The following is a 57,671-nucleotide window of genomic DNA, read 5'->3' as shown; positions in this document are numbered from 1 at the left end:
GCGACGAGGACGGTGACGCAGCCCATCAGGAACTGGAGGCGTCCGGGGCCCGCGCCCGGGTCGGCGGCGATGATGCCGGAGCCGGCGATGAGCAGCAGCGGCAGGGCGCCGAGGCCGAGGGCGACGGCGGTGGCCCGGTCTCCGTAGACGCGGGCGCGGACGCCGGCGAACGCGGTGAGGAGCAGTCCCGCGGCGCCCGCGATGATCCCGGGCAGGCTGTGCATGTCGTGGCGGACCGGGTCCGCGAACCAGAGCACGAAGCCCATGAGCACGAGCAGCAGGACGCCGCCGAGGAGTCCGGCGCCGCGGAGCAGCTCGTCGCCCCACAGGTGCCGGTCACGGGTGACGGCGGAGGCGACGGCGTCGGAGACGTCGTCGTAGACGGCGGGCGGCAGGGACTGCGCGAAGGGGCGCAGGGAGAGCACCTCGCCGTCGAGGACCTGCTGGGCGGCGAGGGTGCGGGCGCCGTCGAGGACGGAGCCGTCCCTGCGGACCAGGTGGTAGCCGGTCGGCGTTCCCGCCGTTTGCGTCTGCCCGGTGAGCCGCAGGATCTCCGGGTAGACGTCGGCGACGGCGATGTCCTCCGGGAGCGCGACGTCGATGCGGCTGTCCGGCGCCACGACGGTGACGCGGCAGAAGCCGGTCGCTGCGGTCGTACTCACGTGTCTGGACCCCCTGATTCGCGGTTGCGCACGATGCGCGCGCCACCCTACCGGGGACGGGTGGTGAGGGCTGCAAGTAGGATCGCCGTCCCATGGGGGAAGTCCGCGCGCCCGGCTGCCGACTGGGGTGCCGGCGCGGAAGCTCCCGCCACGAGCCCGCCTCCTACGAGGGATTGATGCGCCGGTGAGCCAGATCGTCGTCAAACGCCCGCCGAGGGCGCTTCCGCCGGAAGTGCCCGGTGAGGAACTCGTCCTGGAGTCTCCGCCGGAACTTCCGCGGGGGCAGCAGGAGTCGGCGTTGATGCAGCTCCTGCCGATGCTCGGCATGGGTTCCTCGGTGGTGTTCTTCTTCATGACGCCGTCGCCGATCATGCGGATCATGGGCGTGCTGATGCTGGCGTCGACGGTCGCGATGGCCGTCGCCCAGTTCGTCAGATTCCGTCGCGGTACGCAGGGGCAAATGGCCGATGTCCGCCGCGACTACCTCAAATACCTCGCGCAGACGCGGCGTACGGTCCGGCGCACGGCGCGCAAGCAGCGGGACGCGCAGCTGTATCTGCACCCCTCCCCCGAGCAGTTGTGGTCGGTCGTCGCCGAGGGCTCGCGGGTGTGGGAGCGCCGGGTGGGCGACCACGACTTCGGGCAGGCGCGGATCGGGCTCGGGGCGCAGCAGCTCGCGACGGCGCTCGTGGCGCCGGACACCGCTCCGGTGGACGAGCTGGAGCCCTTGTGCGCGGGCGCGATGCAGCAGTTCCTCGCGGTGCACGGCACGCTGGACGGGCTGCCGATGGCGGTCTCGATGCGGGCGTTCTACCACGTGACGGTGTCGGGTGACCCGGAGTCGGCGCAGGCGGCCGCGCGTGCGCTGGTGGCGCAGTTGGTGACGCTGCACTCCCCCGACGACCTGATGCTCGCGGTGGTCGCGGCGCGGGCGTCGCAGGAGCGGTGGGACTGGACGAAGTGGCTGCCGCACACGCAGGTGCCCGGGCAGGTCGACGGGGCCGGTACGAAGCGGCTGTTCGGTGACGACCTCGGCGAGCTGGAGAACCTGGTCCGCTCGAAGCTCGACGGACGTCCGCGGTTCTCGCGGGACAACCAGCCGGTGCTCGACCAGCCGCACGTGGTCGTGGTCCTGGACGGCGGGATGGTGCCGCCGGACTCGCTGCTCGCGGCGGCCGAGGGCCTCCAGGGCGTGACGATCGTGGAGGTCGTCTCGGGCGAGCTCGACGAGCCGCGCGGTGGTCTCTCCGTGGTGGTACGGCCGGGGCGGCTGAGCCTGGAGTTCGGCGGCGGCTTCGCGTACGAGGGGCTGCCCGACGGCATCTCGCTGCCGGCGGCCGAGGCGCTGGCCCGGCAGCTCGCGCCGCTGCGGATGGGCGGCGGGGACGACGACGAGCCGCTGCTCGCCAACCTGGACTTCACGGATCTGCTGAACCTCGGGGACGCGGAGTCGGTGGACGTGGCGCGGACGTGGCGGCCGCGGACGGTCGCCGAGCGGCTGCGCGTGCCGATCGGTGTCGGCGAGGACGGCCAGCCGGTCATGCTGGACCTGAAGGAGGCCGCGCAGGAGGGCATGGGCCCGCACGGTCTGTGCGTGGGTGCGACGGGTTCCGGCAAGTCGGAGCTGCTGCGGACGCTGGTGCTGGGTCTCGCGGTGACGCACTCCTCCGAGACGCTGAACTTCGTCCTCGCGGACTTCAAGGGCGGCGCGACCTTCGCGGGCATGTCGCAGATGCCGCACGTGGCGGCGGTCATCACCAACCTGTCGGACGACCTGACGCTGGTCGACCGTATGGGCGACGCGATCCGCGGCGAGTTGCAGCGGCGCCAGGAGCTGCTGCGTTCCGCGGGCAACTACGCCAACATCCACGACTACGAGAAGGCGCGGGCCGCGGGTGCTCCGCTGGAGCCGCTGGCCTCGCTGGTCCTGGTGATCGACGAGTTCTCCGAGCTCCTCACCGCCAAGCCGGACTTCATCGACATGTTCATCCAGATCGGCCGCATCGGCCGGTCGCTGGGCGTGCACCTGCTCCTCGCCTCGCAGCGCCTGGAGGAGGGCAAGCTGCGGGGTCTCGACACGTACCTCTCGTACCGGATCGGTCTGCGGACCTTCTCCGCGGCGGAGTCGCGGACCGCGATCGGCGTGCCGGACGCGTACCACCTGCCTTCCGTGCCCGGTTCGGGCTATCTGAAGTTCGGTACGGACGAGATGACCCGCTTCAAGGCGGCGTACGTCTCGGGGACGCACCGCTCGGGCGGGCCGCGTCTGGAGATCGGGCACATGCCGGTGGAGCGGCGGCCCGCGCTCTTCACGGCGTCGCCGGTGCCCGTGGTGTACGCGGCGCCGGACCCGGCGTACCTCACGGCGCAGCGCGCCGAGGAGGACGACGCGCTCGCGGACACGGTCCTCGACGTGATCGTGCGGCGTCTGGAGGGTCAGGGCGTGCCGGCGCACCAGGTGTGGCTGCCGCCGCTCGACCAGGCGCCCTCGCTGGACCAGCTGCTTCCGGGGCTCGCGCAGACCGCGGACCGGGGGCTCACGGCGACGGAGTACACGCGCCAGGGCGGGCTCACGGTGCCGCTCGGGCTCATCGACAAGCCGTTCGAGCAGCGCCGCGAGGTGCTGTACCGGGACTTCTCGGGCGCGGCCGGTCACATGATGGTGGTCGGCGGTCCGCAGTCCGGCAAGTCGACGCTGATGCGGACGCTCGTCTCGTCGTTCGCGCTCACCCACACGCCGGCCGAAGTGCAGTTCTACTGCCTGGACTTCGGTGGTGGCGGTCTGGTCTCGCTCGCCGATCTGCCGCACGTCGGCGGGGTGGCGTCGCGGCTCGACCCGGAGCGGGTGCGGCGGACGGTCGCGGAGGTGCTGGGCGTCCTCAACCGGCGCGAGGAGTTCTTCCGTTCGCATTCGATCGACTCGATCGCGACCTACCGGCGCAAGCGGGCCGCGGGTGAACTGCCGGGCGAGGCCTGGGGCGACGTCTTCCTGGTCGTGGACGGCTGGGGCGGTTTCCGCAACGACTACGACGGCCTGGAGCCGATCGTCTCCGACATCGCGGCGCGCGGTCTGGGCTACGGCATCCACGTGGTGATCACCGCCTCCCGGTACATGGAGGTGCGGGCGGCGCTCAAGGACCAGATGCTGGGCCGGCTCGAGCTGCGGCTCGGTGACGTCATGGACTCCGAGTTCGACCGCAAGGTCGCGGCGAACGTGCCGACCGGGGTGCCGGGGCGCGGCCAGGTGGCGGAGAAGCTGCACTTCATGGGTGCGCTGCCGCGGATCGACGGGTCGAGCTCGGGTGCCGATCTCTCGGAGGGCACGGCGGCGTTCGTCCAGGCCGTGCGGGCGAGCTGGACCGGGGCTCCGGCCCCGGCGGTGCGGCTCCTGCCGCGCAGGCTGCCGGCGGAGCAGCTGCCGAAGGGCTTCGAGTACCCGCAGCACGGCATCGCGATCGGCATCGACGAGACGAACCTGGAGCCGGTGTTCGTCGACTTCGAGTCGGATCCGTTCCTCCTGGTCTTCGGTGAGAGCGAGTCCGGCAAGACGGCGCTGCTGCGGCTGATCGCGAAGCAGCTGTGCGAGCGGTACACGCCGGAGCAGGCGCGGATCGTGGTGGGTGACTACCGGCGGACGATGCTGGAGGCGGTCGCGCCCTCGCACCTGCTGGAGTACGCGCCGATGGCCTCGGCCATGCAGATGCACATGGACGCCATCAACACGGTGATGACGAAGCGGGCGCCCAAGCCGGACATCACGCCGCAGCAGCTGCGGGACCGGAGCTGGTGGACGGGTCCGCAACTGTTCGTGCTGATCGACGACTTCGAGCTGGTGGCCACCAACTCGGGCAATCCGCTGGCGGTCCTCGTCGAGAACCTGCCGTTCGCGCGGGACGTCGGCGTCCGGTTCATCGTGGCGCGCAACCAGGCGGGGGCCTCGCGGGCGATGTACGAGCCGTTCATGCAGCGCATGAGGGAGATGGGCGCGCAGGGCGTGGTCCTCTCCGGCGATCCGCAGGAGGGCGACATCCTGGGCAGCGTCCGGGCGCGTCCGATGCCTCCGGGCCGGGGCACGTTCGTCTCGCGCAAGCGGGGGACGCCGCTGGTGCAGCTGGGCTGGCTGCCGGAACAGCACTGAGCGGAGCGGTACGGCGGAGGCGGGATTTTCCGCCGTACCGGTGCGGCGGTCCCACTACTGTGGAAGGGACCGCCGTACCACCGCGAAGGGAAAGCGCCGATGACCGACGCACACGCCAGCACCGCCGACAGCGCCCTGGCCGCCGAGAAGCAGCGGCAGAAGGACGAGCTGTACGCGCTCGACATCTCCGGCGTCGAGTGGCAGGGCGCTCCGGGCACCAGCCCGGACGAGGAGCGCGTGGAGATCGCGCACCTGCCCGAGGGCGGGGTGGCGATGCGTTCGTCGCTCGACAAGGAAACCGTGCTGCGCTACACGAAGGCCGAGTGGGACGCGTTCGTCCTCGGCGCCAGGGACGGCGAGTTCGACCTGCGGTAGCCGGTGGTACGCGTGAGGGGGTGGCCCGTGGGAACGGGCCACCCCCTCACGCGTGTTGCGCGGGATGTCACATACGGAAGCGGGCGGCGTTGCCCTTGTCCGTGTCCTGGTATCCGGCGACCGACTCGTCGAGGAGCTGGGCGATGCGCGCCAGGTCCTGGTTCATGCCGGCCATGTCGCGAGTCAGGCGGTCCTGGGTCTCGCGGTACGCGACCTTGGCCTCACCCTCCCAGTTGGAGGCGACGCGGTTGACCTCGGCCATGAGGTCGTCCAGCTTCTGGGTGAGGGTGGTGGAGGTCAGGCGGGTGTCGGCCGCCGCCTGCGTCACGGTGTCGTAATTGACCGCAGTGGTCATGGTGATGACTCCTGGAGTGAGAGTGGCGCGGAGGACTGGTCGAGCCGGTGGCTCAGACGCCGAGGATGGCGCTCTGGTTGCCGCCGCCGGCGCCGGCGCCGCCGGAGGTGTCCATCGTGCGGAAGGACCGCAGACGGTCCTCCTCCTCGCGCGAGAAGCCGTCGGCGCTCATGCGCATCATCTCTTCGAGCTTGCTGAGCTCGTTGCGCATGCTCCGCAGACGCACGTTCAGGTCGTTCTGGACCCGGTCGTACTCCTTGCTCGCAGCGCCCTGCCAGCCCGCCTGGACGCGGTCGACCACGCCGTTGAGGTTGGTGATGCGGGACTGGAGCTCATCGGAGAAGTCCTGGATCCGGCCGGCGAGCCGAACTTGTTCGGCACTGGTTACGTTCAGGTCTTTCGACATCTTGCCCCTTCTTCCTTCGGTGGCGTCGACGGCCGTGCCGTCGGGCCTCCCGGTTGTGATGCGGACGGGAATCTTCTGATGCCGCCCCCGTGCGGGGTTCGCACTGTCGTGCCCCCCGCGGTCACTTTAGCCATTGGCGGCGGCAGTTCCAACTGCAAAGGAGGCACCGGATACTTGACCGGTACGAGGTTCAACGAACCCCCCTCCTCCGGCGGCTGTCGCGGATCACGGTGGCGGTTCCGGCGACCACGGCCACCAGCACACCACCGATCCCCAACGCGTAGGTGGCGAGCCGTTCGGAGCGCTCCTGGGGAGTCTCCGACAGCGCCAGTCGGGCCGGCTCGGGAGCCGGCGGTTTGGGCGGGCCCGGGTCGGGCGTGGGCACGGAGGGGGGCGTCCCCGGCGGCGCGTCGGCGAGCGCCTTGACCGGGTCGACCACCCCCCAACCGACGTAGGGGTCGCGGCCGTTGATGGACCGGACGGCGGTCTGCTCGATCCGGGTGACGATCTGGGCCGCGGACCAGTCGGGGTACTTGGCCTTCAGGAGGGCGGCGACGCCGGCGACGTACGGGGCCGAGAAGCTCGTCCCGTTGTCGACGCACTGACCGCCACCGGGGACCGTGGAGACGATGTCGACTCCGGGGGCGGCGACACCCACCATGGGGCCGGCCTGGGAGAAGGCGGCCCGTTCGTTGTTCCGGTCGGACGAGGCGACGGCGAGGACCCCGGGGAACGCGGCCGGGTAGGTCTTCTTGAACTTGCCGTCCATGCCGTCGTTGCCGGCGGAGGCGACGACCACGATCTTCTTCTCGATCGCCTTGGCGATCGATACGGCCATGGGCGAGTCGGCTTCGAGGGTCTGGGTGGTGTCCTGCGAGATGTTGATGACATCCGCGCCCTTGGCGACGGCCCAGTCGATCGCCTTGGCCATCGTGTCGGCCTTGCCGCTGTTCTTCTCGTCGTTCTGGCGGATCGGGATGATCGTCGCCTCGGGGGCGAGGCCGACGAAGCCGGTGCCGTTGCGGGGGCGGGCCGCGATGATGCCGGCGACCTTGGTGCCGTGGCCGACCTCGTCGACGGTGCCGTCGGTCTTGCCGCGCTTCTCGTCGCCGAAGCCGGGGTTGTTCTTGTCGGGCTTGAGGAAGTCCTTGCCCGCCTTGGCGTCGACGGCGGGCGGCCGGAGCTGGATGTTGACGTCGTCGACCCCGGTGTCGATGACGGCGACCCTGACGCCCTTGCCCTTGCTGTGCTGCCAGAGCTCGTCGAGGAGGACCCGCTGGAGCGGCCAGGGGGTGCCCTCGATCTGCTTCTTCATGGGGAACGTGCACTCGCCACTGCCGTCGAGCGCCCAGGCCCCGGGCCCGGGCGTCGCCGGACGGGTCGCCGCCGCGGCGGGCGCCGCGAGCAGGCCCGTCAGGGTGGCGGCGGTGAGCAGGGCGGCCGCCGTGCGGTACGTCGTCGTCACCGGTGCCACCCCCTAGGAACCCTGCGGCTGACGCGCGCTGTTGGTGTCGAGTCGCGGGCCCTTCGACAGGAACTCCGACCATTCGATCGGGACGAGGACCGGCATGACCTTCTCGTAGCCCAGACGCTTCTGGGCCTCGGAGGGTTCCGGGCGTCCGTCGGCCGGCTTCTCCTTGTCCCCGGTGCCGATCTCGGAGCGGGCGGCGTCGCTGTCGCCGTTGGCCTGGACGGCGTAGCGCAGGCCGGTGTCGGTGACGAGGAAGAGCGAGCCGTCGGGCGTCTTCTGCTGACCCTGGCCCATGACCTGGGTGTAGAGCAGGCCGCTGCCCGGGGTGACGTACGTGCTGGTGCCGCCGGCCGTGATCTCGGCGGGGTACTTGGTGCCGGCCCAGGTGGTGAGGGTGGTCTCGCCCTTCTCGTCGACGTCGTTGAGGACGCTGCAGACGGTGTCGCGGGCGCCGTCGCCGTCGCCGGTGGCGGCGTTGACGACCTCGTCGGTCTGCCGCTGCGGCCAGCGCACGTCCCCGTTGAAGACCTTGGGGTCCGGGACGAAGGAGGAGGCGTCGACGTGGGTGCGCTTGCCGTCCATGTCGAGGACGCCGGTCTCCGGGGAGTTGATGAGGAGCCAGGCGGTGAACGCGGAGACGGGCTGGACCCGGCCGGGCAGCACGACGTAGTTCTGCGGCCCGGAGCCGGTCTGGGCGAGGAGCACCATGCCGATGCGGTCCTCGGTCTCCTTCAGCGTGCTGCCGGGGATGGCGGCGGGGGCACCGACCTCGCCGCCGAGGCCCTTGAGGCTCGGGAAGTCGATCGGGTCGCCGGTCTTCAGGGTCGCGAGCCAGTCGTCGGTGACGGCCTGCGGCTTCTTGCCGAGGCCGACGAGGGCGGTGAGCAGTCCGGGGCGCTCGGCGTTCACCGGGTACTTGGTGCCGGTGTGGTCGACGAGGAACTGGGCCGCGCCCTTCTGGCCCTTGACGTACAGGATGTCCCCGTCGCCGAGCTTGCTCTTGTCCTCGGTGCGAGGGAGGTCGCGTTTGGCGAAGAGGAAGGTCGCCTTCTGGACGCTGGCGCCCTTGCCGCCGCCGGGCTGCTCGCAGACGGCCCAGCGCTTCTCCGTGCCCGCGTCGTCGGCGGCGGGCAGCCGGTCCGGGGCGTAGGGGATGCCGAGGATCGGGCCGCGCTGCTTGTCCTCGTCGAGCTTCTTGTCGGCGACCTGCACGACCTGGAACTGGTCGGGGTTGAGCAGGAGACGGGCGGAGGCGAGGTTGAGGACGGGGTGGAGCAGCGTCTTCTTGTCCTTGCCGTTGCCGGTCTCCAGGACGACGTACCGGGTCGTCGACTGCTTGCCGACGATCACCCGGGTCCCGGGGACGTCCCAGCCCTTGGGGGCCTGCGGGCTGAACATGCCCCAGGCGCCGAAGCCCGCCATCACGAGCGCTCCGACGATGAGGCCGGGGACGATCGCGCGCAGCGGCCTCGGCGCCCCCTCCTCCGTACCGGAGGGCGAGGGTTGGAGGAATGCCGCCACCGTGCGCTTCTTCGCAAAGGTGTACGCGTTCAGCTCGTCCCGGCGCGATGCCATGAGTCCCCATTCTCGTCAGGCGCAGTCTTCGCGCGGGGTCCGGGGGAGGTGACACCCGGGCCCCGGCTGTCGGACCGGCCCCCTACTATGCCTGCTGTCCCGTGGTGTTCGTGGGGCGGGTAGGGTGATCCGGCCGCCAAAGCCCTGGCGGGCCAGGGCGATCGGGACGAATTGAGGGGGATTCTCCATCATGGCTTCCGCCACGCGGACGCGGCCCGGCGCGGCCACCGCATCCACACCCCCTTCCACGGGATCCGTTTCCTCGGTCTCACCGAGGCTCCAGGCACGTCCCGGACACTTCGGTTCGTTCCGATTGCAACAGCTCGTACTGATAGAGGTGGCGGCGGCGTTGCTCGCCGTCGCCTGGGTCGTCGACCGGCTGATGCTGGTGCCCGCGGGCGTGGTCGCCGTCGTGCTCGTCCTGCTCGCGCTCGTACGCCGGCACCGGCGGTCCCTGCCCGAGTGGCTCGGCACCTTCCTCGCGCTGCGCGCCCGGTCCCGCCGGGCGGCGTCCTTCGCCGTGCCCGAGGGCACGGAGCCGGGGCTCGCGCCGCTCGTGGAGTGCGACCCGGCGCTGCGGACGTACGCGTACAGCGACCGCGACCGGCGGCCGGTCGGGATGATCGGCGACGGCACCTTCCTGACCGCCGTACTGCGGGTCGAGTCGGACGGCACGGCGCTGCGGCCCGACCGCGGGGCGCGGCCGCTGCCCGTCGGGCTCGTGCGGGACGTCCTGAGCGTGGACGGCATCCGGCTGGAGTCGGCGCAGATCGTGCAGCACACGCAGCCGGCGCCGGCGCCGCACCTGCCCGCGCAGTCGATGGCCGCGCGCAACTACGGGCCGCTCCAGGCGCAGACGGGTTCGCCCGCGGTGCGGATCACCTGGATCGCGCTCAAGCTCGACCCCGAGCTCTGCCCGGAGGCGGTCGCCGCGCGCGGCGGCGGCATGACGGGCGCGCAGAAGTGCGTGGTGCGCGCGGCGGACCAGCTGGCGAGCCGACTCGCGGGCGCCGGTTTCCGGGCGAGCGTGCTGACCGAGCAGGAGCTGACCGCGGCGATCGCGACCTCGACCTGTGCGAGCCCGATGGCGATCACGCAGGCGGGCCGGGGGCAGGCGCAGTCCCGGCGGACGCAGGAGACCGCGCGGACGTGGCGGGTCGACGACCGGCGCCACACGACGTACTGGGTGGGGCGCTGGCCCCAGTTGGGCGGTCCCGGCGGCAGCGCGGGCGCCTCGATGCCACAGCTGGTGGCCCTGCTGACCTCGCTGCCCGCGCTCGCGACGACGTTCAGCCTGACGCTGAGCGGCGGGGACCGGCAGGAGGTGACGGTGACCGGACACGTGCGGATCACCGGACGCAGCGACGAGGAACTCGTGGCGGCACGGCACGAGCTGGAGCGCGCGGCGCGCGGGGTGCGGACGGGCCTGGTGCGGCTCGACCGCGAACAGGTGCCGGGCATGCTGGCGACGCTGCCGCTGGGGGGTGCGCGCTGATGTCCCACGCCTCCTTCGGTACGTCGCCGGGTGCCGGTGCGCCTTCCGGTCCTTCGTCCTCCCGCCGCGACTCGCGCTCGGCGCGCTCCTCGGGCCGTACGGCACGGGAGGCGCGGCCCCGGTTCGGCTTCGGGCTCGTCGGGCCGCGCCGCGACCGGCACTCCGTACCCCTGGACCAGCTTGACGCGCTCGCCCTGCCCGTCGGCGACGACGGTGTCGTGATCGGCGTGGACGCCGAGAACCGGCCCGCCGTGCTCGGCATCAACCGGCCCGTCCCGTACGACGTCACGCTCATCGGCGGCCTGTGGACCGCCCAGGTGCTCGCGCTGCGCGCGGCCGCCACGGGCGCGCGGGTGGCCGTCGAGACCGGCCGCGCGCAGGCGTGGACCCCGCTCGCGCAGGCGGCGGGCGGCGGGCAGCCGTGCGTCTCGCTGCACGACGTGGGGCGCGTGCCGCCGCAGGGCGCCTCGGCGGGCAGCCCGGTGGTCGTGGTGCGCGACTGCGGCATGCGGCCGCCGCGCGGCCGTGTCGTGTCGGCGCCCTGGCAGTCGGTCGTGACGCTGCTCCCGTACCTGAGCCCGGTCGCGCCCCGCCTCCTGGAGAAGTCCTCGCTGGTCGGCGTCCAGCGGGTCTCCCCGGACGAGGCCACGCACATCGGCCGCATCATGGGCCTCCCGCGCCACGAGTACGAGGCGCTGTCGACGCTCGCCGACGGGGTAACCCTGTGGTGCACCCAGAGCGACCGGCAGTTCGTGATGACACAGGCGACGGACGCCGAGACCGGATTGTTGGGCGGCGCGCGCAGAATGGACTGAGCGGCACGAAGTCGTTCAAGTACGTCCCTTTTTGCATCGTTTTGAACGGTCGGGGTTCTCACTCTGCGGCGCGGCCGGGTCACTTGGGGGGCTCGACCCGGCCGGAACGGTGGTCGCGGAGCGGCTGCCGGGCCTGCCCGCGCGATGCCGCGCCGATTAGGCTGGAAGAGCCCCGCCCACAACGGCACAAGGGTGCTCGACCACACCAGGAGGCAAAGTGAACGGCGATCGCGACGAGATCCACGGGGGTTGGAATCCGCCCGCCGACGATCAGTCCGACGCGGATCCCGCCGAGATGACGGGTGAGTTCACCATCGACTACACCCCGCCCGCCTGGTACACGCAGAACGCGTCGGGCGGTGCGACGGCGGGCGGTGCCACTCCGCCGCCGCCGAGCGGGGCGCCGGTCGCGGTGCCGGGACTCCCCGCGGGGAGCGGCTACGAGCCCGGCTGGGGCGCGCAGCCGCCGGTCGCGCCGGTCCCTGTGGCTCCCGTGGCCCCTGTCTCTCCGGTGACCCCTGTTGCTCCGGTCGCTCCTGTGGCGCACGTGAATCCTGGGGTGCCCGCGGCTCCTGTGAATCCCGGGGTTCCCGTGGCGCCGGTGGCGCACGGCCCCGGGCCGGAGATCCCGGGCGCCGGGGTGCCGCCCACGCCGATGCCTCCGCAGATGCCCGCACCCGCGCCCCTGCCGATTCCCGTTCCGGCGCCTGCGCCCGCGCCCGCCCCTTCGCCCTCGCCCTCGCCCGAGACGCCCGTGTCGGCGACCGCCGGCTCCGGCGAGCCGTTCGGGGGCGGCGACGTGGAGAGCGGCTCGACCATGCGCTTCTCCCCCGGTTCGCTCAAGCGCGAGATGGCCGAGCGCTCCGCCGCGGCGAAGGCCGCGCGCCAGGAGGCCGCCGGTGGGGAAGCCCCCGGTACGGACGGTGCCGAGGCGCCGGGAACCGTAGAGGGTGACGCCTCCGCCGGTACGACGGCCCCCGACGCCGACGCCACGACGGACGCGCCGAGCTCGGACGACGACGTGGTGACGGCCGCGCCCGACGCCGACGCTGAGGCGGCGAACGCCGAGGCCGCCGACACCGACGTTGCCGCTGAGGCTGAGATTGAAGCCGATGCCGACACCGACGCGGACAGCGGTGCGGAGCCCGACCTCGCCGTCGCGGCCGAGGACTCCCAGGCCGGCGACGCCACGGCTCCGGATGCCCTCCCCGGCACCGCGCAGCCCGACTTCGCCCCCGCCGCTCCGGGACCGTTCCCCGGCGCCCAGCCCCAGGCCGACCAGGCTCCCGGCGCCTTCCCGCCCGCCGCCCCGCAGGGTGGCGCCGGACTGCCGCCGCTGCCGCCGTCGTTCCAGCCGGCCGCGCCCGCGCCCGCTCAGCAGTGGCCCGCGCAGCCGGATCCGGGTGCCCAGCCGGCGCCGCAGGCCGCGCCGCTGCCGCCCGCCGCGCCCGCGCCCTGGCCCTCTGCGGCGACGCCCGGCGCCCCCGCTCCCGTACCGCCGCAGGCTCCGGGCGCGTACGGATACCCGCAGCCGGGCGGTGTGCCCCCTCAGGCCCCGCAGGGCGGTTACGGATTCCCGCACCCCGGCGCCGTACCCCCGCAGGCCCCGCAGGCGCCCCAGACCCCGCAGGGTGGTTACGGCTTCCCGCACCCGGGCACTCCCCCGCAGCCGCGGCCTCCGCAGGGCGGTTACGGCTACCCCCAGCAGCAGCCCGGCGGTGTGCCGCCGCAGGCGCAAAACTCCGACGGGTACGGCTACCCGCACCCCGGCGCCGTACCGCCGCAGGAGACGCAGCCGCCCGTCGACCCGCGGACCGGGGCCGCCTGGCCCTCGCCCGTGATGCACGACCAGCGCGAGCGGTCCGTGCCGGGCGCCCCGCTCGGCTACAACGCGGCCGTGGAGCTGTCCTCCGACCGGCTCCTGCGGAACAACAAGCAGAAGCCGAAGTCGAGCCGTAACCCCAGCGGCGCGGCCGCACGCTTCAAGCTCGGCGGCAAGAAGGAGGAGGCGGAGCGGCAGCGGAAGCTGGAGCTGATCCGGACGCCCGTCCTCTCCTGCTACCGGATCGCGGTCATCTCGCTCAAGGGCGGCGTCGGCAAGACCACGACGACGACCGCGCTCGGCGCGACCCTGGCGACCGAGCGGCAGGACAAGATCCTGGCGATCGACGCCAACCCGGACGCCGGCACGCTCGGCCGCCGTGTGCGGCGCGAGACCGGGGCGACCATCCGCGACCTGGTGCAGGCGATCCCGTACCTGAACTCGTACATGGACATCCGCCGCTTCACCTCGCAGGCGCCCTCCGGTCTGGAGATCCTCGCCAACGACGTGGACCCGGCCGTCTCGACGACGTTCAACGACGAGGACTACCGGCGCGCGATCGACGTCCTCGGCAAGCAGTACCCGATCATCCTCACGGACTCGGGTACGGGTCTGCTGTACAGCGCCATGCGGGGCGTGCTCGACCTGGCCGACCAGCTGATCATCATCTCCACGCCCTCCGTGGACGGCGCGTCCAGCGCGTCGACGACGCTGGACTGGCTCTCCGCGCACGGTTACGCGGATCTGGTGCAGCGCTCCATCACGGTCATCTCCGGGGTGCGCGAGACCGGAAAGATGATCAAGGTCGAGGACATCGTGCAGCACTTCCAGACCCGCTGCCGCGGTGTCGTGGTCGTGCCCTTCGACGAGCACCTCTCGGCCGGTGCCGAGGTGGACCTCGACATGATGCGGCCGAAGACCCGGGAGGCGTACTTCCACCTCTCGGCGATGGTGGCCGAGGACTTCGTCCGGGCGCAGCAGGCGCAGGGCCTGTGGACCGGCGACGGCCAGGGCGCGATGCCGCCGCACATGGCCCCGCCGATGCCGGGTCAGCAGATGCCCGAGCAGTACGCGCCCGGCCAGCCGATGCCCGGTCAGCCGATGCCGGGGCAGTACGCGCCCGGGCAGCCGATGCCCGGTCAGCCCTACCCGGCCCAGGCCCCCCAGCCCTACGCGCAGCAGCCCGGTCAGCCCGTGCCGGGTCAGCCGATGCCCGGCCAGTACGCGCCCGGGCAGCCCGCGCCGGGTCAGCCGTACGCGCCCCAGGCGCCGCAGCCCGGTCAGCCGTACCCGGCGCAGCCGCAGCAGGCGTACCCCCCGCAGGCGTACCCCCAGCCGGGTCAGCCGATGCCGGGTCAGTACGCGCCGGGGCAGCCGGCACCCGGTCAGCCCTACCCGGGCCAGGCACCGCAGCAGCCCTATCCGCCGCAGCCCGGTCAGCCGGGCGCGCCGGGCGTGCCGCAGGCCTGGCAGCAGCAGCCGCAGGATCCGGCGCAGCCCCAGCCCGGGCAGCCGCTGCCGCCGCAGACCGACCCGCAGGGGCCCGCGCAGGCTCCGCCAGCCCCTCAGCAGTAAGGCGTCACAGGTCTCGACCAATGAGGCCCCGTATCGGTCGTCCGATACGGGGCCTCTTGGCATTCCCGCAGTCCACAAGGGGTTTGAGGCATCGTTGACGCGGTCGGTCCCCGCTGATAGACCTTCGCTTCACCAGTTGGCGCCCCCAAGATCCACGACACGAGGTCACGTCCTATGGTCATGGTCACGAAGGTCCCTTCCCGTCCGGCCTCTCCCCGAAGACTCCTCCGGCTGTTCCTCGCCACGGGCGTCGCCGCGACCACGCTCGCGGCCGTCCCCCAGGCCGCGCAGGCGGCGCCGTCCGACGGCGGTGACTCCAAGAGCGGCGGCACCACCCTCACGGTGGCCGTCTCGCAGAGCATCGACTCGCTGAGCCCGTTCCTCGCCCAGAAGCTCACCTCGACCAGCATCCACCGGCTGGCGTACGAGTACCTCACCAACTACGACGCGAAGGACGCCCGGACGATCCCGGGTCTGGCGACCGCGTGGGCGCCCTCGGCGGACAAGCTGACGTGGACGTACACGATCCGCAAGGACTCGAAGTGGTCCGACGGGCAGCCAGCGACCGCCGAGGACGCGGCCTGGACCTTCAACAAGATGATGACGGACCCGAACGCCGCCACCGCGAACGGCAGCTTCACGTCCAACTTCAAGAAGGTCACCGCCACCGACCCGCAGACGCTCGTCATCGAGCTGAAGAAGCCGCAGGCGACGATGACGGCGCTCGACGTGCCGATCGTGCCGAAGCACGTCTGGGAGAAGGTCGGGGACTTCTCGAAGTTCAACAACGACCAGCAGTTCCCGATCGTGGGCAACGGCCCCTTCGTCATCACCGACTTCAAGGTCGACCAGTACATCAAGCTCAAGCCGAACAAGACGTTCTGGCGGGGCGCACCCAAGTTCGACGAGCTGGTGTTCAAGTACTACAAGGACGGTGACGCCGCCGTCGCCGCCCTCCAGAAGGGCGAGGTGTCCTTCGTACCGAACCTGACGCCCGCCCAGGCGGCGGCGCTGAAGACGCAGAAGAACGTCAAGGTGAACGACGCTCCCGGCCGGCGCTTCTTCGCCATCGCCACCAACCCGGGCGCCCGCTCGCAGGACGGCAAGACCTTCGGCAACGGCCACAAGGCACTGCTCGACCCCGCGGTGCGCAAGGCGCTCTTCCTCGCGGTCGACCGGACGACCATCGTCGACAAGGTCTTCCAGGGCCACGCCGTCGAGGGCGAGGGGTACATCCCGCCGCGCTTCGGCTCGTACTTCTGGAAGCCGGAGACCGCACAGAAGCGGGCGTACGACCCGGCCGGGGCCGAGAAGGTCCTCGATGCCGCCGGGTACAGGAAGAACGCCGACGGCAAGCGGGTCGGCAAGGACGGCAAGGCCCTCGACTTCCGCATCCTGTGTCACGCCACCGATCCGAACGACAAGGCGATCGGCAAGTACCTCCAGGAGTGGTGGGGCAAGCTCGGCATCGGGCTGAAGGTCGAGTGCCTGGACAGCGTCTCCGACCCGTGGGTCAAGGGCGACTACGACCTCGCCTTCGACGGCTGGTCGGTCAACCCCGACCCGGACTACGTCCTGTCGATCCACACCTGCGGCACGCTCCCGGCGACGCCGAAGGACAGCGGCGCCACCGACAACTTCATCTGCGACAAGGAGTTCGACACGCTCTACGCGCAGCAGGCGGTGGAGTACGACGCCGCCAAGCGGGCGGATCTGGTGAAGCGGATGCAGTCCCGGCTGTACGACACGGGGTACATGAACGTCATGGCCTACCCGAACGCCCTGGAGGCGTACCGCACGGACCAGATCAAGTCCATCACGACCATGCCGGAGGCAGCCGGCAACCTGTGGGGGCAGGACGGCTACTGGAGCTGGTGGTCCGCCGTGCCCGCCGCCTCCGCCTCGGCGTCCGGTGACGCGGACGACAGCTCGTCCGCCGGGATGTTCATCGGGATCGGCGCCGCCGCGATCATCCTGGTCGGCGTGGGCGTCTGGGCCGCCCGGCGCCGCCGCACCACCGCCGACGACCGCGAGTAGTCGGTGACGACGGCAAGCACCCCCGCCGACGTGGCGCGGGCCGAGAAGGCCCGCGCCACGGACGGCGCATCCCGCACCGGTTCCTCCCTCGGCTATCTCCGCCACGCGGCGGGGAAGCTGGGCGGCGCGCTCGTCTCACTCTTCGCGGTCCTGGTCACCAGCTTCTTCCTCTTCCGGATCATCCCCGGTGACCCGGTGAAGGCGATGACCCACGGCGTGCCCACCTCGGCCGAGCAACTCGCCACGCTCCGGCGCCAGTTCGGGCTCGACCTGCCGCTCTGGCAGCAGTTCACCGACTACTGCGCCAAGGCGCTGAGCGGCGATCTCGGCACCTCGTTCCAGTTCCGCGCCCCCGTCGGGGAGCTGATCGCGGAGAAACTGCCCGCGACGCTGCTGCTCACCGGAGTGGCCGTGGTGATCTACTCGGCGCTCGGGCTCTGGCTGGGCACCCGCTCGGCCTGGCGGCACGGCGGTCTCGGCGACAAGCTGAACACCGGACTCGCGCTGACCCTGTGGTCGGTGCCGTCGTTCTGGCTCGGACTGCTCCTCATCATCGTGTTCTCGGTCGGCATGGGCCCCATCCCCGGGCTCTTCCCGACCGGCGGCATGGAGTCGGGGACCGGCGAGACCGGCTTCGCGTACGTCCTCGACGTCGCCCACCACCTGGTCCTGCCCGTCGTCACGCTCGTGGCCGTCGGCTACGCGCAGACCCTGCTCGTGATGCGTTCCTCGCTCCTCGACGAGATGGGCGGCGACTACCTGACGACGGCACGGGCGAAGGGGCTGCGGGACGACGTCGTGCGGCGCCGGCACGCCGTGCCGAACGCACTGCTGCCGACCGTCACCATGATCTTCATCAATCTGGGTCATGTGGCGGCCGGCTCGATCCTGGTGGAGACGGTGTTCTCCTGGCCGGGCCTCGGCGGCCTCTTCTACCAGGCGCTGAGCGTGCCCGACCTGCCGCTCGTCCAGGGCCTGTTCGTGGTCTTCGCCGGCGCGATGATCCTGATGAACCTGATCGCCGACCTGCTCTATCCGCTGCTCGATCCCCGGGTGGGCCGATGACCTCGACCGAGTCGACACTGCCGTCCGCGGCCTCGCTGCGGTGGGAACGCCGCCGGGCCTCCGTGGCCCGCTTCTGGAAGCAGTACCGCACCCACCGCGCCGGGCTCTACGGCCTCGCCGGGCTCGCCCTCATCGCGCTGCTCGCCCTCACCGCCCCGCTGACCGTCGGCGCGGACGTCCAGTCGGTGACGCAGGCTCCGGGCACGGCCCTGGAGTCACCGAGCGCCGAATTCCCGCTCGGCACCGACCAGTTCGGGCGCTCCCTGCTCGGCCTGCTGATCTGGGGCGCCCGCATCTCGCTGCTCGTGGGGCTGCTCGCGGCCGCCCTCTCGGTCGCCATCGGCACCCTGGTCGGCATCATCGCCGGGCACTACGGCGGCTGGTTCTCGACCGTTGTCATGCGGATCACCGACTGGTTCCTGGTGATGCCGACGCTGGTCCTCGCGATCGTGCTCGCGACCGTCATGTCCCGGTCGATGTGGACGGTGGTCCTGGCGATCGGCGTGACCTCCTGGCCGACGACGGCCCGGCTCGTGCGGGCGCAGACCATCGCGGTCGAGTCCCGCCCGTACATCGAGCGGGCGACCGCGCTCGGCGGCGGCCACGGGCACGTCATGAGCCGGCACGTCCTGCCGAACGTGATGCCGCTGGTGCTCGCGCAGACCACGCTCGGCATCTCGACGGCCATCCTCACCGAGGCGACCCTCGCCTTCCTCGGGCTCGGCGACCCGACGGTCGTCTCCTGGGGCGGGATGCTCCAGGACGCCCGGGAGGCGGGCGCGGTCTCCTCCGGCCACTGGTGGTACCTGGCCCCGCCCGGCATCGCGATCGCGCTGGTCGCGCTCGCCTTCACCCTCTGCGGCCGGGCCGTCGAGGCAGTTCTCAACCCGAAACTGGGGGTGGGGCGTTGAGCCTCCTTGAGATCAAGGACCTGCGGGTGACGTACGGCTCCGGGGCCGCCGCCGTGCCCGCCGTACGCGGGGTCGACCTGACCCTGGAGGCGGGGAGCAAGCTGGGTGTGGCGGGCGAGTCCGGCTGCGGCAAGTCCACGCTCGCGCTCGCGCTGCTGCGCCTCCTGCCGGCCTCGGCGCGGATCGGGGGCGAGATCCTGCTCGACGGGGAGGACGTCCTCTCCATGTCGTGGGGGCGGCTGCGGGCCGTGCGCTGGGCGGGCGCGTCGATCGTCTTCCAGGGCGCGATGCACTCGCTCAACGCGGTGCACCGGATCGGCGACCAGATCGCCGAGCCGCTGCTCGTGCACGGCCGGGCGACCCCGGCGGCGGCCCGCAAGCGCGTGGGTGAGCTCCTCGACCACGTCGGCCTGCCCGCCGCCCGCGCGAACGCCTATCCGCACGAACTGTCCGGCGGGCAGCGGCAGCGCGTGATGATCGCGATGGCGCTCGCCTGCGACCCCCGGCTGATCGTCGCGGACGAGCCGACGACCGCGCTCGACGTGATGATCCAGGCGCAGATCCTGCGGCTGATCGAGCGGCTCGTCGCCGAGCAGTCCATCAGCCTCCTGATGATCAGCCACGACCTGGCCGTCCTCTCCGACACCTGCGACCGGCTGGCCGTGATGTACGCGGGGCGGATCGTCGAGGAGGGCCCGGCACGGGCGGTGTACGAGGCGGCCGAGCACCCTTACGGGCGGGCGCTGTCCTCGGCGTTCCCCCGGATCGGGGACCTCGCGTCCCGGCGGGCGCCGCGCGGCCTGCCGGGCGACCCGCCGGACCCGGCGGACCTGCCGGACGGCTGCGCCTTCCGTCCCCGCTGCCCGGTGGCGGTCGACGCGTGCGCGGCGGAGGACCAGGAACTGCGGGAGGCGGGCGCGGGGCGCCGGGCCGCCTGCGTACACGTGGGGAGCACGTCATGAGTACCGTCGCGACGGTCGTCCCGGGCACGAAGACCCCCACGGGTCCCCTGCTCGCGGCACACGGGCTGCACGTCGTCTTTCCCGGACGGCGGGGCGGCGCGCCCGCCCGCGCGGTGGACGGCGTGGACCTGGACATCGGCGCCGGCGAGATCGTCGCGCTCGTCGGCGAGTCGGGGTGCGGCAAGACGACGCTGGCCCGCTCGCTGCTCGGCCTGGTGAAGCCCACATCGGGCACGGTCTCCTTCGACGGGCAGCCGCTCGCGTACACCTCCAAGGCCCTCAAGGCCTACCGGAAGCGGGCGCAGCTGGTCCTCCAGGACCCGAGCGGTTCGCTGAACCCCCGGCACACCGTGTACGACGCGGTGGCGGAGGGGCTGCGGATCCACGGGTACGCGGGGGACGAGCGGGAGGCCGTCGCCGGAGCCCTCGCGCGGGCCGGGCTGCGGCCGCCGGAGCGCTTCTTCCTGCGCTATCCGCACGAGCTGTCCGGTGGCCAGCGGCAGCGCGTGGTCATCGCGGGCGCGCTCGTCCTGGAACCCGAACTGATCGTTGCCGACGAGCCGGTGGCCTCGCTCGACGCGTCGGTACGGGGCGAGATCCTGGCGCTGCTGCTGCGACTGCGCGACGAACTCGGGCTCTCGGCCCTCGTGGTGACGCACGACCTGGGGCTCGCGTGGAACATCGCGGACCGGGTGGCGGTGATGTACCTGGGCCGGGTCGTGGAGACGGGCCCGGTGGAGTCCGTCCTGACGGATCCTCAGCACCCGTACACCCGTGCGCTGTTGTCGGTGCTTCCCGAGTCCGAAGGCGCTCCGGTGGTACTGACGGGCGAGCCGCCCGACCCGTCCCGCATCCCGTCCGGCTGCCGCTTCCACGCCCGCTGCCAGGTCCTCGCCTCGGGCGAGGCGGCGCAGGTCGCGGACCGCTGCCGGGGCGAGAGCCTCCCGGTCCTCGACGGGGGCGGGGCGCGGGCGGTGGCGTGCCACTGGGTGGCCCGGGACCGGGAGCCGGAGACGACGGGCTGAGCCCGCCGCCTCGGGGGGCGACGGGCTGGGCTGGGGGGTAGGTCTGGCGGGCCGGGCCCCGCCTGCTCAGCTCACGGTGTGGCGGGCTCGGCCGGTGCGACCACCGGCCGAGCCGCCGGCGCCTCGGGCTTGGCCGGTACGGTCTCCGGCTTGGCCGGTACGGTCTCCGGCTGGACCGGCGTCCCCGTCGAGCCGGCTCCTCGGCGCCCGGTGACCGCCCCCTAGGAGGCGGGGTTCTCCCGGTCGTACGTCTCCGTCAGCTCGCGGCTCCGCTTCACGTCCGCCGCCATGGCCTGGAGCAGGTCGTCGAGGGTGTCGAACTTGAGCATGCCGCGCACGTACGCCAGGAAGTCCACGGCCACGTGCAGCCCGTACAGGTCGAGGCCCTCGCGGTCGATCGCGTACGCCTCGACGGTCCGCTCCGTGCCGTTGAACTGCGGGTTCGTGCCGACGGAGATCGCCGCCGGCATGCGCTCGCCCGCGGCCGTCAGCCAGCCCGCGTAGACGCCGTCCGCCGGGATCGCCGTGTGCGGCAGGGTCTCGACGTTGGCCGTCGGGAAGCCCAGCTCGCGGCCGCGCTGCGCGCCGCGGACCACGACGCCCTCGACGCGGTGCGGGCGGCCGAGGATCTCGGCCGCTCCGGCCATGTCGCCCTCGGCGACGAGCCGGCGGGTGAGGGTGGAGGAGAAGGGCTGGCCGCCGCCGGCCGAGCCGCTGACGTACAGGTCGATGACCTCGACCTCGTAGTCGTACGTCTCGCCGAGCTCGGCGAGGAACGCGACGTTCCCCGCGGCCCGGTGCCCGAAGCGGAAGTTGGGGCCCTCGATGACGGCCTTGGCGTGCAGCTTGTCGACGAGCACCTTGACGATGAAGTCCGCCGGGGAGAGCTGGGAGAACTCGGCCGTGAACGGCAGCACGAGCACCGCGTCCACTCCGAGGCCCGCGATCAGCTCGGCACGCCGGTGGTGCGGTGCGAGCAGCGGCGGGTGGCTGCCGGGCCGCACGACCTCGGAAGGGTGCGGGTCGAAGGTGACCACGACCGAGGGGACGCCGAGTTCCCGGGCGCGCTCGACGGCGCGGCCGATGATCAGCTGGTGCCCGCGGTGCACCCCGTCGTAGGAGCCGATGGTGACGACGCTGCGCCCCCAGTCCTGGGGGATGTCCTCCAAGCCACGCCAGCGCTGCACTGTGACCGCTCCTCGTCCGCCTGTTCGCCGATTACGCAGGTCTAAGACTGCCATGCCCACGCCCGTCGGTACGCATCGGCATGGAAGTGCCGGGGCTCCGCAGCGCCCGGACGGTCTCGGGGCCGAGCAGCGGAGCCCACTCCCCCGGTACGGCGACGGTCCATCCGATGAGGAGGACGGCGAAGCCGGGGCGGTCGCGGGAGAGCCCGGACAGGGCCCGGTCGAGCCGTCCGGCGCCTTCGGGGGTACGGGTGTACAGGGCGGCGGCCCGGTGGACGAGCTCCCGGGTACGGGGCTCGCTGCGCTGCCCCGCGCCCTCGGCGGCGGCCGTCAGAAGGGCGTCCAGGACGGAGAACTCGCCGGTCTCCGCCTCGTACCGCTCGTGCTCCAGGAGGACGTCGAGCAGCTCGGCCCGCAGATGACGGGAGGCGCCCGTGCCGGGCGCGGCGAGCACCGGGGCGAGCGCACGGCGGACCGCGGCCGGGCGGCCCCGGATCAGCCCCGAGACGAGCGGGAAGAGGACGGCCCGGGCGGCCGGGCCGTCCTCGAACCGCCGGTCGACGTAGCGGGCGACGTGCCCGGCGCCCTCGGGCAGGCGGGCGACGTAGTCGCGGACGAGGGCGGCGACGCGCCGGGTGAGGGCGGGCGTGTCGATCTCGGCGAGGGCGCGCAGCGCGGCGGCGGCCTCCTCGCCCGTGCCGTGCAGCCGGGACCGGAAGGCGGTGAGGACCGGCCCCGGGTGGGTCGCGAGGGCCTCGGCGAGGGCGGACGCGGGCACCCGGGGCTCGGCGATGGCGCGGGGCAGGTGGCGGGCGCGGGTGTGCGGGTCGCGGACGAGCAGGCCGAGAGCGGGGCCGTGGAGGGCCTGGTCGGCGGGGCGGGCGAGCAGGGCGAGGGCGGCGTAGCGGAGGAGCTCGCGGTCGGCGGGGGCGGTGAGCCGGCCGGCGACGAGGTGTCCGTACGCGGCGGCGGCGACGCGGCGCTCGGGGCGGCCGTCGTCGTGGGCCCAGCGGTCGACGGCCCGGCAGAGCGCGGCGGGCTCGTCCTCGGCGAGGGCGGCGAGGAGCCCGTCGGCGAGCGGATGGGCGGTGGAGACGAGCGCCTCGCACAGGTCGTCGACGGCGAGTCCCCTGTGGGTGTGCAGGAGGGCCTGGGCGGCGGTGGCGACGGTGGCGTGCGGGGCGGAGGGCAGAGGGCGCTCGTCGCCGAACCAGCGGCACAGCAGCGGCTGGACGCCCCGGGGGTCGGCGACGAGCAGCCCGGCGACGGTGTCGAGGCACCGGTCGCCGTCCGCGTCCGCGCCCGGCGGCGGGTCGGCGGGCACGAGCCGCCGCAGCAGGTCGATCCGCTCGTCCTCGCAGAGCGGGAGCCCCTGCCAGAACGCGGTGCCGAACCCGGCGAAGACCGGGTGGCGCGCCCGCCGGCCGCCGATCCGGTCGGCGAGGAACCGGAGCACGGGCAGGTACGGCCGCGGGTCGCCCACCCGGCGCAGGGTCTCCCCGAGCAGGCGGACCGCCCACCAGACGGCGTCGGCGTGCTCGTGCGGCCGGGCACGGGAGTCCCCGTCCGCTCCCCATGCGGCGTCCGCGAACCGGTCGAGGGAGTCGACGAGCGCGGCGAGGCGCGCGGCGAGGGCGGCGGGCCCGTCCTCGCGGTGGAGGCGCAGCAGCGCCTGGAGGACGGGGCCGATGCGGTGGCGGGGCACGGGGAGGTGATCGGCCGACGGCTCGTCGTCCGCGGCGGTCCGCTGCCGGGGCACGTCGGCGGCGGCCGGGGGAACGACACCCCGGTCGGGTACGGATACGGGGACGGGGGCGCTCCCGAGGGACACGAGCGCCCCACCCGGCGAGGACCCCGCCCGGAGGTCCACACCGCCAGTCGAATCGGCCCCGTAGCCGGAACCGGAGCCGGAAGCGGAACCCGAAGCGGACCCGGTACCGGAACCGGAAGCGGAACCAGAACCGGCCCCGGACCCGGCCCCGAACCACTGACCCGCATCCCCCCCGGACCCGGCCCCGAACCACCGGCCCACATCACCCCCGGCCGCGGCCCCGGACCCGGGCCCAAGCCCAAGCCCAGGCCCGGCAAGGGCACCCGACCCCTCGGCCGTCCCCCGACCCGCCCGGCCCGTCCCCCCGCCCCTGCTGTGGACCAGTGCGTCCAGGGCCGCGTCCAGGTCGAGGTGGGCGGACTGGAGCCAGTCGGCGAGTTCCTCGTGGGCGAAGCGGTAGCCGGAGCCCGCGGGGACGAGGAGGCCCTCGGTGAGGACGGCCGAGGCCCACCCCTCGCGCCACGGGAAGAGCTCCTCGAAGGAGGCCCGGTCGAGGACGCCGTGGCCCGGGCCGAGACAGCGGCGGGCGGCCTCGTGGACCTGCCCTGCGACCCGGGCGGCGAGCAGGCGTACGGCGGTGCCCCGGACGAGCGGCCGGGAGCCCGCGGCGACGCGGACGGCGACGCGCAGGCACATCAGGTCCAGGTGGGCCGTGAAGATCTCCTCCCGGCCCGGCCGCCCCGGTACCTCGCCCGGGAGCGCCGCCCGGACCTCGGCGAGCAGCCGCAGGGCGAGCGGATGGCGGGCGTCCGCCTCGGCGAGGTCGGTCTCCCCGATCCCGTACCCCTGCCGGACGGCCCGCGCCTCGGCCTCGGTGTAGGGGCCGAGGACGAGGGCCGCGGGCAGGCCGTCCCCGCTCGGTGTCGCCGGCCGGTGCAGGACCCGCGGGTCGTAGAGGGCGCCTGCCAGGTCCCAGTGCTCGGGGCGGCAGGCCGTGACCAGGCGAGCCCCGTGGGCGCGCAGCCACTGCTCGGTGGCCGCGGTCCAGTCCGCGAGGCGGTGGGCGAGGAGGGGTGGCATCTCCTCGGGGCCGTCGAGGACGACGAGGAGCGGGCGGCCCGCCTCCCGGGCGAGCGAGGCGGCCCTCTCGGGGGTGGCGGTCGCGGTGTCGCCGAGGGCCCCGGAGGCGGCGACGATCCGGCCCGCCTGGCGCAGGGCGCGGCCGACGGCGTCGGCGAGCGAGTGGTCCTCGGCGCGCAGGTCGGCACCGCGCAGCCGGACGGTGGGGGCGGGGGCGACGCCCCGGGCGCGGCGGGCGCAGAGCGCGGCGAGGGCGGTGGTGCGGCCGGTGCCGGGGGCGCCGACCACGGCGAGGACGAGCGACTCCCCCGCCGTGAAGCGGGCGAACTCCCGGACGCACTCGGGGCGTTCGACGGGCTCGGGCCAGGGGTCGGGTTCCCTCGCCGGGCCGGTGGAGGTGGCGGTGAGCTCCAGGATTCCGGCGAGGTTGAGGTCGGGTCCGTAGGCGGGGACGGTGGCGGCGTTGCGCCGGAGGAGGGCGGCGAGCGGGCCGTCGGGCCGCAGCGGCACCGCGTATCCGGCGGCCGGGCGCTCGCCGTGCAGAGCGGTGCCGAGGACGGCGACGACGGTGCCGGTGGCGGTGTCGAGGACGGGGCCGCCCGCCGCCCGGCCGCCGATGCGGAGCGCCTCGGCGCCCTCGGTGCCGATGGCGAGTTCGAGGGCGTCCGCGAGGACGTGGAAGCGGTCGGACGCGGTGTACGTGACGGCGGCGGGGCCGAGGACCCGCGCCTCGCGCCAGCCGTGGGCGGCGATCCGTACGTACGTGCCGGGTTCGATCTCGGGGCGGGTCGCGAGTGCGACGGGCCGGACGCCGAGCCCCTCGGTCCGTACGAGCGCGAGGCCGCTCTCCGGCAGGGCGGTGACGGCCTCGGCCTCGGCGAGCCAGGTCAGGTCGCCCGGGGCGTGCAGGACGACGCGCGCGAGCCCGTCGACCGCCTCATGGCTGGTGACCACCGTGCCGTGATGGTCGGCGAGGAATCCGGTACCGCGCGGCCGGCCCGCCGGATCACAGATTTCCACCAGCGTCGCCAGGTCCCCGCGTCCCATGGTGTCGACCGTAGGTCGCCAGTGATCACCCGGAGAAGCCAGTCGGGAAACGCGCCCCCCGGCGCTCCCCCGTTTCACTCCGAGCGCCTCCCCGATGGGGTGAATCTCCCGGAAGACACTGCGGGGCGGGCACGAATCCGTGCCCGCCCCGCAGTGACGCTCCGGTCCCGGAGACGATCCGGTCCCGGAGGACCTCAGCCGAAGACGGCGAGGCTCTTGGCCTTGCCGCGCTGGTCCTCGACCAGCGCGAGCAGCGTCCCCTCGGGTCCGAAGACCGCGACCGGACCCGCCGGGTAGGACGGCATCTCCAGCCGGACGCCGTTCAGGAGCAGCTTGGCCCGCTTCTCGTCGACGTCCCAGCGCGGGAACGCCGCCTCGGCCGCCTCGGCGACCGGCATGACCGTGAGCTCCTCCTGGAGCTGGTCCAGGGTCCTGGCCGCGTCCAGCTTGTACGGGCCGACGCGGGTGCGGCGCAGCGCGGTCAGATGGCCGCCCACGCCGAACCCGGCACCGAGGTCCCGGGCGAGCGCCCGGATGTACGTACCGGAGGAGCAGACGACCGAGACGACGAGGTCGATGACGGGCGTGCCGTCCTCGGCGGTCGCCTCGCGGACGTCGTACACCCGGAAGGAGGAGACGGTGACCGGGCGGGCCGGGATCTCGAACTCCTCGCCGCCGCGCACCCGCGCGTACGACCGCTTGCCGTCGATCTTGATCGCGGAGACCTTCGACGGCACCTGCATGATGTCGCCGGTCAGCTCGGCCACGCCCGCGTCGATCTGCTCCCGGGTGACCTTCGAAGCGTCGACCGACGCCGTGATCTCGCCCTCGGCGTCATCGGTGATCGTGGTCTGGCCCAGGCGGATGGTGCCCAGGTACTCCTTCTCGGTCAGCGCGAGGTGACCGAGCAGCTTGGTCGCCCGCTCCACGCCGAGGACGAGGACGCCCGTGGCCATGGGGTCGAGCGTGCCCGCATGGCCCACGCGGCGGGTCCTGGCGATCCCGCGCATCTTGGCCACGACGTCATGCGAAGTGAAGCCCGACGGCTTGTCGACGATGACAAGGCCGTCGGGCGTCTTTGCTGCGTTGCTCATTCGGCGGCTTCGTCCTCGCCCGGCTTCTTGTAGGGGTCGGCGTCGCCCGCGAAGGCGGCGCCCGAGGACGCCTCCCGCACCTGAGCGTCCGAGGCCCGCGCCTTGTCGAGGAGGTCCTCGATCGTCTTGGCGTTCTCCGGAAGGGCGTCGGCGATGAACGTCAGGGTCGGGGTGAACTTGGTCCCCGCCGCGCGGCCCACGGCCGAACGGAGGACGCCCTTGGCGCTCTCCAGACCGGCCGCGGCGCTCGCACGGTCCTCGTCGTCGCCGTAGACCGTGTAGAAGACCGTGGCCTCCCGCAGGTCACCGGTGACGCGGGTGTCCGTGATGGTCACGTGCGTACCCAGGCGAGGGTCCTTGACGCCACGCTGCAGCTTCTCGGCGACCACCTCCCGGATGAGGTCTGCCAGCTTCTTCGCCCGCGCGTTGTCGGCCACTGGTCCTTCTCCTTCTTTGCCTTGCTCAATCAGTCTTCATCAGTGTGGAGCCTTCGGCGCACCGAAAGCAGCTCCACCTCGGGACGCGCGGCGACGAGCCGCTCACAGCGGTCGAGCACGTCCGATACGAACCCGGGGTCCCCGGCCACCAGCGCGACGCCCAGCCGGGCCCTGCGGTGGAGGTCCTGGTCGCCGACCTCGGCCGCGCTCACAGAGAACTTGCGCTGGAGCTCGGCGACGATGGGGCGGACCACGGAGCGTTTCTCCTTCAGCGAGTGGACGTCGCCGAGGAGCAGATCGAAGGACAGAGTCCCCACGTACATGCGGTGCCGGATGTCCCGCCGGTTCGGGTTCGGTGGCCTGCCGGGCCGTCGCTCGGCAGGGTCACCAGAACCGTACACGCAACGGCCGGGGCCGATCGACGGAATAACTTCCGCCGACCGGCCCCGGCTCGCTACTGCGATCGGACGATCAGGCGCGGGGCTTCTCGCGCATCTCGTACGTCGCGATGACATCGTCGATCTTGATGTCGTTGAAGTTTCCGAGGTTGATACCACCCTCGAAGCCTTCGCGGATCTCGGTGACGTCGTCCTTGAAGCGGCGCAGACCGTGGATCGTGAGGTCCTCGGCGATGACCTTGCCGTCGCGGACGAGGCGCGCCTTGGTGTTGCGCTTGACCTCGCCGGAGCGGATGAGGACACCGGCGATGTTGCCCAGCTTGGACGAGCGGAAGACCTCGCGGATCTCCGCCGTACCGAGCTCGACCTCTTCGTACTCCGGCTTGAGGAGACCCTTCAGGGCCGCCTCGATCTCCTCGATGGCCTGGTAGATCACCGAGTAGTACCGGACGTCGACGCCCTCGCGCTCCGCCATCTGCGCGGCACGGCCGGCCGCACGGACGTTGTAGCCGATGACGATGGCGTCGGAGCCCATGGCCAGGTCGATGTCCGACTCCGTGACCGCACCCACACCGCGGTGCAGGACGCGGATGTCGACCTCTTCGCCGACGTCGAGCTGGAGCAGCGAGGCTTCGAGGGCCTCGACCGCACCGGACGCGTCGCCCTTGATGATGAGGTTGAGTTCCTGGACGAGACCGGCCTTGAGCACCTTGTCGAGGTCCTCGAGGGACACCCGGCGGACGCGCTTGGCGAAGGCGGCGTTGCGCTCACGCGCAGCGCGCTTCTCGGCGATCTGACGCGCCGTACGGTCCTCGTCGACCACCAGGAGGTTGTCGCCGGCACCCGGCACGTTGGTGAGACCGAGCACCAGGACGGGAGTCGACGGGGTCGCCTCCTCGACGTTGTTGCCCTTGTCGTCGAGCATCGCCCGGACGCGGCCGTACGCGTCGCCGACCACCACGGTGTCGCCGATGCGCAGCGTTCCGCGCTGGACGAGGACGGTGGAGACGGCACCGCGACCACGGTCGAGGTGGGACTCGATCGCAATACCCTGCGCGTCCTGGTCCGGGTTGGCCCGGAGGTCGAGCGAGGCGTCGGCGGTGAGGACGACGGCCTCCAGCAGGGAGTCGATGTGCAGACCCTGCTTGGCGGAGATGTCGACGAACATCGTGTCGCCGCCGTACTCCTCGGCCACCAGACCGAACTCGGTCAGCTGACCGCGGACCTTGGTCGGGTCGGCACCCTCGACGTCGATCTTGTTGACCGCGACGACGATCGGGACGCCGGCGGCCTTGGCGTGGTTGAGCGCCTCGATCGTCTGCGGCATGACGCCGTCGTTGGCCGCGACCACGAGGATCGCGATGTCGGTCGACTTCGCACCACGGGCACGCATGGCGGTGAACGCCTCGTGACCCGGGGTGTCGATGAAGGTGATGCGACGCTCTTCGCCGTTGACCTCGGTACCCACCTGGTAGGCACCGATGTGCTGGGTGATGCCACCGGCCTCGCCCGCGACGACGTTCGTCTTGCGGATCGCGTCGAGAAGTCGGGTCTTACCGTGGTCGACGTGACCCATGACGGTGACGACCGGCGGACGGGAGACCAGAGCCTCTTCGCCACCCTCGTCCTCGCCGAACTCGATGTCGAAGGACTCGAGCAGCTCGCGGTCCTCCTCCTCGGGGCTGACGATCTGAACGGTGTAGTTCATCTCGTCACCGAGCATCTGCAGCGTGTCGTCGGAGACCGACTGCGTCGCCGTGACCATCTCGCCGAGGTTCATCATCACCGCGACGAGCGACGCCGGGTTGGCGCCGATCTTCTCGGCGAAGTCGGTGAGGGAAGCACCGCGCGACAGGCGAATGACCTCGCCGCCACCGCGGGGCAGCATCACGCCGCCCACGGACGGGGCCTGCATGGCCTCGTACTCCTGGCGCCTCTGACGCTTCGACTTGCGACCACGACGCGCGGGACCGCCGGGGCGACCGAAGGCGCCCTGCGTGCCACCACGGCCACCCGGACCGCCGGGACGGCCGGCGAAGCCACCGGGACGACCGCCGAAGCCGCCGCCACCGCCGGGACCACCCGGACGACCGCCGCCGCCACCACCGGGACCACCGGGACGGCCGGCGAAGCCGCCGCCGCCACCGCCGGGACCGGCCGGACGACCGGCGAAGCCGGGACGACCGCCGCCACCACCGGGGCCGCTCGGACGGCCGCCGGGGCCACCGGGACCACGACCGCCAGGACCGGGGCGCGGGCCGGCAGCGGGACGCTGCGGCATCATGCCCGGGTTCGGACGGTTACCGCCGGGCGCGCCGCCCGGACGGGGAGCCTGCGGGCGAGGCATGCCACCGGGGGTGGGACGCGCGCCGCCCTGACCCTGCGGACGCGGGGCGCCACCGGGGCCACCCTGCGGACGCGGAGCGCCCGGAGCGGCGCCGGGGCCGCCCTGCGGACGCGGGGCGCCGCCACCGGGGCGGGGCGCCTGCGGGCGCGCCATACCGGTGGAGCCACCCGAGGTGAAGGGGTTGTTGCCGGGACGCGGACCGGCCGGACGGGCACCGCCCGGACGCGGGGCGCCCTGGCCCTGCGGACGCGGGGCACCCTGACCCTGACCCTGCGGGCGCGGGGCCTGCTGGGCGGGGCGGGCGGCCGGGCGGGGGCCCGGGGTCGCGCCGGCGGGACGCTGACCGGCGGCCGGAGCCGACGGAGGCGCGGTGAACTCCGGAGTCGTCGGAGCCGGGGAGGCCGGCGCAGGCTTCTGCGGGGCCGGGGGCTTCGGACCCGGGGTGGGCCGCGAACCCGAGGTGGGCGCCGCGGCGGGCTTCTCCGCGACCACGGGCTTGGGCGCCGCCGGGGCGGGCGCTCCAGGCTTCGGGGCGGCGGGACGTGCAGCCTGCGCCGGGGACGGCGCGGGGGATGCCGGCGCCGGCTTGGGCGCGGCGGGGGAGGGCGCTGCCTTGCGGGGCGCGCCGGGCTTGGCAGCGGTCTTGCCGGCGTTGCCGCCGGGACCCTGCAAAGCGTCAGTCAACTTGCGCACGACCGGCGCCTCGATAGTCGAGGACGCCGAACGGACGAATTCACCGAGTTCTTGGAGCTTGGCCATGACGACCTTGCTCTCTACGCCGAACTCCTTGGCGAGTTCGTATACCCGGACCTTAGCCACTTCGCTCCTTTTAGGTCCGGTTACCGCCGGACCGTCGCTACTTCATGGGCGTACTCATCGCGTACTCATCGAGTGCTCATCGCAATCTCGACCTACTTCCAACTCGCGAGGTACCTGACCGCACGGTGATCCGTGCCGTACTTCTTCACTGCGGTGCCGACCGCTCGACGTGGTGACGGAGTGCCGCGGTGTCGAGCGGGCCCTGGACCTTGAAGGCCCTCGGGAACGCTCGGCGGCGGACCGCCAGGTCGAGACAGACCACGGCGGGATGCAGGTACGCACCCCGGCCGGGCAGCGTACCGCGATGATCCGGAACACACTCGTCCTTATTCACCACGATCCGCAGTAGATCGCTCTTGGCCGCTCGCTCCCGACATCCCACACAGGTTCGTTCAGGGCATACGCGGGCTTGCGTCCGGCCAGACACGATTAAGTCTACCTCCCCGTACCGACCTCACCCGTTCAGGGCAAGAATCGAACAGCTGTTGGCCAAAAACGGTCTCAGTCCTGCGGACCGGTCGGCTCCGTGTCCGGACGGATGTCGATCCGCCAGCCGGTCAGGCGCGCGGCGAGGCGGGCGTTCTGGCCCTCCTTGCCGATCGCCAGCGACAGCTGGTAGTCGGGGACCGTCACGCGGGCGGACCGGGCGGCCATGTCGACGATCTCGACCCTGGAGACCCGCGCCGGGGAGAGCGCGTTGGCCACCATCTCGGCCGGGTCGTCCGACCAGTCGACGATGTCGATCTTCTCGCCGAGCAGCTCCGCCATCACGTTGCGGACGCGGCTGCCCATCGGGCCGATGCAGGCACCCTTGGCGTTCAGGCCCGAACGGGTGGAACGCACGGCGATCTTGGTGCGGTGACCCGCCTCACGGGCGATCGCGGAGATCTCGACGGAACCGTCGGCGATCTCCGGCACCTCCAGGGCGAAGAGCTTCTTCACCAGGCTGGGGTGCGTGCGCGAAAGGGTGACGGACGGACCGCGGACACCACGGGCCACCCGGACGACGTACGTCCGCAGCCGCAGACCGTGCGAGTAGTCCTCGCCCGGCACCTGCTCCTGCACCGGAAGAATGGCTTCCAGCTTGTCGTCGAGACGGACCAGGACGTTCTTCGGGTCCTTGCCCTGCTGCACCACACCGGCGACGACGTCGCCCTCGCGGCGCGCGTACTCGCCGAACGTCACGTCGTTCTCGGCGTCCCGCAGTCGCTGCTGGATCACCTGGCGGGCGGTGCTCGCCGCGATCCGGCCGAAGTCCGACGGGGTGTCGTCGAAGTCCTTGGGCTCCTGGCCCTCCTCCAGCTCGGAGGGGTCCTCCTTCGCCCACACCGTCACGTGACCGGTCTGCCGGTTCAGCTCCACGCGCGCGTGGCGGCGGGCGTCGGGGGTGCGGTGGTACGCGATGAGGAGGGCCGACTCGATCGCCTCGACCAGCAGGTCGAAGGAGATCTCCTTCTCATTCGCCAAGCCCTTGAGCAGCTTCACGTCGATGTCCACGGCTACGCCTCCTCTTCCTTCTTGTCCTTGCGGTTGAACTCGATCTCGACACGCGCCTTGGCGATCTCGGCGAACTCGACCCGGCGGGCGGTGGGCTTGCGCCCCTTCACACCCGGCACTTCGAGGTCGAGGCCGTCCTCGTCCACGGCGAGGATCCGGGCGACGAGTTCGTCGCCCTCGACGAGCTGGAGCTTGGCCAGGCGGCCGGTGGCCCGCACGTAGTGGCGGTGCTCGGTCAGGGGGCGGTCGGCGCCGGGGGAGCTGACTTCGAGGACGTACTCGCCCTCGCCCATCACGTCGGTCTCGTCGAGCTTCTCGGAGATCTCACGGCTCAGCTCGGCGCAGACGTCCAGCTCCACGCCCTCTTCCGAATCGACGACCACGCGCAGCAGTCCACGACGGCCGGCCCGGGACACCTCGATCTCTTCCAGATCCAGGTCCTTCGCGTGGACGAGCGGCTCAAGGAGTCCGCGCAGCCTGTCGCTCTGGGTGGTGCTCATCCGGGTGACTCCTCGGCCGCGTGTGCTGTTGTGGGTTCGTCGCGTGTCGTCGCGTGTCGTCGCGTGTCGTCGCGTGTCAGACCAAAGGGTATCCGGTCCCGGAGGGTGTTGCCGTCCACCGCCCCGGGGCCCGCGGGTACGCTCGCCTGCGGTGATCTCGACGATCTTCGACGACGGACGACGGACGAGGGAGAGAGCGTGACGACGACGGGCAGGCGCGCACTCCTCAGGGCGGGCGCGGCGGCGGGAGCGGTGGCCCTCGTGGGCTGCACCTCCTCCGAGGGCGGCGAGGGCCCGCGGAAGCCGAGCGCCGCCGAACTGGAGGCCGAGCGGGTGGCGCGCGCCGAGGCGGCGCTGCGGCTCCGCTCGGTGACCGCCGCGCGGGGCCTGCTGGAACGTTACGACACGACGCTCGCCGCGCATCCCGCGCTCGCACCCCGGCTGACCCCGCTGCGGCGCTCGGTGGCGGCGCACGCGAAGGCCCTGGGCGAGGGCGGGACCACGGTGAAGCCCGTGACGACCTCCCCCACCCCTTCCGTATCCGCCTCCGCTTCGGCGTCGACGGCACCCGCGCCCGTACCGGCCCCGGCCGACCCCCGTGCGGCGCTCAAGGAGCTCGCGGCGGCCGAGCGCAAGGCCGCCGACCGGCACACGAACGCCCTGCTCACGGCCCCGCCGGAGTACGCGCGGCTGCTCGCGTCCGTGGCGGCGGCGAGCGCCGCGCACGCCTACCTGCTGACCGAAGGAGCACCCGCATGAGCGCCCTCGACGCCGCCCAGGCGGCCCTGGCCGCCGAACACGCGGCGGTGTACGGGTACGGGGTCGTCGGCGGCCGGATCGGTACGGAGCGCAGGGCGGAGGCCACCGCCGCCTACGAGGCCCACCGGGCCCGCCGGGACGCGCTGCGCCGCACCGTGCGGGACCTCGGCGGCGCGCCGGCGGTCGCGGCGGCCGCGTACGAGCTGCCCTTCCGGGTCGCCGACGCGGCGGGCGCCGTGCGGCTCGCGGCCGTCCTGGAGGACCGGGTGGCCGGGGTCTACTCCGACCTGGTCAGGGCCGCCGAGGGCCCGCTGCGGCGCGACGCGGCCGCCGCGCTGCGGGAGGCGGCGGTACGCGCGGTCCGCTGGCGCGGCAGCGGCGTAACCTTTCCTGGGCTCGCCGAGCGGGTGTGAGTCCAGCCCCTACCGGGGACCGACCGAACGTCAGAAGGACAACGCACGCATGGCTTTCGAACCGCCGGAGCGACTCGTACGGGCGCTCGGCGAGACGTACGGGGACACCGCGGCGGCCGAGTGGCTCGGGCCGCTGCCGGAGCACGCGCGGACCACGCTCGACCGGGCGTCGCTCGACGCCGAGAGGGTGGTGGCCCCCGGCGGGCGGAGCAGTCTGGTCCTCCTCGTCCGGCGCTCCGACGACTCCCCCGCCGCCCTCAAGGTCGCGCCGTCCTTCGCCCGCCCCGACCTGGAGCGGGACGCGCTCGCGCACTGGAACGGCTGGGGCGCCGTCCGGCTGCTCGACGAGACCACGGACGGCGGACTCGTCCTCGAACGGCTGCAGCCCGAGGTGTCGCTGCGCTCCCTGCCGGAGGCCAAGGCACTCCTGGAGGCGGCCGGGGCCGTGCGGAAGCTGTGGGTCGAGCCGCCGGCCGGGCACGGCTTCGAGTCGGTGGCCGAGCGGACGGAACGGCAGGCCGCGGCGATGGAGCCGTACCGCGCGGACCCCGCGACCGGCGAACTGACCGCCGCGGCGCTCGCCGCGCGCGAGGAGCTGGTGGCCGCCCCGGACGAGACGCTGCTGCTGCACGGCTGCTTCCGCCAGGGCAAGGTGCTCGCCGGCGACCGGGCCCCCTGGCTGGCCGTCGGTCCCGAGCCGCTCGTCGGCGAGCGCGCCTACGACCTGGCCCGGCTCGTCCGCGACCGGGTGGAGGACCTGGTGGGCGCCTCGGCGGGCGCGTCGACGGCCCGGCGGCGGGTGAACAAGCTGGCCGACTCCCTCGACATGGACCGGGAGCGGCTGCGGGGCTGGACCCTGTTCCGCGCGGTCGAATCGGGGACGCGGGCGCTCACGGCGGGGCGGCGGCAGGACGCCGAGCTGCTCCTTGAGTTCGCGAGCTGGCTGTAGGGGAATACCCTTTTTGTAGCGTTCGGCTCGATTCCAGGGGGCCGTGATGATCCAAGAGCTGTTGATGGCAGTGGCCGGCGCGGCCGCGGCGACGGCGGTGTACGCGGCCGCGGCGGCCCGGGTGGTGAAGCAGTACGAGCGCGGGGTCGTCTTCCGCTTCGGCCGGCTGCGCGACGAGGTGCGTCCGCCCGGATTCACGATGATCCTGCCGATCGCCGAGCGCCTCCACAAGGTCAACATGCAGATCGTCACGATGCCGGTGCCCGCGCAGGAGGGCATCACCCGGGACAACGTCACGGTGCGGGTGGACGCGGTCGTGTACTTCAAGGTGGTCGACGCGGCGGACGCGCTGGTGGCGGTGGAGGACTACCGGTTCGCGGTCTCGCAGATGTCGCAGACGTCGCTGCGGTCGATCATCGGCAAGAGCGATCTGGACGACCTGCTGTCGAACCGGGAGAAGCTCAACCAGGGCCTTGAGCTGATGCTCGACAGCCCGGCGATGGGCTGGGGCGTCGCCATCGACCGCGTCGAGATCAAGGACGTGTCGCTGCCGGAGACGATGAAGCGCTCGATGGCGCGGCAGGCGGAGGCGGACCGGGAGCGGCGGGCGCGGGTGATCAACGCGGACGCGGAGCTCCAGGCCTCGAAGAAGCTGGCGGAGGCGGCGGGAGTGATGTCCGCGCAGCCGGCGGCGCTCCAGCTGAGGCTGCTGCAGACGGTGATGGCGGTGTCGGCGGAGAAGAACTCGACGCTGGTCCTGCCGATCCCGGTGGAGCTCCTGCGCTTCCTGGAACGCGCGGCGCCGATGGCCGCGGGTACGGAGGCCGTGACGGCACCGGCTCCGGCGGAACCGGAGGCCGTGACCGCGGGGCCGTCGGCAGCGGGGACGGAGCCGGTGGCAGCGGAGCCCGTGCCGCCGCTTTTCGGCGAGGCGTATCTCAAGGGCCTGGGGGACGCGGCCGAGGCGGTCGAGGACCTGACGGGCGCGTCGGTGGAACCCTCCCCGAAGACGGACGACACCCCGGCGTGAGCCCGGACGACACGGAGCGGGGGGCGGGGCCGCTCGGGCCCCGCCCCCCGCTCCGTGGTGCGTCCTAGGCGGTCAGGCGGGCGATCGCCTCGTCGACCGTGAGCTCCTCGCGCTCGCCCGTGCGGCGGTCCTTCAGCTCCACGACGCCCTCGCCGGAGCGGCGGCCCGCGACCAGGATCTTCGGGACGCCGATGAGCTCCGCGTCGGTGAACTTGACGCCCGGGGAGACGCCCGCGCGGTCGTCGACCAGGACGCGCAGCCCGGCGGCGGCCAGCTTGTCGGAGACCTCGAGGGCCAGCTCGGTCTGGAGCGCCTTGCCGGCGGCGACGACGTGGACGTCGGCCGGGGCGACCTCGGCGGCCCAGCACAGGCCCTTGTCGTCGGCGGTCTGCTCGGCGAGCGCGGCGACGGCGCGGGTGACGCCGATGCCGTACGAACCCATGGTCACGCGGACCGGCTTGCCGTTCTGGCCGAGGACGTCGAGCTTGAGGGCGTCGGCGTACTTGCGGCCCAGCTGGAAGATGTGGCCGATCTCGATGGCGCGGTCCAGCGTCAGGCCGGTGCCGCACTTCGGGCACGGGTCGCCCTCCTGCACGACGACGACGTCGACGTACTCCTCGACCTCGAAGTCACGGCCCGCGACGACGTTCTTCGCGTGCATGCCGTCCTTGTTGGCGCCGGTGATCCACGCCGTGCCCGGCGCGACGCGCGGGTCGGCGATGTACTTCACCTTCTCCAGGCCCTGCGGGCCGACGTAGCCGCGCACCAGGTCCGCGCGCTCGGCGAAGTCGGCCTCGGTGACCAGCTCGACGGTCGCCGGGGCGAAGTGCTCCTCGACCTTGCCCAGGTCGACCTCGCGGTCGCCGGGGACGCCCACGGCGACGATCTCGCCGTCGACCTTCACCAGGAGGTTCTTGAGGGTGGCGGAGGCCTCCACGCCGAGCGAGGCCGCGAGGGTCTCGATGGTCGGGGTGTCGGGGGTGGGGATCTCCTCGGCGGCCGGGACGGCGGAGCCGTCGACCGGCTGGATCTCGTACGAGACCGCCTCGGTGTTCGCCGCGAAGTCGCAGTTCGGGCAGTCGGCGAAGGTGTCCTCGCCGGCCTCGGCCGGGGCCAGGAACTCCTCGGACTTCGAGCCGCCCATCGCACCGGCGGTGGCGGCGACGATGCGGTAGTCGAGGCCGAGGCGCTCGAAGATCCGCTGGTAGGCCTGGCGGTGCAGCGCGTAGGACTGGGCGAGGCCCTCGTCCTCCGTGTCGAAGGAGTACGAGTCCTTCATGAGGAACTCGCGGCCGCGGAGGATGCCGGCCCGGGGACGGGCCTCGTCGCGGTACTTGTTCTGGATCTGGTACAGGATGACCGGCAGGTCCTTGTAGGACGAGCACTGGTCCTTCACCAGGAGGGTGAAGATCTCCTCGTGGGTGGGGCCCAGGAGGTAGTCGGTGCCCTTGCGGTCCTGGAGGCGGAACAGCTCCGCGCCGTACTCGTCCCAGCGGCCGGTCGCCTCGTAGGGCTCGCGCGGCAGCAGGGCGGGGAGCAGGACCTCCTGCGCGCCGATCGCGTCCATCTCCTCGCGGACGACGCGCTCGACGTTCGAGAGCACCTTCAGGCCGAGGGGCAGCCAGCTCCAGATGCCGGCGGCGGTGCGGCGGACGTAGCCCGCGCGGACGAGGAGCTTGTGGCTGAGGACCTCGGCGTCCGCCGGGTCGTCGCGCAGCGTCTTCGCCATCAACTTCGACATGCGCTGGACCGGTGCGTTGGCCATGGTTCTCGTACTCCTGCCGGGACTGTGGGTCCCCCCTGCTCGAGCGCAGCCGAGAGCTCGGGGGAGGTGATTTCCCCGAGGTTAGCCGGGCCGCCCCGGGCAGGAGAAATCAGTTCCGGCGCTTGAGCGGCAGCGGGGCACCCATGACGGCGTACGGACGGGCCGCGCTCGGGAAGTGCACCCGGCGGGCGAGGTCGCCGTACCCGAGGGCGCGGTAGAGGCCGCGGGCCGGGGAGTCGGTGTCGATCGCGGAGAGGATCGAGCGCGACTCGGCCGCCGCGTCGGTGATCGTGGTGATCAGTTCACGGCCCACGCCGCGCCCCTGGAAGTCGGGGTGGACGTGGAGCTCGGTGATGACGAACGAGCCGTCGAGCCAGTCGGCGGTGCCCGTCGCGCGCAGGTACGGCTCCACGACGGTCGACCACCAGTGCGTACGGTCGTTGGGCATGCCGTACACGAAGCCGACGAGCCGGCCCTCGGACGTGGCCCCGTAGGCGCAGGCGCCGGGGCTCATGAGGTGGCGCAGCACGATGTGGCGGCGTACGGCGACCTCGTCCTGGTCCAGGCCGAAGGCGACCGCCTGCACGGCGAGCGCCTCGTCCACCTTGGCGGCGAGATTGACCGGTCCGATCACGACCTCTGCGTCATCCATGCGGCGCACCCTACAAGCGGCCGGGGCCTCAGAACAGCACGCTCATGAAGGCACCGGTCTCCCGGAAGCCGACGCGGCGGTACGAGGCCCTCGCGGGGGTGTTGTAGTCGTTGACGTACAGGCTGACCACGGGCGCGACGTCGGCGAGGGCGTACTGGAGGACGGCGGCCATGCCCGTCTCCGACAGGCCCTTGCCCCGGTGCTCGGGCGCGACCCACACGCCCTGGATCTGGCAGGCAAGGCGGGTCGCGGCGCCGATCTCGGCCTTGAAGACGACCTTGCCGTCCTCGATGCGGGCGAAGGAGCGGCCCGCGCCGACGAGCTCGGCGACCCGGGCCTGGTAGAGCAGTCCCCCGTCGTTGGCGAGCGGGGAGACGCCGACCTCCTCGGTGAACATGGCCACGCACGCGGGCATGATCGCTTCCATCTCGTTCTTGCGGACGCGACGGACCAGCGGATCGGGGGCCACCGTGACGGACGGCTCCTCGGCGATCATCAGCGGCTGCCGGGCCCTGACGTCCCTCGCCGGGCCCCAGCTGGGCTCCAGGAGCCGCCACAGCTCGGAGGTGGGCTCCACGGGGCCGACGATCGAGGAACAGCGACGGCCGATCCTGCGGGCCCGGTCGGCGAACGCGCGCACGGCCTCAGGGGTCGCGCAGATGGGGACGAGATTGGCGCCGGAGTAGCAGAGCGAGCGCAGCCGGCCCTCGGTGTACCAGCCCCACATCTCGCCGCCGAGCCGCCAGGGATCGAGCCCGGCGACCTGGACGCGCGCGGTCACGAAGGCGTTCTCGACGGGGGCGCTCTCCAGGACGGCCAAGGCGGCGCCGAGATCGGCGGGTTCGAGGACCCGGGTGGTGGTCTCTGTCAACACGAGGGGGCCTCACGGTACGGATCTGCTGGTCTCCGCACTTTACCCCTGTGCTGTTTTTTTGGGCTCGGTTCGCCTCCGGAGCGCTCCAGCCGGACTCACACCCCCGACCGTGCTCGCCCCCTCCTCCGTCGGGGGCTCCGCGCGCTCGGGGGTGTTCCCCCGGCCGCGCTCCTTCGGCTCACTCGCCCTGGTACGGCGAAGCCCCTCCGCCCTGGAAGGGGGAGGGGCTTCGGCGGAAGGTTCCGTGTGTCAGCCGGCGATGGCGATGGTCGGCTCGCCGCTGGCGACGCCGTCCTTCTCCATCTGCTCGGCGATCTTGAGCGCCTCTTCGATGAGGGTCTCGACGATCTTCGACTCGGGGACGGTCTTGATGACCTCGCCCTTGACGAAGATCTGGCCCTTGCCGTTGCCGGAGGCGACGCCGAGGTCGGCCTCGCGGGCCTCGCCCGGGCCGTTGACGACGCAGCCCATGACGGCGACGCGCAGCGGGACCGTCATGCCGTCGAGGCCGGCGGTGACCTCCTCCGCGAGCTTGTAGACGTCGACCTGGGCGCGGCCGCAGGACGGGCAGGAGACGATCTCCAGACGGCGCTGGCGCAGGTTCAGCGACTCCAGGATCTGGATGCCGACCTTGATCTCCTCGACCGGCGGCGCGGAGAGCGAGACGCGGATGGTGTCGCCGATGCCCTGGGAGAGGAGCGCGCCGAAGGCGACGGCCGACTTGATCGTGCCCTGGAAGGCCGGGCCCGCCTCGGTGACGCCGAGGTGCAGCGGGTAGTCGGACTGGGCGGCGAGCTGGCGGTAGGCCTCGACCATCACGACCGGGTCGTTGTGCTTGACCGAGATCTTGATGTCGCGGAAGCCGTGCTCCTCGAAGAGGGAGGCCTCCCAGAGGGCGGACTCGACGAGCGCCTCGGGGGTGGCCTTGCCGTACTTCTTCAGGAGCCGCGCGTCGAGCGAACCGGCGTTGACGCCGATGCGGATCGGGGTGCCGGCGTCGCCGGCAGCCTTCGCGATCTCCTTGACCTTGTCGTCGAACTGCTTGATGTTGCCCGGGTTGACGCGGACGGCCGCGCAGCCCGCGTCGATCGCGGCAAAGACGTACTTCGGCTGGAAGTGGATGTCGGCGATGACCGGGATCGACGACTTCCGGGCGATCGTGGCGAGCGCGTCGGCGTCGTCCTGCGTCGGGCAGGCCACGCGCACGATCTGGCAGCCGGAGGCGGTCAGCTCGGCGATCTGCTGGAGCGTGGCGCCGATGTCGGACGTGCGGGTCGTCGTCATCGACTGCACGGAGACGGGGGCGTCACCGCCGACGGCCACGCTGCCGACCTGGATCTGCCGGCTCTTGCGCCGCTCGGCGAGCCGGGTCGGGACGGTCGGGATACCGAGAGCAATCGCGGTCATCTTCTGTGCAACCTCAAGGTTGTGCGTCGGCGGTCTCAGGTCTCCGAGGTTACCGCCCCTGGGGCGGGGGGCCGGACACCAGCGGGTCCGAGCCCCCCTTGGGAACTGCTCGTGGAACTGCGTACGAAGCCGTGTGAACGGCTACGTCAGCCTCACCGGGTTGACGATGTCGGCGGCGAGGACGAGCAGGGTGAAGCAGACGAAGACGCCGGCCACCACGTACGCGGCGGGCATCAGCTTGGCCACGTCGAACGGGCCCGGGTCGGGGCGCTTGAAGATCCGGGCCGTGTGGCGGCGTACGGATTCCCACAGGGCGCCCGCGATGTGGCCGCCGTCGAGCGGCAGCAGCGGAAGCATGTTGAACAGGAACAACGAGACGTTGAAGAACACCAGGAGGTTCATGAACATCACGAGGATCCGCTCCGGCGGAGCGTCGACGGTCATGAGCTCGCCGGTGAGCCGGGCCGCGCCGACGACGCCGACCGGGGAGTCCGAGGCGCGCTCCCCGTCGCCGAAGGTGGCGTCCCAGAGGCCCGGGATCTTGCCGGGGAGGGCGACGACCGAGTGGACGCCGTTCTCCAGCAGGTCGGACATCCGTTCGGTGGTCTCGCCGAAGGTGAGGGCGCCGACCTCGGTCTTCGAGGCGAAGCCGAGATAGCCGGCGTCGATGTACTGGAGGGGCTGGACGACCTGGCCGTCCTCGTCCTTCCTCGGCACCTTGTTGGAGACGAGCGTCGGGTGCAGGTCGATGCGCTGGCCGCCCCGCTCGACGGTGATGGTCGCCGCCCCGATGGTGTCGCGGATGCGGTCCGAGAGCGTGTCCCAGTCCCCCACCGGCGCGCCGTTGAAGGCGACGATCTTGTCGCCCTCCCGGAGACCGGCCTTGAACGCCGGCGAGACGGGGTCGCCCGTCTGGCACTTCTCGCGCTTCTCGCTCTGCTTGATGACGCACTTCTGAACGCCGGCGACCTTGGTCGTCTGGCCCTCGATGCCCAGCGTCATCATCGAGCCGAAGAACAGCGCCGCCGCCAGGACCAGGTTCATGAACGGTCCGGCGAACATCACGATCACGCGCTTCCACGGCTTGCGCGTGTAGAAGAGCCGCGTCTCGTCGCCCGGCTGGAGTTCCTCGTACGAGGCCTCGCGGGCGTCCTCGATCATCGAGCGCCAGGGCGAGGTGGAGCGGGCCTCGATCTTGCCGTCCTCGCCCGGCGGGAACATGCCGATCATGCGGATGTAGCCGCCGGCCGGGACGGCCTTGATGCCGTACTCGGTCTCGCCGCGCTTCTTCGACCAGATCGTGGGGCCGAAGCCGACCATGTACTGCGGCACGCGGATGCCGAAGATCTTGGCCGTCGAGAGGTGGCCCAGCTCGTGCCACGCGATGGAGACGAGGAGGCCGAGGGCGAACAGCACGATGCCCAGCGTGTACAAGAGCACTTCGGTCATGCGCGCGCCTCCGCCGTTGCCTTCGCTGCGAGCTCACGGGCCCGGGCCCGTGCCCAGGTCTCCGCTTCGAGGACGTCCGGGACGGTGAGGGAGGTTCCCGTACCGGGAACGCCGTGCTCCGCGACGACCGCTGTGACCGTATCCATGATGCCGTTGAACGGCAGCCGTCCGGCGAGAAACGCCTCGACGCACTCCTCGTTCGCCGCGTTGAAGACGGCGGGGGCCGTGCCGCCGAGTTCGCCGACGTGCCGGGCGAGGCCGACCGAGGGGAACGCCTCCGTGTCGAGCGGGAAGAACTCCCAGGTGGAGGCCTTGGTCCAGTCGAAGGCGGGGGCCGCGTCCGGGACGCGCTCGGGCCAGCCGATGCCGATGGCGATCGGGCCGCCCATGTCCGGCGGGGTGGCCTGGGCGAGCGTCGAGCCGTCCGTGAACTCCACCATCGAGTGGACGTACGACTGGGGGTGCACGACGACCTCGATGCGGTCGAAGGGGATGTCGTACAGCAGGTGCGCCTCGATGACCTCCAGGCCCTTGTTCACCAGGGTGGCGCTGTTCACCGTGATCACCGGGCCCATGGCCCAGGTCGGGTGGGCCAGCGCGTCCTCGCGGGTGACGTGGGCCAGCTGCTCGCGCGTACGGCCGCGGAAGGGGCCTCCGGAGGCGGTGACGACCAGCTTGCGGACGTCGGCGCGGGTGCCGGCGGCGAGCGCCTGGAAGAGGGCCGCGTGCTCGGAGTCGACCGGGATGATCTGACCCGGCTTGGCGAGCGCCTTGACCAGCGGGCCGCCGACGATCAGCGACTCCTTGTTGGCGAGGGCGAGGGTGCGGCCGGCTTCGAGGGCGGCGAGCGTGGGCGCGAGGCCGATGGAGCCGGTGATGCCGTTGAGCACGGTGTGGCACGGCGAGGCGGCGAGCTGGGTGGCGGCCTCGGGGCCCGCCAGGAGCTCGGGCAGCGGCTCGGAGCCGTACAGCGCGGTCAGCGCCTCGCGCAGCTCGGGCAGCACCTCCTCGCGGGCGACCGCGACCGCGGCGACCTTCAGCCGGTGCGCCTGCTCGGCGAGCAGTCCGACCCGGCCGCCCGAGGCGGCCAGGGCCGTGACCCGGAAGCGGTCGGGGTTGCGCAGCACCAGGTCGATGGCCTGCGTGCCGATGGACCCGGTCGAGCCGAGGACGACGATGTCCCGGCGTCCTTCGGAGACGTCGAAGGCGATATGGGGATCGGCGAGAGGAGAGGGGCGGTCGCTCATGCCCCCCATTCTTGCCGCAAACGCTGTGCGGACTTCACGGGGTGTGGACAAACGCGTCGAAGACCCGGTGGAAGTCGGGGAACGTCTTCTTCACACAGCCGGGGTCGTCGAAGGTGATCCCGGGGGTGCGCAGGGCGGTGACGGCGAAGGACATGACGATCCGGTGGTCGCCGTGGGTGGCGATCTCGACGGGTCCGGTGGGGGTGCCGGGGTGGATCTCGATCCAGTCGGGGCCGGTGTGCACGGTGATGCCGAGGCGGCGCAGGTTCTCGGCGCAGGCGTCGAGGCGGTCGCACTCCTTGACCCGCGTGTTGGCGACGTCCTCGATGCGGACGGGGCCGTCGGCGAAGGGCGCGAGGGCGGCGAGGGTCGGCATGGTGTCGGAGATGTCCCGCATGTTGACGGTGAGTCCGCGCAGGGTGCCGGTGGAGCGGACGGTCGTCCCGGTGTCGGTGATCTCGACGTCGGCGCCCATGCGGCGCAGCACGTCGACGAAGGCCAGGTCGCCCTGGAGCGCGCCGGTGCCGAGGCCGGGGACGGTGACGGAGCGGCCCGGTTCGAGGGCGGCCGCGGCGAAGAAGTAGCTGGCGGTGGAGGCGTCGGGCTCGATGCCGTACGTCCTCGCCCGGTAGCCGGTGGGGGCGACCCGGTAGGTCCGGCCGTCCTGGCGCACGTCGGCGCCGAAGGCCCGCATCATCGCGAGGGTGATCTCGACGTACGGCTCCGAGACGAGGTCGGTGACGGTGATGTCGAGGCCCTCGGCTGTGAGCGGGCCCAGCATGAGCAGGGCCGTCAGGTACTGGGAGGACTGCCCGGCGTCGAGGGTGAGCGCGCCGCCCTTCACGCCCTGGGCGTGGACGTCCAGCGGGTGGTGGCCCTCCTTCTCGCCGTGCCGGAGGTCGACGCCGAGGGTCCGCAGGGCCTCGGTCAGGGGGGCGAGGGGGCGCCGCCTCATCTGGGCCGAGGCGTCGAAGCGGTACGTGCCGCGGCCCGCGGCGGCGAGGGTGGGCAGGAAGCGGGCGGTGGTGGCGCCGTCGCGGCAGTAGACGTCGGCGGTCTCCGCGCCGGGGCCCGCGGGGCGGCCCTCGATGTGCCAGGCGTCGGGCTCGCGGCGGACGGCGTAGCCGAGGGCGGTGAGGCCCTCGGCGAAGCCCTCGGTGTCGTCGGAGACGAGCGGCCGCAGGAGGGTCGTGGTGCCCTCCGCCGCGGCGGCGAGGAAGAGCGCGCGGGCGGTGACGGACTTGGAGCCGGGGATGTCGATGACGGTCACGGACGTCATCCTGCCGTGTCGCCCCGAGGGGAGGGACCGCGTCCCGCATGGCGGAACGCGGTCCCGGCGCTCAGGGGATCCGGCGGTGGACGTTCTCCTCGGCCGACGGGCCCGGGGTGGCGTCCGCGATCCAGGGGCCGTCGTCGCCGGGGTCGACGATGCCTGCCTCCAGCCACGTGTACCGGCCGTCGAGGACGCCGTCGACGATCCGCCGGTCGAGGTCGTCGGTGTTGGACCAGAGGCGGCCGAAGAGCTCCTCGGTCCGCAGCCGGGCCTGGCGGCAGAAGGCGTCCGCGAGCTCGTGCGCCTCCCGGCCGTGGTCGCCGGTGGTGCGGAGGAGCTCGGCCCGTACGCAGGCGGCGCTCATCGCGAAGAGCTCCGCGCCGATGTCGACGATCCGCCCGAGGAAGGCCTGCTTGAGCTCCATGCGGCCCTGCCAGCGGGACATCGCGTAGAAGGTCGAGCGGGCGAGCTTGCGGGAGGTCCGCTCGACGTACCGGAGGTGGCCCGCGAGGTCGCCGAACTCTCCGTACGCCCCCGGCAGCTGCCCCGGCCCGGCGACGAGTCCGGGCAGCCAGCGGGCGTAGAAGCCGCCGGCCCGCACGCCGGCCTTCGCCTTGTCGCCGAGGGAGGTGGCGGGGTCGATGAGGTCGCCGGCGACGGAGAGGTGGGCGTCGACGGCCTCGCGGGCGATCAGCAGGTGCATGATCTCGGTCGAGCCCTCGAAGATCCGGTTGATCCGCAGGTCGCGCAGGAGCTGCTCGGCGGGGACCGCGCGCTCGCCGCGGGCGGCGAGGGAGTCGGCGGTCTCGTAGCCGCGTCCGCCGCGGATCTGGACGAGCTCGTCGGCGATCAGCCAGGCCTTCTCGGAGCCGTACAGCTTGGCGAGGGCGGCCTCGATGCGGATGTCGTTGCGGTCCTCGTCGGCCAGCTGGGAGGCGAGGTCGACGACGGCCTCCAAGGCGAAGGCGGTGGCCGCGATGAAGGAGATCTTGGTGCCGACGGCCTCGTGGCGGGCGACGGGCCCGCCCCACTGCTCGCGGACCCCCGACCATTCGCGGGCGATCTTCAGACACCACTTGGCGGCGCCCGCGCAGGCCGCGGGGAGCGAGAGGCGGCCGGTGTTGAGGGTGGTGAGGGCGATCTTGAGGCCGCTGCCCTCGGGGCCGATGCGGTGGGAGGCCGGGACGCGGACGCGATGGAAGCGGGTGACGCCGTTCTCCAGGCCGCGCAGCCCCATGAAGGCGTTGCGGTGCTCGACGGTGATGCCGGGCGAGCCGGCCTCGACGACGAAGGCGGTGATGCCGCCGCGGTGGCCCTCGGAGGCGGGCACGCGGGCCATGACGACCAGCAGGTCGGCGACGACCCCGTTGGTGGTCCACAGCTTCACCCCGTCGAGGACGTACGTGTCGTCCTCCGGCACGGCGGTGGTGGCGAGACGGGCCGGGTCGGAGCCGACGTCGGGCTCGGTGAGGAGGAAGGCGGAGAGGTCGGTACGGGCGAGCCGGGGCAGGAACGCGTCCTTCTGCTCCTGGGTGCCGAAGAGCTTCAGGGGCTGCGGTACGCCGATCGACTGGTGCGCGGAGAGCAGGGCGCCGACGGCGGGGCTCGCGGAGCCGACGAGGGCCAGGGCGCGGTTGTAGTACAGCTGGGTGAGGCCGAGACCGCCGTACGCCGTATCGATCTTCATCCCGAGCGCGCCGATCTCCTTCAGCCCGGTGATCGTCTCGTCGGGGATGCGGGCCTCGCGCTCGATGCGGGCGCCGTCGATCCGGGTCTCGCAGAACGTCCTGAGGGTCGCGAGAAAGGCCTCCCCGCGCCGGACGTCCTCGTCGGCGGGGAGCGGGTGGGGGTGGATGAGGTCGAGCCGGAAGCGGCCGAGGAAGAGTTCCTTGGCGAAGCTCGGCTTGTGCCAGTCCTGCTCGCGCGCGGCCTCGGCGGTCTGCCGTGCCTCGTGTGCCGTGACCTTGGGCCGCTGGGTGGGGGCGGACATGGACACCTCCTGGGGCTGTCTGTCCGTCGTACCCGATTTCCCCGGGTTCGGAAAGACGAGCGGGAGCGCCTTCGCCCGATCGCGGTGTCCTCGCGATCGCCCGCGTCCGCATGCTCGCCGGAGTCCGCCTGATCGCCCGCGCGTCCGCATGTTCGCCGGAGTCCGCCTGGTCGCCCGCGTCCTCCTGCTGAGACGTCCCGGCCGCCGGGGCGGGCGCCCGCGTAGGGTCCGCGCCATGTCGCAGCCGATCAAGCTCATCATCCACATCACCACCCTGCCGGGCCGGGGCGCGGAGCAGGTCGCCGCCTTCGAGGCCCTCGCGCCCCTCGTACGGGCCGAGGACGGGTGCCTCCGGTACGACCTCCACCGGGTGGCCGACGACCCCGACCGCTTCGTCCTGATCGAGCGCTGGGCCTCGGCCGGGGCCCTCGCCGCGCACGACGTCGCCCCGCACATGACGGCGGCGGACGCGGCGAACAAGGCCTTCCGCGCGAAGCCCGCCGAGGTCGTGCGGCTCGTCGACGCACCCGTGGCGTGACGAGGACGGCCTCCCGCGGCGTGACGAGGACGGCCTGACGAAACGCGCATGACGAAAGACGGTCCGAGCCCCCGCACAGTGGGCTCGGACCGTCTGGTTCGGTGAGGCGTACGCCTTAGAGGGCGAGGCCCGTCAGGACGAGCACGCGCTCGTACGTGTAGTCGTCCATCGCGTACTTGACGCCCTCGCGGCCGACGCCGGAGCGCTTGGCGCCGCCGTACGGCATCTGGTCGGCGCGGTAGGACGGGACGTCGCCGACGATCACGCCGCCGACCTCAAGGGCGCGGTGGGCGCGGAAGGCGGTCTGCAGGTCGTGCGTGAAGACGCCCGCCTGGAGGCCGAAGTCCGAGTCGTTGACCGCGGCGAAGGCCTCGGCCTCGCCGTCGACCTTGGCGATCGTGAGGACCGGGCCGAAGACCTCGGCGCGGGCCAGGGTCACGTCGGCCGGGAGGTCGGTGAGGACGGTCGGGGCGTAGGTGGCACCCTCGCGCTTGCCGCCGACGAGGAGCTTGGCGCCGGCCGCGACGGCCTCGTCGACCCAGCCCTCGACGCGCTGGGCGGCGGCCTCGTCGACCAGCGGGCCGACGTCGGTGGCGGCGTCGGACGGGTCACCGGTGACCTGGGCCTCGACGGCGGCGACGATCTTCGGCACCAGGCGGTCGTAGACCGAGGCGTCGGCGATCACGCGCTGCACGGAGATGCAGGACTGGCCGCCCTGGTAGTTGGAGAAGGTGGCGATGCGGCTCGCCGCCCAGTCCAGGTCGGCCTCGGAGGACCAGTCGGGCAGGACCACGGCCGCGGCGTTGCCGCCGAGCTCCAGGGTGCAGTGCTTGTGCGGCACCGACTCCTGGATGGCGTAGCCGACCTTGTCCGAACCGGTGAAGGAGATGACCGGGAGGCGCTCGTCCTTGACCAGGGCGGGCATGCGGTCGTTCGGCACGGTCAGGATCGACCAGGAGCCGGCCGGCAGCTCGGTCTCGGCCAGGAGCTCGCCCAGGATCAGGGAGGAGATCGGCGTCGACGGGGCCGGCTTGAGGATGATGGGGGCGCCGACGGCGATGGCCGGGGCGACCTTGTGGGCGCTGAGGTTCAGCGGGAAGTTGAACGGCGCGATGCCGAGGACGACGCCCTTGGGGATACGGCGGGTCAGCGCGAGGCGGCCCGCGCCACCGGCCTCGGTGTCCAGGCGCTGGGCCTCGCCGGCGTTCCAGCGGCGGGCCTCCTCGGCGGCGAAACGGAAGACGGAGACGGCACGGCCGACCTCGCCGCGGGCCCACTTGATGGGCTTGCCGTTCTCGGCGGAGATCACCAGGGCGATCTCCTCGGTGCGCTCGGCGAGCCGCTTCGACACGTGGTCGAGGGCGGCGGCGCGGACGTGCGCCGGGGTCGCGGCGAACTCGTCGACGACGGCGTGCGCGGCGGCGACGGCCTCCTCGACCTGGGCCTCGGTGGGCACGCTGACCTTGCCGACCAGACGTCCGTCGAAGGAGTTCGTGACGTCGAAGGTGGCCTCGCCGGTGGCCTCGCGGCCGGCGAGCCAGAAGGCGTGGGTGGTCGTCATTGCGTCCCGGCCCTTTCCGTATCGGGGGTGCGAGCGATCGCTCTCCTCACACGTTAGGGCCGGGGCGCCGGACGCGGGCTTGTCCGGTATGGAGTAGTGGGGTGTCGGCTCTGTCCGCTTCGGCCGAAGCGGACAGGTGGCGGTCACCGGGGTGCGTACGCGGGTGTCACCAGCGTTCGTACACCGATACGGGCCGCTCCCCCGCGCCCCGGCGCACGACGGCCCGGTCCTCGAACGTGAACAGGTGGCCGAGGGTGCCCGCGCACCCCCTCCCCACGCGGTCACGGAAGACCGGCCGTCCTCCTCCTCGCCGGTGGCGGCGTCGAAGACGTACAGCGTGTCCCCGTACTTCTCACGTGACACTTCCGACGTCAACGGCCCAGGGTTGGCGATCGTTGATCACCCGCGCCGCTCGGTCGACACGATGAGCCAGACACCGGCCACGACGATCGCGCCGCCGAGGAGGAGGGGCCAGGTCAGCGCCTCGTTCAGGACGAGGGCGCCGAGCGCGACCGCGACGACCGGATTGACGTACGCGTACGTGGCGACCAGGGAGATCGGGGCGGCCTGGAGGAGCCAGGCGTACGCGGTGAAGGCGATCAGCGAGCCGAAGACGACCAGATAGGCGAGGGCGGCCCAGGAGCGGGTGGAGACCTCGGAGAGGTCGAGGCCGTGCTGCTCGCCGCGGACCAGGCCGACGGCGAGGCCCGCGAGGCCGCCGGCGATCATCTCGTACGCGCTGGCGGTGAAGGGGTTGGCCGGCATCGGCAGGCGCGAGGAGGAGAAGGAGCCCACGGACCAGCTGAGGGTCGCGGCGACGACGAGGAAGACGCCGCCGATCCGGACGTCGCCGCTGAGTCCGGGGAGGGTCAGGACGGCGAGCCCTGCGAGCCCGAGGAGTACGCCCGCGGTGCCGCCGAGGGTGGGCCGCGTGCCGGAGACGGCCTTGAGGATGACGACCCAGGCGGGGACGACGGCGATGAGGAGCGCGGCAAGGCCGGACGGGATGGAGGTCTCGGCGAGGACGACGAGGCCGTTGCCGCCGAGGATGAGGAGCAGGCCGACGAGGACCGCCGAGGCGAGCTCCCGGCGGGTCACCTTGAGGGCGGCGGGGCCCTGCCGCCAGGCGATGATCCCGGCCAGGAGCAGTCCGGCGGTGACGAAGCGGGCGCCGGCGGAGAGGAAGGGCGGCATCGTCTCCACGACGATCCGGATACCGAGGTACGTCGACCCCCAGACGACGTACACGATGCCGAGCGCGGCCCATACGGCGCCGGTGATCCGACGACCGGCCGCCGCCGCGGGCTTGGCGGTACGGGTACGGGTGCCGGGATCGGCTTCCGGGATGGTGGCCTGCTGCGTCTCGGGGGCCGGATCGACGGCGGGGCTTGTCATGTACGGGAGAGTAGGGAGTCCGGGCGGCAATAGCCAAGAAATCTGCCCGCGTCCGGGCAGGGTCAGCGGAATTCGGACGGCCGGAGCAGGGTAAGGGCCGCTCAATGGGCGGGGTGGCAGGATGATCCCGACCGCGAACACGCGTGCGCGAATGGGGGAAGAACATGATCCTGATGGTCCTGATCGGCGTCGTGGTGCTCGCCGTCGGAGGGTGCGTCTGCGTGGTGTGGGCGTCGCGCGGCGGCCCGAGGTGGGTCCGCGCGGTGGCGACGGTGACCCTGCTCGGCGGCGAGCTCGTGCGCGACCAGCAGCGGCGGAGCCGTAAGCAGCAGGGCGACGGCGGCGTGATCGGCGGCGAGTAGCGGGGGCGTAGGGCCGCACCGCGGCACCGCGAGGAGCGGGGACGTACCGACCACCGCCGCACCGCGAGGAGCGGGGGCGTACGGACGCGCCGCCGCACTGAGAGGAGCGGGGGCGTACCGGGGGCGTGGCGGGCGTGCCATCACACCGCCACCCCGCCATCCCTCCCTCAGGGGGTGTCCTCGCCCGTCGCCTTCAGCGCCAGCCACAGCTCCATCCGTACGTCCGCGTCGTCCAGCGAGCGGCCCAGGATCTCCTCCACGCGCCGCATCCGGTAGCGCAGGGTGTGCCGGTGGACGCCCAGGTCCGCCGCCGCCGCGTCCCACTGGCCGTGCCGGGAGAGCCAGGCGCGCAGGGAGGCGACGAGGTCGCCGCGGCCCGTCGCGTCGTGCTCGCGCAGCGCGCGGAGCATGCCGTCGGCGAAGGCGCGGACGGCGTCGTCGGCGAGGAGCGGCAGCACGGACCCGGCGGCCAGCTCCTCGTGCTCGACGAGCGCGCGGCCGCGGCGCCGGGCCACCGCGAGGGCCTGCTCGGCCTGCTTGTACGCGGCCGCCGCGGCGACCGGACCGGCCGGGGCCGAGAGCCCGACGAAGACACCCGCCTCCTCCGCCTCCCGGTTCGCGTACCCGTGGCAGGTGGCGGCGACCGCGCCCCCGTCCCCGGCGAGGACGACGAGCCGGCCGTCGCTCTCGGGGACGGTGAGCACCGCCTCGCCCGCCCGGGCGGCGGCCGTCTCCAGGGTCTCGGCGAGGAGCGGCAGCGGGGCCTCCCCCGCCGGCTCGCCCGCGGCGGGTTCGGCGACGATCAGCCGGAAGGGGGCGTCGAGCAGCCCGCCGTAGACGTCGCCCGCGACCGCGCGGGCGTGGTCGGGCTGGCCCGCGAGCAGCATCCGCAGGACGGCGGCGCCGAGCCGGTGCTCCGCGGCCTGGAGCGAGCGTGACCGCTCCGTCGTGAGGGTGAGCAGGGCGATCGCCGAGTGCACCGCGTACCGCTCGGCCGTGCCGAGGGGGGCGCCGGTGCCGACGGCGAGCGCGCCCCGTACGCGCCGGCCGGTCCCGAGGGACTGGAGCTCGACCCGGTCGTCCGTACCGCCGACGACGGCGCTCGCGGGGGCGGGCCGGTCGCGGAGCCGCTCGACGTCGGGGGTGAGCCGGGCGGCCCGGCGGGCGGCCCACTCGGGCGAGACGGCGACGACCGTGCCGGACGTGTCGTAGAGCGCGGCCCAGCCGTCGACGTGCGCGGCGAGCCGGGCGACGACGGCTTCCGGACCCTCGGCGAGGGCGGCGCGGGTCAGTTCGCGCTGGGCTTCGAAACCGGCGGTGACGGCGCGGTACTGGTCGGCGGAGATGGCCGCCGAGACCGCCTTGCTGATCGCCAGGAACGGGGTCCGGCGCGGCACCTCCAGGAGGGGTAGGTGCTCCTCGCGTGCCGCGTCGAGCAGGGCGGCCGGGATCGACTCGTAATTGACGCCGACGGCGAAGCCGAGCCCGACGACACCCGCGCCGAGCAGCCGCCGCACGTAGCGGCGCATCGCCTCCAGGTCCTCCGCGTCCAGCGTGAGCGCGGTGGTGAGCAGGAGCTCGCCGCCCTCCATGTACGGGACGGGGTCGGCCAGTTCGCTGACGTGGGCCCAGCGGACGGGCGTGTCGAGGCGGTCCTCACCCGCGCGGACGACCAGCTTGAGGGCGGAGTGCTGCACGAGCGAGGCGAGGGTGGGCGGCATTGGTGACCGTCGGACCTTTGGGCGAGGGGGCGCCGCTCAGCCGAGCGGCGCCCCCGATTGTGCCAGGGCCGAAAGACCCTCGCTCAGCCGCGGAGCTGGGCGAGGGAGCGGCGGGCGCTCAGCCGCGCAGCTCGACGAGGAGCGGCGGGGTGTGTTCGCCGCGCACATGGGTGAGGGAGAGGACGGCGTGGCCGGGGGGCACGGCATGGGCGAGGTCGGAGGCGGACCACCGCTCGCGCTCCACCTCCCGCACGGTCACGGCCTCGGTGGTCACGGCCTTGCCGGTGACCAGCTTGCGCAGGGCGTGGAAGGCCCGGGTCATCGGCTGGTCGGCGAAGACGGTGTGGTGGGCCACCTCGGTCGTCTCCACCCGTTCGGTGCCCCAGGCCTCGGCGAAGGCGCGGCCGTCCCAGGTGGGGAGCCCGGCGAACGCCATCCGGCAGCCGACGCCGGCGAGGAGCGGCCCGTGGAGCGCCGCGGGCACCTCCGCGAGGGTACGGAGCGCCAGCACGACGCCCGCGTTCTGCGGGCGCAGCCGCTGGAAGGCGCGGACGGTCCCGGGGGTGAGCGCACCGGCCGCGTCGTCGAGCACCAGGCAGGCGAAGTGCCCGCTGCCGGCGCGGTCCCGGGTGACCTGCTGGAACTGGGCGAGCAGCAGCCGGTTGAGCAGGCGGGCGGCTTCCTCGTGGCCGCCTTCTGGCAGGCAGATCCGCACCCGCATCGGGTGCTGGGCGACGGCCCGGAGGGAGAAGGGCCGTGCGTCGCGGCCGCCGCCGAAGAACTCGGCGAACACGGGCCGGTCGAGGGCGGTGAGCCGGTCGGCGAGGACGGGGCCCACGTCGGTCGCGGTGCCGACCTGGCGCATCCGGGACTCCAGCTCGCGGCGCATGGCCTGCGCCCCGTCGGCCGGCAGCAGGTCGAGCAGCGCCCCCAGGACCTCGGAGCGGGCTTCGAGCAGTTCCCGCAGGACCGGCACGGTCGGGAAGCTGCCGTACGCGGCCCGGTAGGGGCCGATGAGCTGGGCGAGCACGGTGGCGGCGCGCCGCGTCTCCGTTCCTTCCATGTCGCCGACGAGCCCTTCGGCGAGGAAGGCGGCGGCCTCGTCCGGGTCGGTGGCGCCCGCGTACAGGTCGAGGTCGTACCGGGAGGAGGGGTCGCCGAGGCGGACCACGACGTCGTACGCCTCGTCGGGGCCGAGCGGTGCCCCGGCCGCGCCGACGGCGACGACGGCGCAGGCTCCGGTGAGCGCCTGGAGGGTGAGCGACTCGACGACGGGCGCGACGAGCGAGCGGGTCTTGCCCGCGCCGGAGGGGCCGACGGCGAGGAGGGAGGTGCCGAGGAGTCCGGGGTCGAGCGCGAGACCGGCGCCGTGGTAGGCGCGCGGGGTGCGTTCGGCGGCCGTGAAGCGGCCCACGCGGACCTGTCCCAGGAGCAGGTCGTGGGTGGCCGAGCGGCCGGGCAGGTCGCGGTCGCCCGACGGGTGGGCGCCCGCCGCGGCGCCCTTGCCGAGGAGGGCCTCGACGAGGGTGGTGCGGCCCTTGGGGTCCTGGCCGCTCTTCCGCCAGCTGCGGCGCACCCGCGCGCAGTCGACGTCGTTCATCCGCCCGGTGGCCAGTTCGCCGGCGAGCAGGTCGGCGGCGCGGTGCTCGCCCGCGTCCCTGAGCTCGGGCCATTGGGAGAGGGGGGTTCCGGCGGTGGCCGGGGCGGCCGGGACCGGGGCCGTACCGGCGGCCGGGCGGGCGCGCCACTGCCGGTAGAGGACCGCCCATTCGCCGACCCGGGCGAACGGCCAGAGGACCGCCGCCGTGACCAGCAGGCGCATGGGGTAGACGAAGAACGGCGACTTGGGGACGTCCCAGCCGCCCGTGACGAGGGCGGCGAGGCAGGCGACCGGGTCGACGATCGGCAGCGGGGGCCAGCCGAGGCCGAGGGTCTCGGAGAAGGTGAACCCCAGGACGACCAGGGCGCCCGCTCCGGCCAGGGCGGCGCGCACGGGCGGGCGGCACCGGCCGAGGTAGTGGCGGGTGACCTTGCCCCAGGAGCCGAGGGCGCCGATCCCCCACACGAGGAGGAGGAAGAGGGCGCCGTCGAAGACGCTGTGGGCCGCGACGCCCTCCCAGTCCTTCGGTGCGGTGGTGAGGGCGTACCACCAGTCGTTCGGGGTGAGGGTCCGCAGCAGGACGTCGGCGTACGGGAGGGTGTTGTTCCGCCAGGCCGACCAGATGATCAGTCCGACGGCCACGGGGATCAGCATCCCGACGAAGGTGACCGGTGCGAGCCGCGCGGGCGCCTGCGGCGGCGGGACGTGCCGGAACCGCCAGATGCCGAGTCCGGCCTTGGGGCGCGGCGCGTCCAGCCACTCGCCGACGGCCGAGGGGGCCGGCGCTCCGGCGGGGGCGGGAGCCCGGGACGGCGGGGGCGGGACACGGCCGGGGTCCGTGGCCCGAGCGGGGTCCGTGGACCGGCCGGGGTCCGTGGCCCGGGCGGGGTCCGTCGGCCCGACGGGGTCCGGAGCCGCGGCCGGGGCGGCGGGGTGAACCTGGTAGGCCGGAGGGGCGTACGGAGGCGCCGGGGGAACGGTCGGTGCGGAGCCCGGCGGGGGTCCCGCCGGGCGCGGTACCGCGCCTCCCCTGGTGTCGCGTGACTCGTACGTGCCGTCGGTCTCCATGAACCCCTGCCCCCTGACCAGCCAGGTCGCCGCCTCTGTGCCCTCGTCAATCTAGTGGGCCGGGAGCGCCCCGGAGGGGTTTCGCCCACCCGTACGGCCGATCGCCGCCGAGTGGCGGAAACGGTCACCCTTGGGGGTGGAAGCGGAGCCGCCATGTCCATCCCGGACAACGGCACACCCGCCACCACTCCCGATCGGCGCATGCCGCACCCCCTCCCCCGCGCCTAGCCTGCGGAGGAAACCCGCAAGTGCGTCCAGAACACCCCCAGGAGCCCCGCATGAACGCTGTCCCGCAGGAGCGGCGCGTCGTCACCGCCATCCCCGGTCCGAAGTCGCTGGAGCTTCAGGCCCGCCGTCTCGACACGGTCGCCGGTGGCGTCGGCTCGACGCTCCCCGTCTTCACCAAGCGGGCCGGTGGCGGCATCATCGAGGACGTCGACGGCAACCACCTGATCGACTTCGGCTCCGGCATCGCCGTGACCTCCGTCGGCGCCTCCGCCGAGGCCGTCGTCCGCCGCGCCTCCGCGCAGCTCCAGGACTTCACGCACACCTGCTTCATGGTGACGCCGTACGAGGGTTACGTGGAGGTCTGCGAGGCGCTCGCCGAGCTGACCCCGGGCGACCACGCCAAGAAGTCCGCGCTGTTCAACTCGGGCGCCGAGGCCGTCGAGAACGCGGTGAAGATCGCCCGCTCGTACACCAAGCGCCAGGCCGTCGTCGTCTTCGACCACGGCTACCACGGCCGTACGAACCTGACGATGGCGCTGACGTCGAAGAACATGCCGTACAAGCAGGGCTTCGGTCCGTTCGCCCCCGAGGTCTACCGCGTGCCGGTGGCCTACGGCTACCGCTGGCTGACCGGTGCCGAGAACTGCGGCCCCGAGGCCGCCGCCCAGGCGATCGACCAGATCAGCAAGCAGATCGGCGCCGACAACGTCGCCGCGATCATCATCGAGCCGGTCCTCGGCGAGGGCGGCTTCATCGAGCCGGCCAAGGGCTTCCTGCCGGCGATCGTGAAGTTCGCCAACGACAACGGCATCGTGTTCGTCGCCGACGAGATCCAGTCCGGCTTCTGCCGCACGGGCCAGTGGTTCGCGTGTGAGGACGAGGGCATCGTCCCGGACCTCATCACCACCGCCAAGGGCATCGCGGGCGGCCTGCCGCTCGCCGCCGTCACCGGCCGCGCCGAGATCATGGACTCCGTCCACGGCGGCGGCCTCGGCGGCACCTACGGCGGCAACCCGGTCGCCTGCGCCGGTGCGCTCGGCTCCATCGAGACGATGAAGGAGCTCGACCTCAACGGCAAGGCGAAGCGCATCGAGGAGGTCATGAAGGCCCGCCTCACCGCCATGCAGGAGAAGTTCCCCGCGATCGGCGACATCCGCGGCCGCGGCGCCATGATCGCCATCGAGCTGGTCAAGGACCCGGTGACGAAGGAGCCTTACGCGGAGGCCGCCGCGGCGCTCGCGAAGGCCTGCCACGCCGAGGGCGTGCTGGTCCTGACCTGTGGCACCTACGGCAACGTGCTGCGCTTCCTGCCGCCGCTGGTCATCGGCGAGGACCTCCTGAACGAGGGCCTCGACGTCATCGAGAACGCGTTCGCCCAGATCTGAGCGGAGCGGGCCCGGCGGGCCCGGTTCTCACACACGGTGTGAAGACTCTGTGGGGGGCCGATGGCGGGATGCCTTTCCCGCTGTCGGCCCCCTCTTCTCTGACGTACGGTTTCTGCAGATGAGAGAAACACCCCGGGCGGAGCATCCCCAGCCCCGCCCACACCGTGCCTTGGCGCACACCGCTGGAGCTTCGTGCTCCGGGACTCCTCACCGATCGGATGGCCGCCCGCCCCACACCCCCCGGGGCGCGCGGCAGCCCGATCCCCTCGGCCGCCCTGGAACCACCCCCCCTGTTCCAGGGCGGCCGGCTCTCTTCTCGGCGCTCGTCGCCCTCGCCGTCGTGACCTGGCAGGTGCTCGTCCACGGCCCCTTGGCCAGGCTCGACGAGCGGGTGTCCCGCTCCCTCGTGGACGCGGTCCCCCGCTCCCTGAGCGAACTCGCCTCCGACCTCGGCAACATGACGGTCGCCCTTCCGGTCCTCGGCTGCGCGATGGCGTACGCGATCCGGCAAGGCCGGCGAACGGCCGCCCTCTACGCGGGGCTCTCGATGGCCCTCGTACCGCTCCTGGTGATCCCCCTGAAGGAGTGGACGGCCCGCCCCGGCCCCCTGGAACCCTGGGCCCAGGGCTACTACCCCTCCGGCCACACGGCCACCGCCATGGTCGCCTACTTCGGCGCGGCCTTCCTCGTCTCGAACCGCCTGATCCCCGTCGCCGCCGTACTCACGGCGGTGACGGGAACCGGCCTGATCCTGCGCGGCTACCACTGGCCCTTGGACGTGCTGGCCAGCATCGCCCTCTGTCTCCCTCTTCTCCGATGGCCGGTGTACGCCGCGCGGTACCGTCGTGCCGCGCCGGGCGCCCGGCAGGAGGAGGGGACATGGGGGACGGGGAGCGGCGGTACGCCGTCACGGTCGGAGGACGGGCCCACGAGCTGATCCCGTCGGGCGGCGAGGTCATCCTGCCCGGCTACGGGAGCAAGCTCCACCACGATCCGGGCTGCGGTCACCTCACCGATCCCGGGGCGCTGCCCCGGTACCCCGATCCGGACGGGCTGCTCTGGCGCCGCGTGCTCGACGCGGAGGATTCCGCGGCCTTCGCGTCGAAGGCGGGGCTGCTCAACGCCAAGGGCCGGCCGGT

General features: G+C 72.9%; 45 protein-coding genes (2 of these 45 only partly in view). 19 read left to right on the top strand and 26 right to left on the bottom strand.

What is annotated here, in order from left to right; genetic code table 11:
• Positions 1-662 carry the start of a type VII secretion integral membrane protein EccD gene (gene eccD / locus ASC82_RS11095; RefSeq protein WP_056644772.1) on the bottom strand. The gene continues 817 nt to the left of window position 1, outside the view, so only the first 662 of its 1,479 coding nucleotides appear in the window; the start codon lies at positions 660-662; its stop codon lies beyond the left edge, outside the window.
• A gap of 184 nt (positions 663-846) precedes the next feature.
• On the opposite strand from eccD, the gene eccCa reads away from it, so the two are divergent.
• Together eccCa and ASC82_RS11085 are read left to right on the top strand one after the other, a co-directional pair.
• Positions 847-4,800 (top strand): type VII secretion protein EccCa, encoded by a 3,954-nt coding sequence (eccCa, locus tag ASC82_RS11090; RefSeq protein ID WP_056644767.1) that lies wholly within the window; start codon positions 847-849, stop codon positions 4,798-4,800.
• A 99-nt stretch (positions 4,801-4,899) separates the two neighbouring features.
• Entirely contained in the window at positions 4,900-5,175 is a 276-nt protein-coding gene (locus tag ASC82_RS11085; protein WP_024758246.1) for a DUF397 domain-containing protein, read from the top strand.
• 67 nt (positions 5,176-5,242) lie between these two features.
• Here ASC82_RS11085 and ASC82_RS11080 read toward each other — a convergent pair whose 3' ends face one another.
• From ASC82_RS11080 to eccB, 4 genes are all read right to left on the bottom strand, one after another.
• Positions 5,243-5,530 (bottom strand): WXG100 family type VII secretion target, encoded by a 288-nt coding sequence (locus ASC82_RS11080; protein WP_024758247.1) that lies wholly within the window; start codon positions 5,528-5,530, stop codon positions 5,243-5,245.
• A gap of 52 nt (positions 5,531-5,582) precedes the next feature.
• Complete coding sequence (locus ASC82_RS11075) at positions 5,583-5,936, bottom strand: WXG100 family type VII secretion target (RefSeq protein WP_056644763.1); 354 nt, start codon at positions 5,934-5,936, stop codon at positions 5,583-5,585.
• 190 nt (positions 5,937-6,126) lie between these two features.
• Positions 6,127-7,401, bottom strand: a complete 1,275-nt coding sequence (gene mycP / locus ASC82_RS11070) for a type VII secretion-associated serine protease mycosin (protein WP_079039192.1) — start codon at positions 7,399-7,401, stop codon at positions 6,127-6,129.
• 12 nt (positions 7,402-7,413) lie between these two features.
• Entirely contained in the window at positions 7,414-8,982 is a 1,569-nt protein-coding gene (gene eccB / locus ASC82_RS11065; protein WP_056644760.1) for a type VII secretion protein EccB, read from the bottom strand.
• 190 nt (positions 8,983-9,172) lie between these two features.
• On the opposite strand from eccB, the gene eccE reads away from it, so the two are divergent.
• The 8 genes from eccE to ASC82_RS11025 all read left to right on the top strand — a co-directional run bounded on the left by eccE (position 9,173) and on the right by ASC82_RS11025 (position 20,689).
• A complete protein-coding gene (eccE, locus tag ASC82_RS11060; RefSeq protein WP_056644757.1) occupies positions 9,173-10,477 on the top strand; it encodes a type VII secretion protein EccE in 1,305 nt (434 codons plus the stop codon).
• Positions 10,477-11,292 carry a hypothetical protein gene (locus ASC82_RS11055; protein ID WP_056644754.1) on the top strand — a complete coding sequence of 272 codons (816 nt, stop codon included), beginning with the start codon at positions 10,477-10,479 and terminating at the stop codon, positions 11,290-11,292. The genes eccE and ASC82_RS11055 overlap by 1 nt, the downstream gene beginning before the upstream one ends.
• 217 nt (positions 11,293-11,509) lie before the next feature.
• The gene (locus ASC82_RS11050; RefSeq protein ID WP_056644749.1) at positions 11,510-14,689 is read left to right on the top strand and encodes an SCO5717 family growth-regulating ATPase; all 3,180 of its coding nucleotides are present in this window, start codon (positions 11,510-11,512) and stop codon (positions 14,687-14,689) included.
• 180 nt (positions 14,690-14,869) lie between these two features.
• On the top strand, positions 14,870-16,726 hold the full coding sequence (locus ASC82_RS11045; RefSeq protein ID WP_056644976.1) for an ABC transporter substrate-binding protein: 1,857 nt from the start codon (positions 14,870-14,872) through the stop codon (positions 16,724-16,726).
• Positions 16,727-16,729: 3 nt separating this feature from the next.
• Positions 16,730-17,791 carry an ABC transporter permease gene (locus ASC82_RS11040; RefSeq protein ID WP_056644745.1) on the top strand — a complete coding sequence of 354 codons (1,062 nt, stop codon included), beginning with the start codon at positions 16,730-16,732 and terminating at the stop codon, positions 17,789-17,791.
• A complete protein-coding gene (locus ASC82_RS11035; RefSeq protein WP_056644742.1) occupies positions 17,788-18,702 on the top strand; it encodes an ABC transporter permease in 915 nt (304 codons plus the stop codon). Before ASC82_RS11040 ends, ASC82_RS11035 begins: the two co-directional genes overlap by 4 nt.
• Complete coding sequence (locus ASC82_RS11030; protein WP_056644739.1) at positions 18,699-19,664, top strand: ABC transporter ATP-binding protein; 966 nt, start codon at positions 18,699-18,701, stop codon at positions 19,662-19,664. Before ASC82_RS11035 ends, ASC82_RS11030 begins: the two co-directional genes overlap by 4 nt.
• The gene (locus ASC82_RS11025) at positions 19,661-20,689 is read left to right on the top strand and encodes an ABC transporter ATP-binding protein (protein WP_056644736.1); all 1,029 of its coding nucleotides are present in this window, start codon (positions 19,661-19,663) and stop codon (positions 20,687-20,689) included. The genes ASC82_RS11030 and ASC82_RS11025 overlap by 4 nt, the downstream gene beginning before the upstream one ends.
• 221 nt (positions 20,690-20,910) lie before the next feature.
• Here the strand turns inward: ASC82_RS11025 and ASC82_RS11020 are convergent, their stop codons facing one another.
• From ASC82_RS11020 to rimP, 9 genes are all read right to left on the bottom strand, one after another.
• Positions 20,911-21,876, bottom strand: a complete 966-nt coding sequence (locus tag ASC82_RS11020; RefSeq protein ID WP_079039191.1) for a bifunctional riboflavin kinase/FAD synthetase — start codon at positions 21,874-21,876, stop codon at positions 20,911-20,913.
• Positions 21,877-21,907: 31 nt separating this feature from the next.
• Entirely contained in the window at positions 21,908-25,774 is a 3,867-nt protein-coding gene (locus ASC82_RS30600) for a serine protease (protein WP_056644731.1), read from the bottom strand.
• Between the two features lie 194 nt (positions 25,775-25,968).
• Complete coding sequence (gene truB, locus ASC82_RS11010) at positions 25,969-26,868, bottom strand: tRNA pseudouridine(55) synthase TruB (protein WP_056644727.1); 900 nt, start codon at positions 26,866-26,868, stop codon at positions 25,969-25,971.
• The gene (rbfA, locus tag ASC82_RS11005; RefSeq protein ID WP_056644724.1) at positions 26,865-27,305 is read right to left on the bottom strand and encodes a 30S ribosome-binding factor RbfA; all 441 of its coding nucleotides are present in this window, start codon (positions 27,303-27,305) and stop codon (positions 26,865-26,867) included. The genes truB and rbfA overlap by 4 nt, the downstream gene beginning before the upstream one ends.
• Before the next feature lie 29 nt (positions 27,306-27,334).
• Positions 27,335-27,628, bottom strand: a complete 294-nt coding sequence (locus ASC82_RS11000; protein ID WP_056644720.1) for a DUF503 domain-containing protein — start codon at positions 27,626-27,628, stop codon at positions 27,335-27,337.
• Between the two features lie 148 nt (positions 27,629-27,776).
• Entirely contained in the window at positions 27,777-30,869 is a 3,093-nt protein-coding gene (gene infB, locus ASC82_RS29420; protein ID WP_079039190.1) for a translation initiation factor IF-2, read from the bottom strand.
• A gap of 145 nt (positions 30,870-31,014) precedes the next feature.
• Complete coding sequence (locus ASC82_RS29415; protein WP_079039189.1) at positions 31,015-31,296, bottom strand: YlxR family protein; 282 nt, start codon at positions 31,294-31,296, stop codon at positions 31,015-31,017.
• A 74-nt stretch (positions 31,297-31,370) separates the two neighbouring features.
• Positions 31,371-32,366 carry a transcription termination factor NusA gene (nusA, locus tag ASC82_RS10985; protein WP_056644713.1) on the bottom strand — a complete coding sequence of 332 codons (996 nt, stop codon included), beginning with the start codon at positions 32,364-32,366 and terminating at the stop codon, positions 31,371-31,373.
• Positions 32,367-32,368: 2 nt separating this feature from the next.
• Complete coding sequence (rimP, locus tag ASC82_RS10980) at positions 32,369-32,866, bottom strand: ribosome maturation factor RimP (protein WP_056644710.1); 498 nt, start codon at positions 32,864-32,866, stop codon at positions 32,369-32,371.
• A 198-nt stretch (positions 32,867-33,064) separates the two neighbouring features.
• On the opposite strand from rimP, the gene ASC82_RS10975 reads away from it, so the two are divergent.
• The 4 genes from ASC82_RS10975 to ASC82_RS10960 are packed head-to-tail and all read left to right on the top strand — an operon-like array spanning position 33,065 to position 36,017.
• Positions 33,065-33,625 carry a hypothetical protein gene (locus ASC82_RS10975; RefSeq protein ID WP_056644707.1) on the top strand — a complete coding sequence of 187 codons (561 nt, stop codon included), beginning with the start codon at positions 33,065-33,067 and terminating at the stop codon, positions 33,623-33,625.
• Positions 33,622-34,038: a ferritin-like domain-containing protein gene (locus tag ASC82_RS10970; RefSeq protein ID WP_056644704.1), complete on the top strand. Its 417-nt coding sequence runs from the start codon at positions 33,622-33,624 to the stop codon at positions 34,036-34,038. Before ASC82_RS10975 ends, ASC82_RS10970 begins: the two co-directional genes overlap by 4 nt.
• 49 nt (positions 34,039-34,087) lie before the next feature.
• The gene (locus ASC82_RS10965; protein WP_056644701.1) at positions 34,088-34,987 is read left to right on the top strand and encodes an aminoglycoside phosphotransferase family protein; all 900 of its coding nucleotides are present in this window, start codon (positions 34,088-34,090) and stop codon (positions 34,985-34,987) included.
• A gap of 46 nt (positions 34,988-35,033) precedes the next feature.
• Positions 35,034-36,017: a slipin family protein gene (locus ASC82_RS10960; protein WP_056644698.1), complete on the top strand. Its 984-nt coding sequence runs from the start codon at positions 35,034-35,036 to the stop codon at positions 36,015-36,017.
• Between the two features lie 64 nt (positions 36,018-36,081).
• Here the strand turns inward: ASC82_RS10960 and ASC82_RS10955 are convergent, their stop codons facing one another.
• From ASC82_RS10955 to ASC82_RS10920, 8 genes are all read right to left on the bottom strand, one after another.
• Entirely contained in the window at positions 36,082-37,782 is a 1,701-nt protein-coding gene (locus tag ASC82_RS10955) for a proline--tRNA ligase (RefSeq protein ID WP_056644694.1), read from the bottom strand.
• Between the two features lie 109 nt (positions 37,783-37,891).
• The gene (locus ASC82_RS10950) at positions 37,892-38,434 is read right to left on the bottom strand and encodes a GNAT family N-acetyltransferase (RefSeq protein WP_056644692.1); all 543 of its coding nucleotides are present in this window, start codon (positions 38,432-38,434) and stop codon (positions 37,892-37,894) included.
• A gap of 28 nt (positions 38,435-38,462) precedes the next feature.
• Positions 38,463-39,308: a GNAT family N-acetyltransferase gene (locus ASC82_RS10945; protein ID WP_024755627.1), complete on the bottom strand. Its 846-nt coding sequence runs from the start codon at positions 39,306-39,308 to the stop codon at positions 38,463-38,465.
• Positions 39,309-39,557: 249 nt separating this feature from the next.
• Positions 39,558-40,715, bottom strand: a complete 1,158-nt coding sequence (gene ispG, locus ASC82_RS10940; protein WP_056644689.1) for a flavodoxin-dependent (E)-4-hydroxy-3-methylbut-2-enyl-diphosphate synthase — start codon at positions 40,713-40,715, stop codon at positions 39,558-39,560.
• Positions 40,716-40,856: 141 nt separating this feature from the next.
• Complete coding sequence (locus ASC82_RS10935; protein ID WP_056644687.1) at positions 40,857-42,164, bottom strand: site-2 protease family protein; 1,308 nt, start codon at positions 42,162-42,164, stop codon at positions 40,857-40,859.
• Positions 42,161-43,411, bottom strand: coding sequence for a 1-deoxy-D-xylulose-5-phosphate reductoisomerase (gene dxr / locus ASC82_RS10930; protein ID WP_056644686.1), 1,251 nt, complete (start codon positions 43,409-43,411; stop codon positions 42,161-42,163). Before dxr ends, ASC82_RS10935 begins: the two co-directional genes overlap by 4 nt.
• A gap of 34 nt (positions 43,412-43,445) precedes the next feature.
• Positions 43,446-44,681, bottom strand: a complete 1,236-nt coding sequence (aroA, locus tag ASC82_RS10925; protein WP_056644683.1) for a 3-phosphoshikimate 1-carboxyvinyltransferase — start codon at positions 44,679-44,681, stop codon at positions 43,446-43,448.
• Between the two features lie 70 nt (positions 44,682-44,751).
• Complete coding sequence (locus tag ASC82_RS10920) at positions 44,752-46,674, bottom strand: acyl-CoA dehydrogenase family protein (protein ID WP_056644681.1); 1,923 nt, start codon at positions 46,672-46,674, stop codon at positions 44,752-44,754.
• A gap of 235 nt (positions 46,675-46,909) precedes the next feature.
• On the opposite strand from ASC82_RS10920, the gene ASC82_RS10915 reads away from it, so the two are divergent.
• Entirely contained in the window at positions 46,910-47,212 is a 303-nt protein-coding gene (locus tag ASC82_RS10915; protein WP_056644972.1) for a putative quinol monooxygenase, read from the top strand.
• 115 nt (positions 47,213-47,327) lie between these two features.
• On the opposite strand, the gene ASC82_RS10910 is transcribed toward ASC82_RS10915, so the two are convergent.
• Complete coding sequence (locus ASC82_RS10910) at positions 47,328-48,773, bottom strand: aldehyde dehydrogenase family protein (protein ID WP_056644678.1); 1,446 nt, start codon at positions 48,771-48,773, stop codon at positions 47,328-47,330.
• 399 nt (positions 48,774-49,172) lie between these two features.
• Entirely contained in the window at positions 49,173-50,168 is a 996-nt protein-coding gene (locus ASC82_RS10905) for an EamA family transporter (protein WP_056644673.1), read from the bottom strand.
• Positions 50,169-50,332: 164 nt separating this feature from the next.
• On the opposite strand from ASC82_RS10905, the gene ASC82_RS10900 reads away from it, so the two are divergent.
• Complete coding sequence (locus ASC82_RS10900) at positions 50,333-50,530, top strand: hypothetical protein (protein ID WP_056644671.1); 198 nt, start codon at positions 50,333-50,335, stop codon at positions 50,528-50,530.
• Positions 50,531-50,697: 167 nt separating this feature from the next.
• On the opposite strand, the gene ASC82_RS10895 is transcribed toward ASC82_RS10900, so the two are convergent.
• Both ASC82_RS10895 and ASC82_RS10890 read right to left on the bottom strand, forming a co-directional pair.
• Positions 50,698-52,251: a PucR family transcriptional regulator gene (locus ASC82_RS10895; RefSeq protein WP_024755636.1), complete on the bottom strand. Its 1,554-nt coding sequence runs from the start codon at positions 52,249-52,251 to the stop codon at positions 50,698-50,700.
• Between the two features lie 118 nt (positions 52,252-52,369).
• Positions 52,370-54,919, bottom strand: a complete 2,550-nt coding sequence (locus tag ASC82_RS10890; RefSeq protein ID WP_056644668.1) for a hypothetical protein — start codon at positions 54,917-54,919, stop codon at positions 52,370-52,372.
• 278 nt (positions 54,920-55,197) lie between these two features.
• On the opposite strand from ASC82_RS10890, the gene gabT reads away from it, so the two are divergent.
• The 3 genes from gabT to ASC82_RS10875 form a co-directional block, all read left to right on the top strand.
• Positions 55,198-56,532 carry a 4-aminobutyrate--2-oxoglutarate transaminase gene (gabT, locus tag ASC82_RS10885; RefSeq protein ID WP_056644664.1) on the top strand — a complete coding sequence of 445 codons (1,335 nt, stop codon included), beginning with the start codon at positions 55,198-55,200 and terminating at the stop codon, positions 56,530-56,532.
• Between the two features lie 118 nt (positions 56,533-56,650).
• The gene (locus tag ASC82_RS31035; RefSeq protein ID WP_079039203.1) at positions 56,651-57,469 is read left to right on the top strand and encodes a phosphatase PAP2 family protein; all 819 of its coding nucleotides are present in this window, start codon (positions 56,651-56,653) and stop codon (positions 57,467-57,469) included.
• Positions 57,412-57,671: the 5' end (the start) of an AAA family ATPase gene (locus ASC82_RS10875; RefSeq protein WP_056644661.1), read on the top strand. The gene runs 2,218 nt beyond the window's last position; the window shows 260 of its 2,478 coding nt (coding positions 1-260); it begins with the start codon at positions 57,412-57,414; the stop codon falls past the right edge of the window. Before ASC82_RS31035 ends, ASC82_RS10875 begins: the two co-directional genes overlap by 58 nt.

The organism is Streptomyces sp. Root431, assembly GCF_001426585.1.
GTDB classification, from domain to species: Bacteria; Actinomycetota; Actinomycetes; order Streptomycetales; family Streptomycetaceae; genus Streptomyces; species Streptomyces stackebrandtii.
The sequence above is the reverse complement of the archived record's forward strand: the minus strand, read 5'-3'. Positions and strand labels throughout refer to the sequence as shown.

Excerpts from the sequence above, each read along its gene's own strand:
- ASC82_RS11085 (WP_024758246.1), top strand. The coding sequence starts at position 4,900 with ATGACCGACGCACACGCCAGCACCGCCGACAGCGCCCTGGCCGCCGAG.
- ASC82_RS11080 (WP_024758247.1), bottom strand. The coding sequence starts at position 5,530 with ATGACCACTGCGGTCAATTACGACACCGTGACGCAGGCGGCGGCCGAC.
- ASC82_RS11075 (WP_056644763.1), bottom strand. The coding sequence starts at position 5,936 with ATGTCGAAAGACCTGAACGTAACCAGTGCCGAACAAGTTCGGCTCGCC.
- eccB (WP_056644760.1), bottom strand. The coding sequence starts at position 8,982 with ATGGCATCGCGCCGGGACGAGCTGAACGCGTACACCTTTGCGAAGAAG.
- eccE (WP_056644757.1), top strand. The coding sequence starts at position 9,173 with ATGGCTTCCGCCACGCGGACGCGGCCCGGCGCGGCCACCGCATCCACA.
- ASC82_RS11055 (WP_056644754.1), top strand. The coding sequence starts at position 10,477 with ATGTCCCACGCCTCCTTCGGTACGTCGCCGGGTGCCGGTGCGCCTTCC.
- ASC82_RS11045 (WP_056644976.1), top strand. The coding sequence starts at position 14,870 with ATGGTCACGAAGGTCCCTTCCCGTCCGGCCTCTCCCCGAAGACTCCTC.
- ASC82_RS11035 (WP_056644742.1), top strand. The coding sequence starts at position 17,788 with ATGACCTCGACCGAGTCGACACTGCCGTCCGCGGCCTCGCTGCGGTGG.
- ASC82_RS11025 (WP_056644736.1), top strand. The coding sequence starts at position 19,661 with ATGAGTACCGTCGCGACGGTCGTCCCGGGCACGAAGACCCCCACGGGT.
- ASC82_RS30600 (WP_056644731.1), bottom strand. The coding sequence starts at position 25,774 with ATGGGACGCGGGGACCTGGCGACGCTGGTGGAAATCTGTGATCCGGCG.
- truB (WP_056644727.1), bottom strand. The coding sequence starts at position 26,868 with ATGAGCAACGCAGCAAAGACGCCCGACGGCCTTGTCATCGTCGACAAG.
- ASC82_RS11000 (WP_056644720.1), bottom strand. The coding sequence starts at position 27,628 with ATGTACGTGGGGACTCTGTCCTTCGATCTGCTCCTCGGCGACGTCCAC.
- rimP (WP_056644710.1), bottom strand. The coding sequence starts at position 32,866 with ATGAGCACCACCCAGAGCGACAGGCTGCGCGGACTCCTTGAGCCGCTC.
- ASC82_RS10970 (WP_056644704.1), top strand. The coding sequence starts at position 33,622 with ATGAGCGCCCTCGACGCCGCCCAGGCGGCCCTGGCCGCCGAACACGCG.
- ASC82_RS10965 (WP_056644701.1), top strand. The coding sequence starts at position 34,088 with ATGGCTTTCGAACCGCCGGAGCGACTCGTACGGGCGCTCGGCGAGACG.
- ASC82_RS10960 (WP_056644698.1), top strand. The coding sequence starts at position 35,034 with ATGATCCAAGAGCTGTTGATGGCAGTGGCCGGCGCGGCCGCGGCGACG.
- ASC82_RS10955 (WP_056644694.1), bottom strand. The coding sequence starts at position 37,782 with ATGGCCAACGCACCGGTCCAGCGCATGTCGAAGTTGATGGCGAAGACG.
- ASC82_RS10950 (WP_056644692.1), bottom strand. The coding sequence starts at position 38,434 with ATGGATGACGCAGAGGTCGTGATCGGACCGGTCAATCTCGCCGCCAAG.
- ispG (WP_056644689.1), bottom strand. The coding sequence starts at position 40,715 with ATGACCGCGATTGCTCTCGGTATCCCGACCGTCCCGACCCGGCTCGCC.
- ASC82_RS10935 (WP_056644687.1), bottom strand. The coding sequence starts at position 42,164 with ATGACCGAAGTGCTCTTGTACACGCTGGGCATCGTGCTGTTCGCCCTC.
- dxr (WP_056644686.1), bottom strand. The coding sequence starts at position 43,411 with ATGAGCGACCGCCCCTCTCCTCTCGCCGATCCCCATATCGCCTTCGAC.
- ASC82_RS10920 (WP_056644681.1), bottom strand. The coding sequence starts at position 46,674 with ATGTCCGCCCCCACCCAGCGGCCCAAGGTCACGGCACACGAGGCACGG.
- ASC82_RS10915 (WP_056644972.1), top strand. The coding sequence starts at position 46,910 with ATGTCGCAGCCGATCAAGCTCATCATCCACATCACCACCCTGCCGGGC.
- ASC82_RS10910 (WP_056644678.1), bottom strand. The coding sequence starts at position 48,773 with ATGACGACCACCCACGCCTTCTGGCTCGCCGGCCGCGAGGCCACCGGC.
- ASC82_RS10905 (WP_056644673.1), bottom strand. The coding sequence starts at position 50,168 with ATGACAAGCCCCGCCGTCGATCCGGCCCCCGAGACGCAGCAGGCCACC.
- ASC82_RS10900 (WP_056644671.1), top strand. The coding sequence starts at position 50,333 with ATGATCCTGATGGTCCTGATCGGCGTCGTGGTGCTCGCCGTCGGAGGG.
- ASC82_RS10895 (WP_024755636.1), bottom strand. The coding sequence starts at position 52,251 with ATGCCGCCCACCCTCGCCTCGCTCGTGCAGCACTCCGCCCTCAAGCTG.
- ASC82_RS10890 (WP_056644668.1), bottom strand. The coding sequence starts at position 54,919 with ATGGAGACCGACGGCACGTACGAGTCACGCGACACCAGGGGAGGCGCG.
- gabT (WP_056644664.1), top strand. The coding sequence starts at position 55,198 with ATGAACGCTGTCCCGCAGGAGCGGCGCGTCGTCACCGCCATCCCCGGT.
- ASC82_RS31035 (WP_079039203.1), top strand. The coding sequence starts at position 56,651 with ATGAGAGAAACACCCCGGGCGGAGCATCCCCAGCCCCGCCCACACCGT.